The sequence below is a fragment of the Leptospira harrisiae genome (genome assembly GCF_002811945.1).
In the GTDB taxonomy this organism is placed as follows: domain Bacteria; phylum Spirochaetota; class Leptospiria; order Leptospirales; family Leptospiraceae; genus Leptospira_A; species Leptospira_A harrisiae.
Map to the genome: position 1 here is coordinate 57,672 of NZ_NPDX01000006.1, position 57,671 is coordinate 115,342.

Here is a 57,671-nt window from a genome sequence, read left to right on the forward strand (position 1 = left end):
GAAATGCAGGGAAAACATGGAACAGAAATTGCGAAATCACTTTCAGGAAAACCCCATCGACCAATACTCTTTGCATGCACAGGCCTTTGTATGCCGGAAGAGAAAAACCTAATTTTGGCATCAGGATTTGATTACTTTATGCCCAAACCCTATCTCAAAGAAGAACTATATGCCCATCTAACGGAAATCGCACAAAAAAGCCGATAAACCTGGCCTTGGAGGTTCAGGTATTTTTACCTTTCTTTTTTAGGCCGTTTTTTTATTGTATCCTATTTCCATGACTAAGAATGACACCGAAGTTGGAAATGACTTCCAATCCTTCGGATTACGTCCTGAAATACTACAAGGAATCACTGATGCAGGCTTCGAATCACCAAGCCCTATCCAAAAACAAGCGATTCCGCTCGTATTGGAAGGAAAAGATTTAATCGCACAAGCGCAGACCGGAACCGGAAAAACTGCAGCTTACGGACTCCCCTGTTTGAACCGAATTAGTGTGAACGATGGCATGCAAGTGCTTGTCCTCACTCCAACTCGTGAACTTGCCCTGCAAGTATCTGATGAACTGTTTAAATTGGGAAAACATTTAGGAATCAAAACCACCACAATCTATGGTGGAAGTTCCTATTCTAAACAAATCACACAAGTGGCCAAAGGTGCCCAAGTTGCCGTTGCAACTCCAGGAAGACTTCTCGACCTATTGAAAGGTAAGGAACTTAAAAACTTCAAACCTTCAATGGTGATATTGGATGAAGCAGATGAAATGCTCGATATGGGCTTTATGGATGATATTGAATCCATCTTTAATCTACTGCCAACCAAACGACAAACTTTACTTTTCTCCGCAACAATGCCGGAGCCGATTAAGAAGTTGGCAAGTAAATACCAAACGCACCCTGCTCATGTAAAAATTGCAGCAACAGAAAAATCTTCTAAAAACATCGAACAAGTGTACTACGTGATTGATGAAGCAGAACGTGAAATTTCTGTAGTTCGAATTTTGGATTATGAAAATCCATTTAAGGCAATCATCTTCACAAAAACGAAGAAAGAAGCTGATGATTTAAAATCAACTCTCAGTTTTAAAGGATACCCTGTGGAAGCACTTCACGGAGATCTAAACCAAAAACAAAGAGAACAAGTTTTAAAAAGTCTTCATGATGGCCGAGTGAAGATCCTTGTTGCAACTGACGTTGCCGCTCGTGGACTTGATGTAAAAGATTTGTCACTTGTGATCAACTACCACCTACCTTTTGATAGCGAAAGTTATACTCATAGAATTGGTCGTACAGGTCGTGCCGGAAAATCAGGAAAAGCTGTGACTCTTGTGACAACCAGAGAATCTCGTGCTCTCATCCGACTCAAAGGAACTTCTGGAACCAATTTGACTATTGCAGCTCTTCCAACCAAAAAGGAAGTACTCGCAAGAAGAGAAGAAGACTTTTTAAACAAAGTTGTGGAAACAGAAATCCATGCAGACGCAGAAGAAGTTTTAGAAAAACTTTTGAAGTTAGACGACAAACGTTCGTTAGCTTTAAAACTCCTTTCGACTATGCTTGATAAAACCAAAATCAGTGGACCGGAAAAAATCGGAAAAACACCTGCAGAATGGAGCGAAATGCCTCCTGGTGGTGGATCTGGTGGAAGACGGCGTCGTGATGAAGGTGGATCTGGTGGCGGCGGTCGCGGTGGTTACCGTGGTGGAAGATCCAACAGTGACAGAGGGGAAAGGAGCGAACGCGGAGAACGCAGTGAGCGAGGTGGGGATTCCCGCCGTAGCAGCTCACCCTCTTCTAAAAAAGAAGGTGGCGTTTACGTAAAGGCTGCCGGGAAAAAAACTCAGCGTTTTCGAAACAAGTAGTGGCTCACAAACCACTCTTCACCGTTTCGGTAACCCCATAACTCAGCACAGGCGAGAAAGAAAACTTTCCAATAAACAAACCATTTGGTTTTTTCTTTTTCGCCGTAAGTACTGGCAAGGATAGGCAAAAGTTTATCCTTGTTTTGGGTCATATTATCATACCAAGCTTCACTTGTTCTCGCATAATGAGTTCCATTCACAACCCAATGGTTTTCGATAAGGAAATCTTTTTGGAAGTATAAAAATAGATCATCCGAAGGCATCTGCCCACCAGTAAAAAAATACTTCGCCATCCAATCCGTTTCATCAATGACTTCAAATGGATAAGCAAATTCTCTATGAGTGAAGATATGTACAAAAAACTTTCCATCCGCCACAAGAAACTTAGATAGTTTTTCAAAGAGTTTTTCGTAGTTTTTCATATGTTCTAACATTTCTACAGAAACAATCCGATCAAACTTGTCCTTGGTAGTAAAATCGTTCATATCTTTAGTGATGATGGTTAGATTTTTTAATCCACGTTCTTTGGCTCGTTTGTCTATGAACTCTTTTTGTGTACGCGAGTTGGATACACCTGTAACTTTTGATTTCGGAAATTTTTCTGCGATATAGAGAGATATACTCCCCCAACCACATCCTAAATCCAAAACTTTCATTCCATTCTGAATCTCTGCACGTTCTACCGTGATTCGTAACATCTCTTCTTCGGATTCAGCAAAACTTGTATCGAGAGTGGGCCAATACCCAGAAGAATACTTCATCCTAGGTCCCATTACATACGTAAAAAAATCGCTGGGGACTTCGTAATGTTGTTCGTTTGCCGCATCCGTATGTACGGCAATCGGAGATTTTTTTAACTCGTTCACATAATTCATTTTATGTTGGAGCCCAGCCGTAACATTCTCTTTTCTTTCTTGTTTGATTCGCAAATTCAAAAGTTGACGGATGCGAAATCGAATGAGCCAATCAGGAAAGATATCCTTTTCTAGCAGTGCGTTGATACTAAAAGAAGAACCTTCTTCTTTTTTGGAAGAATCCGTAAAATTCATGTTTTATCCTTTATTATTTTTGTTTTGGGAACCAGGGGAAAAATGCATTTGTGGTGCGCATATATTCGCGAAAACCATCTCCTTTGGAAAGAAGGGAATATTTTTCTGCAAAAGGAACACCGGAAACAAATCGTAACAATACAAACATAAAGACTGGTGTAAATAGGGAAAGGGCTGCCCAAGGTGCAGAAAGAATCGGAATGATCCCAATTCCAAGCCAGATCACCCATTCAAAAAAATAATTGGGATGTCTTGTGTACTTCCAAAGTCCTAGATCACAAACTTTCCCTTTGTTTTTTGGATCTGATACAAATTTGTGAAGGTCCCTATCAGCGATTCCTTCCCCGATGACTCCCACTACAAAAAAAATCCAACCAAGAACTACCATTAAATACCCGTTAGGTCCCATCATCCCGGAGTTGGGAAATAAGTTCCACTGCGCGGCAAAGTAAAAAGGAAAAGAAAGAAAAAGTGCGAGAAACCCTTGTAATAGAAACACATTGGTAAACATCTTCTGATGGACTTTGTCGCCGTAGTCCTTTCGAAATCCAGCGTACCTTTTGTCTTCAGGATGGTTTGTACGGATGCGTGTCCAATATAGAAACCCAGACAAACGAAGGGCCCAAATCCAAACAGGAATGAGCACTGCCCATTTCGCAAAAACAGTCCCAGTGCCAAAAAAAACGAGAACACTCGCAATTCCAGCGATGACAAGCCCCCAACCCACATCGATGACGGCATAGTTATCTCTGGATTTTCCCCAAAACCACATGAGAGTCATCAATAGAAATGTGAATATAACAGCAGTTAAATACGAAAAAAATAAATTTTCCAAAGGTTAGACAATCTCCCTATACCTTGGTTTAGACAGGATTCAGTGTGATTTGAAGTCCTCATAAAGTTTTTTATATAGAATTTTTTCTAAAAACTTAGGAGAGAAAAATCGCATCCATTCCAAAAATTTTCCTGACAAGTTGAATGTGACAAGCCTTGCTTCTTTGTCTTTAGCAACAGACATTAAAACATGAGCTACTTCTTTTGCACTCTTTCGTTTTCCTTTTGCGGGTGCCTCCGATAAAGTCCCACCGGATGCGTCAAGGCCAGATGTTCTAAGCGCCGTGTCCGTATAGGGAACACATACAAGGGAAACACCAAGTCCCGATTCTAAGTTTTCGATCCGAAGAGATTCGAGTGCCGCATGTAAGGCAGACTTAGATGCGGAGTATGCCGCACGCCCAGGCACTCCATAGAGAGCAGAGACTGTGGATGTGGTGACAATATTTCCTTTGGCAGTAAGAAGAAGAGGTAAAAGCCCACGGATGAATTGGATGGGGCCAAAAAAATTCGTAGCAAAGGTTTTGCGATACACATCCATCGAAAGGGAATCAAAACGACCATGTGCAGTGATTCCTGCGTTATTAAACAAAACATCAATTTTAGAAACTTCCTTTCCAATCCATTCGGTGGCATCTAATACAGAAGTAGGATCCGCAAGATCACAAGCAACTCGGTGAATGATAACACCGTCGTGTTTGTTTTTGGGTTCGGAAATTTCTGCAGCCCTTCTTGCTACAAGGACAAGTTCACAGGGAAAGGTAGCCAATTCTTCATACAATGCCTTGCCGATCCCACTTGTTGCTCCAGTGATCACTACCACCCTATCGTTCCAAAAATCTTTATTCATAAGGCCCCTTTCTTCTGATTCCCACTCGACAAAGGATAAGGACACAGGAGGATCTGACGAGTGAATTTTGATTCTAAATCGCACGAGGGAATATGTTAAACAAAGTATGGGAAATCCAAGGATCATTCGGATTAGAAAACCTAAAACAAACTACAAGGGATCTTTCTGAATCACTGACTCCTAAAGAAGTTCTCGTTCGCCTAACAGCCACTTCACTAAACTATCGTGATTATTTAATGGTGATTGGAACTTATAACCCAAGGCAAAAACTTCCCCTCATCCCTTGTTCTGATGGAGCCGGTGTGGTGGAAGCTGTTGGATCTGAGGTCACTCTTTGGAAAAAAGGAGACCGGGTGCTTCCGATTTTTGCCCAGAAGTGGATGGATGGGGCACCAAATATGGACAACCTCCGTTCCACTCTCGGTGGTCCACATGACGGCTGTTTAGCGAATTTTGGTAAATTCCAAGAAGAAGGCCTTGTCGCCACACCAAACCACTTAAACGATAAAGAAGCAGCCACATTGGGATGCGCTGGGCTCACTGCCTACAATGCCGTTGTGAATTTTGGAGGGATTGAACCTGGATCCGATGTACTTTGTTTAGGAACTGGGGGTGTTTCTCTATTTGCCTTACAATTTGCAAAAATGATGGGATCTCGGGTCATCATCACATCATCCAGTGATGAAAAACTAGAACGTGCCAAAACCCTCGGTGCGGACGTTACCATCAACTATGCAACCAAAACCAACTGGGAACGAGATGTCCGTAAACATACCAAGATGGCAGGTGCCGATCTCATCATCGAAGTGGGTGGTGCTGGCACGATGCAAAAATCAATGATGAGTGTCAAACCATACGGTATCATTGCTCTCATCGGAGTCCTTGCTGGTGGAGAATCAAGCCTTTCTCTTTACCCGATTCTTATGCAAGGAGTCAAAGTCCAAGGTGTGATCGTCGGAAGCCGCGCCGATTTTGAAAAAATGAACCGAGCCATCGAACAAAATAAAATGAAACCCGTTGTGGACAAAGTGTTCGGTTGGGATGAAGTCCCAGAGGCCTTACAGTATTTGCAAACCGGGAAACATTTTGGGAAAGTGGTGGTGAGTTGGGAATAGAGAATTAAAGATACAATACCAATAGTAATAGCAGAACCAAGAATCAAAAAAGATTCGTAATTTTCGCGTATCGAAGTTAGTTATTTTTGGTTTGCGATTCTATCTAATAATTCTTTTAGGAGAGTGCGCTCTCCCTCCGAAAGTGAGGAGGCACTCGGCAGTAACGCTTGCAAAGTAATTGCAGCCGACCCGATGTCGGAGCTAGAGGATTTTTGGGATGGTTTTTTATTTGTAATCGCCGAAACAAGCACCTCGCGTGCATCATAAGAAAGGTTGACATCGCGTATTTCTTCTGGCATCGCAAGTAGGCTGAGTACGATTCCAGAACTAAAGGAATAAATCAATTCGGCCGCACGTTTTTCAGTCACCTGCAGCTGACCCGCAACTGCTATGCGGTGGACTAGTTCACTAAGAAGTTCTTTTGATTTTTCGATGATGGGTAAGTTTAATTCCGGCCTTGGTTCACCAAACATCAACACATAAAGGACTGGGTTTTCAAGTCCAAAGGTAATATGAGAATCCCATGCCCTTCGGAGATCTTCTACAGGATCAGGACTTGGTTTTTGTTCTTTCTTCTTGTTAAAGGCTGCGACAAATCCAGATTCAGCTACGGCATCAAGTAGGCCTCGCATATCACCAAACAAACGATAAAGAGTCGGAGCTTGCACCTTCGCTGCAGCAGAGACACTCCTCGTCGTTAAGGCCTCTCGACCGCCTTTCTTTAATACACTTAGAGCCGCTTTGAGAATCCTCTCACGAATATCATTTCGGGATGCACTCATTTCAGGAGTTGGGCCTGCAGACTTTTTTTGAGACACGATTCGATGCTACTTTTGGTTCAAATTCTTTGGACTCAAATAACTTAGAAAAGAATGTAATCTTTGTCGATGATTAAAAATTTCGATCCAACATCAAACCAATAAACTTGAATTGCCCCCTACTATTTTTCGTTGGAGAAGGGGAAAAATTTGATTGCAAACAAATGTTATCAATGATACTCATATTCTGTTATCAATGATAACAGAATGATTTGGGATAAAATGGATCCCAGACGAATAAAAAGGTGGCAATATGTCTAACAAAATCTGGCTCATTACAGGAAGTTCTCGCGGTTTCGGTCGAATATGGACGGAGGCTGCCCTCCAACGCGGAGACAAAGTGGCGGCCACCGCACGTTCAATTGCAAACTTGGCAGAACTGAAGGAAAAATACGGTGATCAAGTTCTAACATTAGAACTCGACGTCACAAAACCCGAAGAGGTCAAACGTGTGGTGGAAGAAGCCCATGCGCACTTTGGCAGACTAGATATAATCTTGAACAACGCTGGATATTCGCTTGTGGGTACCATTGAAGAAGCAAGTGGAGAGGAAGTCAGGGCTCTTTATGAAACTAATATTTTTGGTCCACTCTCTGTGATCCAAGCGGCATTACCGTTATTACGCAAACAGGGTGGAGGTCATATCATTGGTGTTTCCAGCACGATGGGCCTTGTATCGGCGCCATTGATTGGATATTACTGTTCTTCCAAATGGGCCTTCGAAGCGATTCATGAAAGTCTGGCGAGCGAAGTGAAACCTTTCGGTATCAAAGTAACTATTGTAGAACCTGGTGCCTATGCCACCGAGTTTGGAAGCCCCACTTCATTGAAGTTTGCAGCAGGACTTGGTATCTACACAGATCTTAAAAACCAGGTCCAAGAGGGATTAAAAAACCAACATAGAGGGAATCCAAATGCAACACCTGAGGCTTTGTTCAAAATGATCGATGCAGAAAACCCTCCCCTTCGATTGTTTCTTGGCAGTCAGAATTTACCTTTGGTGCGAAGAACCTATGCAGATCGTTTTGCCACTTGGGAAGCTTGGGAGGAAGTTTCAAACTCAGCACAGGGATCATTGTAAATGAAATTCATCCCGGAATTCTGATTTCCGAAAAATTCTGGATGAATTTCTAAAAAAAATAAGTTGGTATATTTCGAGTTATACCAGCTTATTTGAGTTAGCTGATCAAAAAAGCGTAGAATCGATAACCACTTTGTATACATACAAAAAGTAGAGGGGAGAGAATCGCTGCTCACACCCTATACATATTTTTATAAATACAGACAAAATACCTATTTTGTAAACTAGTTATCTTTAAAGAAAGAATCTCGCCACATTTCTCGGTTCCACTAAAAGATACAATTTGTCTAATATTTTAGATATTTATATAATTTTTACTACTTTCGATTCAAAGTGTACGCTTCTTGCATTTTGGCCTCGCATAGGAGAAGACCAAAAATTTGATCTTTTAGAAAATGCAGAAGCAAAGATTATCCATCACCATACTCTCTTTTTATCTTTTCATTCATTACGGGATCTTTGGGCAAACTACTGCACAATCCACAACACAGGAAACTCCCAACATAACACCAAACTCTAGTTCCATGACGACTCAAACAGAAGAAACAAAACCAATACCGCCTCCTTCTTGGGCAGATGGATTTTCAGTTGGTGCTTTAGTTCGTGTCGGTCCAGAAATGAAGTATAACTTTGATTTCAATCGTAATACAAATGACAATGTAGATTTTACTGGACAGAAAATCCAATTTTGGATCCAAAAAGAATTCAGCAAAGATGTAATTGCAAAAATCACATTCCAAGATTCTAGACTATGGGGTGCCGAAAAGGGTTCCCTTACTGGTATTTCCACTGCTAACGATGGGACGAGACAAAGCACTGACGTTCGCGAAGCTTATATTGAAGTTAAAAACAATTTAGGTCTCCCTCTGCATATCCAAGCGGGTCGTCAACTTCTCCGATACGGAGACGAACGTTTGGTAGGTTCACTCGATTGGACAAACGTAGGTAGAAGTTTTGATGGACTCAAGACTCAAATGGGAACAGAAGTATTTATCTTCTCATGTATTTGTCACTTCGGTGAGTGAACGTCACTCCGATATAGCAGGTAACTCAACATCCTTTGGCATCAAAAACCAATACAACACTTATATGGTGGATTGCCCTTACAATGGCACAAAACCTTGTACTGCTAAACTTGATGGACAAAGACAAGAGTTAGGTGATTCATACTTTACAGGTTTTTACAATACATTACAACCTTCTAAATATTTTCATATTGATTTGTATTATTTAGGGTTACAAAAAGAATATTTGCGCACGAACCATTCCCTGATTCTCACCACTGGAGAAACGGGAACACCAGAATCCAGAGCTGGTAGATGGGATATTTTACATACCTATGGAATGAGAATTACCAACAAAACACAGTCAGGCAAAAAGTCTCTCCAGTCTTTTGATTATTCGTTTGAATATGTTGTACAAATAGGAACGACGGGTAAATCCATTAGACCCAAATGGGATGACCACCGAACTGAAGTTACTTTATTTGACCCACTAACCAACACAAATTATAAACATAGTATTTAATTTATTCCGAAAGAGAAAGATACAAAACCTATGCTTTTGGTGCCGACATAGGTTATACAATCAATAAACTGAGAGTTGGTTTTGCTTACGATGTGGGGAGTGGAGATCCAAACAGAAATGACTGATCGATCGCAAGTTTTCAAAACTTATTCCACACCAATCACTTTTTTTATGGAATGGCAGACCAAGTCAGTTGGGTGAATATGAAATCAAAATCAGTAAACCTAACCTATAACTTAGGAACTTATGGATCATTTCGTTTTGATTATTTTGCGATTGAAAAACACAAACTCCAAGACAGTTGGTATGACATTGTCGGCGTTGCCAAATTAGGTGCGAGTACCGAATCCATTTCAAACAATCAGTATGATACAAGCCAAGTCCTAACGGAAAATGGAACAGGAAACAATCGACCCGTTTCCATGCTTGGGAAAAGTTTATTTCGTGAACTCGATTTTAAATACAACGTCCCATACCAAAATTTTATTTTAGAATGTGGGTATAGTGTTATTTATGCGGGAGATGCCATTCAAAATAAGGTGAATGACCGCAGCATCAATTCCCAAGTTTATACGAATCAATTTGCTAAAACAGCACAGTTTGCTTATCTTATGGTAACGGCACAGTTTTAAAAATTGGGATCAAACATAAAGATTAAACATCTTTTAATTTTAATAAATTCGTCATCGCACTTAATTCCAAATCGGCCGTCCGATTGAGAAGATTTTTAATTTCACCTAACAGTCGATCGTCTCCTTTTTTACCTAAGGAATCAAACAAAGAGGCTATTTTTGTCCAATGATTTGAGATCTCTTGAAATTGGAGGTGGGTATTTTTAAAGATAGGATCTTTTGTTAACTCATAAGATTCAAAAAGGAAATCTCGATATAAATTACGAAAAATGGCACCACCTGTCCCAGCCTTTTCCATCAGCATAGCTGTGGTTCCAAAATCTCTTTGAATGTCTTTTGAAGAGTGAAACCACTTCTCTAAATTGGATGCTAGTTTCCGAATTCCTTTATAGGATACATTGGTAATTGGAGGATTTAAATATTCACGTGCATTGTTTTTTGCAGCAAGTGCAACTACCTTTCCCAAGTTTATTTGTTTTTTCCCAGGCTCGATTGTATAAAAAAGATTTTTAGATGCCATAGCGCCCTTTTCGCTTCTTGCAAGCTCCAAACTTTTTATAGAAGTTCGAACTTTTGTTCCCTGTTGTTTGGTATCAATCAAATATGCATTTGTTTTGTCGTATCCGTAAAGAGCCGCATAATGACCTGCAAAATGGAATGGCTTTGAAAAATATTCCAAATGAAAACAATCCAACTTCAATCCGACGGGTGTTCCCGAATCTATCAGATCGCAAACCGAGGACCAAGCCTTAGATTTAGAAGCCGTTTCTTGGATTTTCAGCTTTAAATTTAGGTTTTTAGAAATATTTTCCGTGAGCCCGTCCGGTTTGACACGCCCACCAATAAAGGGAAAATCCATAGATTTCATATTCCAAAAAATAAAACTAAGACCTTCTCCTATACCAAATAACATGGGTTCTGAAAGTTTGATCCCAATGTGTTTTAAAAGAGTACCCGTCGTTGTTGTTTCACAGTGAACTCCTACAAAGGGAGAAAAATTATTTAAAATCATAGTTTGAGTAAATTCCAAAATAGCAAATTTAAAAGTGGTAAATAAACCTTCCCGTTTTGCCAGTCTATAAAGATCATACGAATTGAATTCAAATTAAAGTTTAACCAAGGCCTACATCTAAAGCCATCATAAGAACAAATCCAAACATAGCACCAAGAGTGGACATCTCCGTTTCTTTTCCAGTATGAGATTCTGGAATGAGTTCCTCTACCACTACAAAAATCATCGCCCCCGCTGCAAAAGATAAAGCAAAAGGCAAAATACTTTCTACATAAAAAACAAGGGCTGCACCGAGAAGACCCCCAATCGGTTCTACAAAACCGGAAAGTTGCCCATACCAAAAACTTTTCCGTGCCGAGAACCCTTCTCGTAACAAGGGAATGGAAACCGCAGCACCTTCTGGAATATTTTGAATTCCGATCCCAAAGGCAACTACGACGGCAGCCATGAGTGCTTCATATGTAAATCCATCACCAAGCGCACCGAAGGCGACTCCAACAGCTAAACCTTCAGGAATATTATGAAGTGTGATTGCCAAAATCAGAAGCAGACTTCTTTGAAAAGAGGACTTCCCTCCTTCTAAACGATTTTCTTCTAAACCTACATGAAGATGAGGAAGGAGTTTATGTAATAGGTATAAAGACAAACCACCGGATAAAAAACCAAGACTTACATGGAACCAAGCAAGATTTCCGGCACGTTCTGAAAGTTCGATTGATGGCAATAGAAGAGACCAAAAACTCGCCGCAATCATAATGCCTGAAGCAAAGCCGAGCATTGCATTAAAAACAGGTCTTGGTACTGTTCGAAAGAAAAAAACAAAACCTGCACCGAAAGCAGTACAAAACCAAGTAAATCCAGTGGCAAATAGCGCCAAAACTACTGGGTGAAATGACAATAGAGAATCTAACATCTACTTGGCTAACTGCCTTCCTAATTCTTGGTTTTTACCGTAAAGTGAAATTGCAAGGAGAGATACGAAACTGGATGTTTTTTTCATAATCTCTAAATATAGGGAATTTTCCGATATTAATCAATTTTTTTTCAGCAGGCTTTTCAAAAAATAAGACGCAATACAAACACCAATAAATACCCGTTAGCAGATTAAAAACCAACAAATTATTAAATGGAAAATACGAAATTTAAAATCATTCCAATCATGGGAGTCAACATTAACTCTAAGTAAAACATTCAATTGTGGAACAGAAAAAAAGAGGATAAATATACACTCTCCGATATCTCTTCAGATTGCATTACCACAGGTGTCCAACTATAAAAATTAGTTAAAAAAAAACTTTACGAAAGCCTTTTGTTAAAGGAAGGTTTTCGTATGAAAAAAATTTCCCTTTTTTTACTAATACTTGCACCTCTTCTCATCACCGCACAGACATTAAAAGATGCGAAAGAATTCCAAGCACTCTCCAAAAAAATGTGTGCAAAAACTTCTGAGTGTATGAAAGAAAAGTTAAAAGATCTTCCTGCCGACCAAAGAAAAATGGTCGAATCTCAATTTGTGAATGGGAACGTCTGCGAATCTAGATACAAAAATTACGTGGTAGAAGGCCAAAAACCGGCAAACAACCAACCCACAAAAAAACTCTCCAAACAAGATTTGGAAGACATGAAAAAATGTGCCAAAGAGATGGCAGCATTTTCTTGTGCAGATTTAGAAGATGGAAAAGTTCCAGAAGCTTGCGAAAAATTCCAAGAAGAAGACTAAACTAAATACTTATACTTCCATCCAATACGGGCTAATTTCACTTAGTCCGTGTTTTCCAGATAATTTCAAAAGTAGCCGATCCATTCCAATAGAAATCCCAGCACAATCGGGAAATCCATTTTCTAAGGACTTAAGAAAACTCTCATCCATAGGAAACACTTCTTTTCCTAATTTTCCACGTAACTCTTGTTCTTCGCTAAATCTTTTCCTTTGTTCTTTTTCATCACTCAGTTCATAAAAAGCATTTGCAAGTTCTAACCCGTCCCAATAAATCTCAAATCGTTTGGCAACTCCATCTACAATTTTTGCGAGTGCAGCACATTCAGGAGGATAGTCGTATAAAAATACAATGCCTTCACCTAAATTTGGTTCTACTAGGTTTAGAAAAACTAAAAAGAAAAGATCTTCATAGGGCCAGTTTGTTAGTTCTGAAACAGGCGAAGATGATAACTTTTTGATTTCTATCGTTTCAATCAAATCTTCTTTGGAAAACCCATGTCCTACATTTTGTATAAATGTTTCTTTGACAGATTGATGGCGAATCCAATCTGGACTAGATGTTTTTTTTTGGTCTTCCTCTTTTCCAAAGAAATGAATCAATTCTCTTATAAACGTCTCGATATACTGGCGTAAAGAAGCATCATCCATTCCTTTTGCGTAAAGTTCTAACATCACAAACTCTTTGGAATGGAATTCACTGCCCATTTCCCCTGACCTGTATGTATGAGCTAGTTCAAAGATTCTAGTCATACCTTTGGCCATCATTTGTTTCAAACAGTACTCGGGAGAAGTGATGAGATATCCTTTTTCCGCTCCACTGGGAGAACGCACTTCAAAGGGATCAAGATAAGGTTCCATCCCCACAACAGGTTTTAAGGTAGGTGTATCCACTTCCAAAAAACCATCTCTCCATAAAATCTCACGGACCTTTCGGAATACTTTGGAACGAAAAATGAGTGTATCTTTTGAGAGTGAATCCATACCATTACCTCCAATGGCAAAAAAAACAAAATACCTCACCGTACGTGAAGTTCAGAATGCCTATGAAATTGTCATTTTATCTAAGAATGTCCATCCAGAATTAGAGGAAGAAATGGATTCTGTGATGCATATGTTGTTCTTTCAAACAAGATCTCATATTCAAATGGATCTCTCTAATCTACCTTACCTTCCCCTAACACTCCTTACTAAACTTTTAAATATCGCCCGGGACCTTCGTTTGAAAAAACGTGTCCTTGTTCTTCTGGGACTTCCCCTTTCTGGTTATATGTATTTAAAACGATTTGGCCTGATCCGACTCGTTTTCCCGAGTGAAGCCATACTTAGGGAGTCACATCGAGTTCCCAGGGGATAATTTCTAAATTCACACCCATTTCACCTAACAAAAGCATAGTCCTTTTGTCGAGAACCACACCTTTTGTGAACTCGGAGGCAAACTCTACAGAAACATAAATGGTAGATTCGTAACTTTCAGTGAATTCTTTTAGATCTTTTCGAACTGGTGCTAAGGTTTTAAGCAAATCCCAAATATGGTCAAGCACAGGAAACTCAGGTCCTAACTTAGAATTCAGCTGCCAATGACTCGGAATTGTCATATTTTCTATGTCTTTTGCATCAGCACCGTGGTAATAGTCCGGTTGGATGCCCAGTTTCTCTGTGACTTCCAATGGCCTTAGTTTGGGCCCATTGATGGCGAACATCGCCCACGATTTTGCTTCCCTTTGTGTTCCTGATTCCATTTTTTACTTTTTTTTTCTACTACAAGAAACAAATTGAGAAAGAACTCAAGGGAAAAACATGAAAAATATTTTGGTAATTGAGGACGATCCGGACATCGGGAACCTAATCCGGAAATCTCTCGATTCTGCTCACTACACAACCTCCGTTTTTGAAAATGGCGAAGACGGTTTGAAATTTTACAAATCCAATCATCCTGATTTAGTGATTCTGGACCTTTCTCTACCGGACATTGATGGTATGGAAATTTGCCGTAGCATCCGAAAATCCGATGAAAGTACGCCAATTTTTATTCTTTCCGCAAGGACAGAGGAAATTGATCGCATCATGGGACTTGAGTTAGGTGCTGATGATTACATCACAAAACCATTTTCGGTTCGCGAACTCAAAACTCGAGTGGATGTATTCTTTCGTAGATGGGACAAAAAAATTGGTATCAAACCCAATGTGGGACAAGCCGGAGAAATCATTCGTGGTGCTCTTAAAATTGATTCCATTCGTCGCCGTGTCACTCTAAACGAAAATATCATCAACATTTCTAGAAAAGAATTCGACATCTTACAACTATTAGCTGGTTCACCCGGAAAAGTTTTTTCTCGCGAAATGATTTTAGAATCAGTTTGGGGCGTAGAATGGGATGGATTTGAAAGGATGATCGACAGCCATATCAAACGCATCCGTTCTAAACTAGAAAAAAACTCCGCTCAACCAGAATGGATCGAAACCATTTGGGGAATCGGATATCGTTTCACTGACAACTTTGAAAACATAGTTGTTCCAGAATAAAAATTATTATGGAAGAAGTGAAAAAAGATAAATCCCTCATCGACGAAATTAAGTTGTATGAGAAAAAAGCCAAAGAAATTGAACAAAGAGCCAAGGAGAAGTATATGGAACAAGTAAGTGACATCAAACAAAAGTTAGGTAAGGCAAGTGAAGAGGCTTCTATCAAAGCAAAAGAAGTCATTGACAATGTTGGGTCTTACGTAAAAGAACACCCACAAAAAGCAGCTGTCATCGGCTTTGGTGTTGGCCTTGGCCTTGGAATTGCACTTGGTTTAATCTTTAAGAAGAAATAATTGGACGAGAAACAAACAAAACATCGTAAAAAAGGCGGAATCAAATCCGCCTTTGAAGATTTAGTCGCTAAACTTGTAGCCTACGGCGAAGTTATGGCAATTTACATTCAAAAGAATCTCCAAATTTATATTAGAAATTTGGTTTTGTCTTCTGTTTGGGTTTTCACTTCTATTTTTCTTATTTTTTTGGGACTCTCGTACGTTTCGTACGGTATCTTTTTAAGCATCCAAAAGTTTTTTGCAAGCGGCGATCCAATCCTTGCTAGTTTTGGAACAGGATTTGGATTTTTGATTTTTGCCATTTTGTTTTTGTCACTGGTTCTAAAGAAAAGATAATTCCATGAGATTCAATCCTCTAACAGACCACGAACGGTATTTAGACAAAGATCCAAAAGACATGTCACTCTCCGAACTTAGGATGTTACTCAAAATCAAACGGATGGATTTACAACTTGGTTGGAATGAATTTGAAGGCAAAATCAAATTCTGGCAACGAGTGATTCGGTCTGTACGTGAGTCAGGAATGGTAGACCAAATGAAAGAAGGGTTCCAATCCTACTTACAAAATAAATCACCAAAAGAATAAGGGTTTCACCTCTCGAAGCCGATCTTTGTAAAAACAAAGAAGGACTTCCCATGGCTTCAGAAGAAATTTTAGTATTTACCACAATTGGCGACCGTGATATGGCCGAAGAACAAATCTCCGAAATGTTAGAACAAGGAATCATCGTATCAGGAACCATTTTCCCTGAAGTAGAACTTGTTTATCTGTGGGAAGGAAAAATCACTGTCGATACCGAAAACAAAATCCTTCTCAAAGCAAAAACTGACAAGTACAATGCGATCGAAGAATACATTATGAAACACCACCCTTACATTGCCCCAGAAATCATTCGTATGGACGTAAGTTTTGGTAGCCCCGCCTACAAAGCGTTTGTTGCCGATAAAATCAAAAAGAATAGCTAAAACCAACTTCATCCACAATAGCTCTTTTTTGTTTTTTCCTCCTGGCGAAAGTGCAATCGGCGTGATAGAGAAACTCTGATACAAATTCCATTCATGGGCGCCTCGAATCTTTTTCTGAAATCCGACTTCGTAAAGTAAAAACGACCGGGCGTACTCCGGGGTGCGCCTTCGGCTCCCGTCGTTGGAGGCATTCGCCTCCTCCGACCAAGCCCTTCGTATGCCCTGGCGGTGGGATTGTGTTGTGAATAGAACTTTTAGATAAATTTTTAAACTTATAAAAAAGTGTTGCCAAATGACTACATATTATTGATTAGTCAAATGGCTACACAATGGATTTACGAAGAGATGTTTTTCAGGCAATTGCAGATCCCACAAGGCGGGCCATCCTCCTCCTTGTGGCCACCCAGTCCATGACGGCGGGTGCCATTGCCTCCCAGTTTGATACTAAACGACCAACAGTTTCCAAACATTTACAAATTTTAACAGAATGTGAATTATTAAAAAAAGAACCTAACGGTCGTGAGATGTATTACCATTTAAACCCAAACAAAATGAAAGAAATAGCAAACTTCATTGCACCTTTCCAAAAACTTTGGGACGACCGATTTAACAAATTGGAATCGGTAATGAAAAACTATAAAGCGAAAGGATAAGAATATGGAACTCAAAACAAAAGTTTATGCAGAAGACGGCAAACAAGAGTTAAGAATCGAACGTGAGTTTGATTTACCAACTTCTTTGGTTTTTAAAGCTCATACAGTACCAGAACTCATCGAACAGTGGATGGGAAACAAAGTCCTCCAGTTCGAAGCAAAAAATCATGGAAGTTGGATTTTTGAAACCAAAAATCCGGACGGGATCGTTTTGTTTCGAGCCAACGGAGTATTACTCAATATAAAAGAAAATGAAAGTTTTGTTCGTACCTTTGAAATGGAAAATACTGGTTTTCCTGTTCAACTTGAGTTTTTTACCTTCCAAAAAATTTCAGAAACCAAATGCAAACTAATCATGCATATCATTTATAAGTCCGTCGAACATAGAGACCAAATTTTAAAGATGCCATTTGCACAGGGAATCAATATGGCCCACAACCATTTGGAAAAAGTTCTTGGTGAGAAAGTTTAATTCAAAACTTTTATGAAATAGATAAAAAGGAAATTGGAGCCAATTGAAATGAAACAGACAAATTCCAAAATGAATCAAGTCGATTTATATTTCCAAAAAATCAAAAACTGGAAACTGGAATTTCAAATCTTAAGATCAATTGTATTAGAAATTGAATTACAAGAAGAAATCAAATGGGGACAACCTTGTTACACTTGGAATGGAAAAAACATATTCCTAATCCATGGATTCAAAGATTACTTTGCTATTTTATTTTTTAAAGGTGCCTTACTCAAAGACCCGAAAAAAATACTCATCCAACAAACTAAAAATGTACAATCCGCAAGACAAATCCGATTCCAAAATGCTTCTGAAATCATAAAACTAAAAACAGTTATCAAATCTTATATCAAAGAAGCCATTCAACTGGAACAATCTGGGAAAAACGTGGTTATGAAAAAAACTTCGGAGTTTGAGTTTCCAGAAGAGTTTTTAAAACAATTAGAAGAAGATCCAAAGTTACAAACTGCTTTTGAATCTTTAACGCCCGGCAGGCAAAGAGCCTACCTACTCCATTTTTCAGGCGCAAAAAAATCTGAAACCAGAAAAGAAAGAATCGAAAAACAAATTCCAAATATTTTAAAAGGCAAAGGTTTAAACGACTAAAGTTAAACTTATATTGCAAAAAACTTTTTCCTTACCACATGACTTACAAAGGAAAACAGGCAAACAAGGATTATATATTAATTTAGGAGAAATCAAATGTCAGAAAAAACAAAAAAAATAGCTTATTGGTTCTTTACTCTTTGGTTGTCACTCGGGATGGTATCCACAGCGATTGTACAACTAATCAAACTTCCCGAAGAAGTAGAAAAAATCAACCAATTGGGTTACCCTACTTATTTTCTTACGCTTCTTGGAGTTTGGAAATTGCTAGGTGTTGTGGCAGTCTTATCACCAAAATTTGTTTTGCTAAAAGAATGGGCTTATGCGGGTTTTTTCTTTGCCATGTCTGGAGCTGCCATTTCCCATATTGTCTGTGGCCATCCATTTGGAGAAATTTTTCCTTCTTTACTACTTCTATCACTCACAGTGATTTCTTGGTATTTACGACCTGAAGGTAGAAAAATCAAAAGTTAATCTTTGATCCAAACCATTTCCAAAAAAAGATTTTGGATCAACTCTCAGTTTAACGAGGTTGGTCCAATCAAACGAATCCCTTTCGTTTTTTGTCCTTCGATCCAGACATCATTCCATGGAATGACGATTTAGTTTATATTCCTGATACCAATGATAACATCCATAAAATGCAATGAGTAAAAAAACAATGTATTCCAAAGTTACAAAGGGAATTTCCTTTAAGAAATAAATGGCGATACAAACTACATCGACAAACACCCATAAAAACCAGGATTCCAACTTTCTCTGAGCAAGCAAAAAATTGGCAATGATACTTCCCACAGTTGTAAATGCATCCCAATATAAAAACTCAGGTGGTTTTACAAAAATACTGGGTAACCATAATGGCAGCCGGCTTGTGATTTGCCCCAAAAAATAAATCCCAAAAATCATCACAAATAAAAGGATAATGTTTTTTGTTTTGCCTAAAGATTGGATTTTTACATAAATACCGGTTTTTTTTCTCCATACCAACCAACCATAAACACTCGATCCAAAAAAATAGATTTGTAACAACATATCTGAATAAAGTTGGATTTGGAAAAATAAAAAGAAAAAACAAATAGAAGTTAAAATCCCAAAAGGCCAAGTAAGGATATGATTTTTCGATGCTAAGTAAACACAAAGAAGACCAGTAGTTGTGCCAAGGAGTTCGATCAGACTCATCGTGTTACCGAATACAGAAAAAATCTGAAGTTCTTTTGAAAAGAATAAGGACAAATCCAACATATTAAGACACTAAAAGAAGGTTTGTAATCTTGAATTCCACAAATTCCGATTGATAAACAAAATGTATCCTCATTTGGAACCTTCCCTTAACCAAAACCAGACCATTCATACAAAAACAAATTTCAATAAACTAAACTTGTTTTTTCTAAATCCTAAAAAAATCTTCCTTAAATCCCTTCTCACCTAACCATTTACTTTGCAAAAGGTTATAACCTACAATTTCAAAATCACGAGAAATCCATTTCCTGTATTTTTTTTTCGATCGAGAAAAAGCATATGGATCAGTAAAATTCATTTCTTCTTTCATTACCGAATAGTCTTCGTTAGTTGGAACTGTAAAATATAGGTAATTACAATACTTTGCCATCTTTTCCAGAACCCCTGGAATCATTGAATCGGGGAGATATTGGATCACAGAATTACAAATTCCAAGTTCCACCGGTTCCTTTTCTAATTTGGGGAGTTTGAGTGTTTCTAAGGATTCATGAAAAATATGAAATTTGTCTGAACGTTTGACCCAGTCTTTTTTCTTTAGGTCTTCGTAAGCTTCCTTGGATGCATCCACAGCAAATACTTTAACAGGTGAAAATGATTTTACCATTTCTCGGAGTAAAATTGCTTTTCCAAATCCGAAGTCAGCAATTTTGTAAACCGGAATCTCCATTAATTGAAAGAGTGCTTTTAAGTATTCGGCATGTTGCTTGGCGTTGTAAGATCCATCTACGTCCAACCCATTCCCGTAAATATCAGACCAATAGGTACCATCAAACTCTTTCCCATTTTTCCCAAAGCCGAAGTTTTGTTTTTTCAGAAAACCTTTCATTAAAACTGAACTCCTAAACTTTGGAGCTCTCGGATCATTTCTTTGATGTATTTTGGTTCCCTTGTGAGTTGGTCCACTTCCTTTTCGAAAGCCTTAGTTACCATAATGTTATCTTTTTTCACTCTGTTTAAATAAACCTCAAGAGTTTCTTTTGTGATTTTTTTCTCGGGGAAATCTGCCATGAGAGGATGAGAAAAAAATCTTTGTCTGATGGAATCTTCTAATTCTCGAATTTTGGATTTGATGATTCCAACAAATCGTTTGATGGAAGTATCGTGGAAAGAAACATCCGTTTGTTGGTTTGGCAATAGTTCATCAACTTGTAATTTGATTTCTAAAATTTCTGCTATATTCATATTGTCTCTCGCACCTGAAAGTTTAGTCATCAACTTGGATTTACGTTCACGTAAAATAGGATCTTGTTCTTTATCAGGGTGGATGAGTTTTGCTAAATTTTTAAATAGAGTATTGATATCAGTGCTAAGCAAACGTTCCGATTCCAAAATTTTTTTTTCTTTTTCAGTTTGTGCTTTTGATTTTTTGCGTTCCCCTGCATGCGAACGAGACCCTCTAAAGTATTCAGCGCGATACTCTTCATATTTTTCACGAAATTCTTTATACTTTTCTTCATGAGATTCTCTTTCTTCTTCCGAATCAAATTGTGTACGATTCAAATCATCTAAATCAATATTGAATCCAAACTTTTGTTTGATTTTTGATTCCATTTGATTTTTATATCGAAGTCTTTCCGTTCGTTCAAACTTCGTTTCTAATTGATCACGATATTTCCCATAAAAATCAGGAGCTTCTAAAATGGAATCGGTACAAATATCTAAAAGGTAACGCCGCAGAAACTCTCTTTGCATTTTGCCAAAAGAAAGTTTTTCTTCGAGTAAAATTTCGCACATAAGGGCAAAACGTTCTCTTTCTAGTTTTTTTTGTTTTTCCAATTGAGGTAAAACATCTTGCAGATATGTTTCGTTGACTAGTTGAAACAAAGGTTCAATTTCTTTGGACCGTTCCAATGTTTCCTTATGTTTACGTAGAGCATCATTGAACTCTTTTTGTGCTTTGGTTTGGTTAGAAGAAGAGCCCGTCCATATCAACGTTTCTTCTGGATTGACTGCAGTGGATTTAGACTTTTGTTTTGGCATTCCAAGGTGGGAAATCGCCAGATGAGACTCATCTGGCGACCGTTCGAGAGTTTCTAATTACGCTTTCATCAAATTCAAAGCAGCACCTGCTTTGAACCATTCGATCTGTTGCGCATTGTAAGTATGGTTTACAGAAATTTCATCCTTTTTCCCATCCTTATGGTTGAGAACAAGAGTGAGTGATTTACCTTCTGCAAAACTTGTGAGTCCTACAATATCAATCACATCATCTTCTTGGATCTTATCGTAATCGTCTTTGTTTGCGAAGGTAAGTGCCAACATCCCTTGTTTTTTCAAGTTGGTTTCGTGAATCCGCGCAAAGGATTTTACAAGAACGGCTCTCACACCTAAGTGTCTTGGTTCCATTGCTGCATGTTCCCTAGAAGACCCTTCTCCATAGTTTTCATCCCCAACCACAATGGATCCAATTCCTTGTGCTTTGTAAGCTCTTTGGGTTTGTGGAACTGGTTCATAGTTTCCGGTGAGTTGGTTTTTTACTTCATTGGTTTTGCTATTAAAGATGTTCGTAGCCCCAATGAGTAAGTTATTGGAAATATTATCCAAGTGACCACGAAACTTAAGCCAAGGACCGGCCATCGAAATATGGTCAGTTGTACATTTTCCTTTGGCTTTGATGAGTAGTTTTAGACCTTTGAGGTCTGTGCCTTCCCATGCTTTGAATGGAGCAAGAAGTTGTAATCTTGTGGATGTTGGATCCACAATGACTTGGACTCCTGAACCATCTGTCGCCGGAGCCACAAAACCTGCATCCTCTACCGCAAAACCTTTGTTAGGAAGTTCTTCCCCGGTAGGTGGGTCCAGTTTTACTTGCTCGCCTTTTTCGTTAGTTAAAGTGTCAGTGAGTGGATTGAACCCTAAGTCCCCAGCAATGGCAAGTGCCGTAGTGATTTCTGGAGAAGCTACAAAAGCATAAGTGTTTGGGTTTCCGTCTTGACGTGCTTGGAAGTTACGATTGAAGGAGTGAACAATCGTGTTCTTTTCCTTTTTCTCTGCTCCCACTCGTGACCACATTCCAATACAAGGACCACAAGCATTTGAAAAAACTTTGGCTCCAATTTTGTGGAAGGAATCAATAAAACCATCTCTTTGGATGGTGTATCGAACTAGTTCCGATCCAGGAGTGATTGTAAATTCTGCTTTGGTTTTTAAACCTTTGGCAGCCACTTGTTTGGCAAGGGATGCGGCTCTTGAGATATCTTCGTAAGAAGAGTTAGTGCAAGATCCGATCAGACCTACTTCCACTTTGAGTGGCCAACCATTTTTTGCTGCCTCTTCTTTCATTTTAGAAATAGGAGTCGCAAGGTCTGGAGTAAATGGGCCATTCACATAAGGCTCTAAAGTGTTGAGATCAATTTCGATCACTTGGTCAAAGTATTTGGATGGATCTGCATACACTTCTGGGTCAGCTGTTAAATGTGCCTTATATTTGTTAGCAAGATCAGCCACATCACTTCTGTTAGTGGATCTTAAGTAACGTTCCATTGATTCATCATAACCGAAAGTAGAAGTTGTAGCCCCAATTTCTGCTCCCATGTTACAGATTGTACCTTTTCCAGTACAAGAGAGAGCTTCAGCACCTGGACCAAAGTATTCCACAATCGCGCCAGTTCCGCCTTTTACAGTGAGGATCCCGGCAACTTTTAAGATTACGTCTTTGGCAGATGTCCAACCATCTAACTTCCCAGTGAGTTTGACACCGATGGCTTTTGGCCATTTAAGTTCCCAAGCAAGACCTGCCATCACATCACAAGCGTCAGCTCCACCAACACCGATGGCCACCATTCCGAGTCCTCCAGCATTCACTGTGTGGGAATCGGTTCCGATCATCATTCCGCCTGGGAATGCATAGTTCTCTAAAACTACTTGGTGGATGATACCAGCACCTGGTTTCCAAAAACCAATTCCATATTTATTTGAAACGGAGGATAAAAAATCATATACTTCTTTGTTTTCTTTGACAGCTATTCCGAGATCCACACCTGATTCGTCTTTTGCCGTGATTAAGTGGTCACAGTGAACGGTGGAAGGAACCGCTACTTTTTTACGACCAGCTTGCATAAATTGGAGAAGCGCCATTTGCGCTGTTGCATCTTGCATCGCCACACGGTCTGGTGCAAAGTCAACATAGTCGACACCGCGACCAAAACTCTTTGTTGGATTTCCATCCCAAAGGTGGTTGTATAAAATCTTTTCTGTAAGTGTGAGGGGTCGACCCACTACCTTCCTGGCTTGTGTGATGGCCGCTTCCATTTTGGAATAACGTGCCGCTATCATTTCTATATCAAATGCCATCTGAACCTCTTATACCTATCAGACTGCAGGAAAAAAGGGAATCAATCGAAAATTGAACTACAAGAAGTAAAATCAGTAAATTTGGCTCTTAAGTGAGAACCAGTATCTTTTTTACCCGTCGATACGGACATAAACTTCATCGGCTTTGAGGATGAGCCCGGATTTAATTTCGATGAGCCTTGTATTGACAAAAACACCGTCTTGGTATGGTGTCACAATTCCCGTAATGATAACGTCCAATTTCAAAACATCGCCTATTTTCCGCAAGGTGGCAGTGTCAGTTGGTGCATCCAAACCAAGCCCTGCTTCTTTTAAAACCTTTTCGTTGGCCAGGCGGTCTAAAATTTGAAACCTATCCCTTTTTACTAGTTCTGTGGTTAATTTTTCTGCAAGGATGTCACCGTAAGGGCTTTTTTTACCCTCGTGGTCTAAAAAAGTCAGAACGACCAATCGCTGTGGTTGGAAATAAAATCCTTTTTCTGAGAGGGAAACAGCCAATTGTTCCAGAGGGGGTACGGTTGCCTTTTTGGGTTTGGATTCTCTCTCTTCTCCCAAATAACAAGCGCTAATGCTAAATAAAATCAATGCCAAAAAGAATCTTTTAAAATGCAAGTTCCATCCCAAGTGAGGTAACATATTCATAAAACGATTTTCCATTAAACCCATTCCCGTACATAAAACCACCGGGAACCCCAATCAGCATACCGTCTTTATAAAATTGGTTCTGGAAATTCAAAAAAAAAGTGGTTTTTAGTTTTCCGGGATGTTTCCCACGAAAACTTGCAGCAAAAGTTTCAGGAGAACGACCATTTTGATCTTTTACCTGCAATAACGGATCGTTAAAAACATTAAATATTTGGTTTCCCACATAGAGAGAGTAATTTTTGGAAGAACCAAGAAAAAAAATAAATCCTAGGGAAGCGATGTCTTGTGCAGGCATAAAACCCATTTGCCCATTGCCATAGGAACCAGGTTTTGCATTTACGTAATTGTATTTTACATTGAGTTGGATTTTATCACTGCCAAAAAAAAAAGAAAACTTACCACCTTCCGCACCGTAGGCACTGACAGGATTTTCTGTTTTTAGATTGTATACTGATGTTTGCACTTTGAAAAATTTTGCCGGCGAAAAACTACCTTGGTATTCGTACAATTGTTTAGGATCTACCAACAATCGCTTATTTGCGTCCATCTGACGAAAGATCATAGTTGCCGATGGATGAATCGGTGTTATTTGAATTGTCTGTGATAAAGAAGGTTCTCCGCTGTTTTTTGCATCCAAAACATTCATGGATTGAGGTGTAAAATCAAAATCCAAAAGATTTCCATCCAGCGATTTGTTCCCATTATTTTTGGATCCCACCAGAAACCCCAAAGACAATGATTTTAGATGATTTGAATATTCTAAATTACCTGAAGACTTTTTTTTTGAATTTGTTTTGATCGGATTTGTACGTAGATACTCATCGTCTAACTCGAGTGAGTCACGAGGTTCTAATTCTCTGACAGTAGACTCTTTGATTGGAGTGATATAAACAACACCAAGAAGACCTATACCAGAGAAGAGGGAAACATATACCGAAGATTTCGGGGAGTACATAAGGAAACTGTAGAAACATATTTCCTAATTTAAAAAGAATGTAAATCTATTTTTAAAATAGGAACATTGAATCTCCATACGAATAAAAACGAAACCCGTTCTTCAATGCATATTGATAAGAATCCAACACAAGTTGAGTCGTAGCAAAGGCACTGACAAGTAGCAGCAGGCTTGACTTAGGTAAGTGAAAGTTAGTAATCAATCCTTGTACGGATTGAATTCTGTCCCCTGGCGACAAAAAGATGTCAGTTTGACTTGATCCTACCTTATATTTCTGTAGTTGAGAATCAAATACAGTTTCTAAAACCCGAAGCGTCGTGGTTCCCACCGCAATGATGCGCCTACCTTCCTTTCTTGCATCGTTTAACTTTGTGGCGGTGGATTCAGAAACTAAGTATTTCTCCCTGTGCAATGTTTTGGTCTGCCATTGTTCAGCAGTTAGAGGACGAAATGTCCCATAACCAATTTGTAACTCTACTGGCAAAAACTCTGCCCCAAGTTTTTTTAAATTATCTTTTAACTCTTCTGTAAAATGAAGTCCGGCGGTCGGAGCGGCCACCGATCCAGAACGATTGGCAAAAATTGTTTGGTATCTAACTTTGTCCTCCTCGGTTACATTTCTTTTGAGATAAGGAGGGATTGGAATGTTTCCAAAAATTTCAAAATCGGAATCAGAAATAGGTAAATTTGAATTGAGAAACGAAAGTTCTTCCTTGGGGCCTTGGTAAATAAATTGATAATTGGGAAACCCAACAGGCGACAAACTTTCACCTAATCGAAGTTTTGCCCTATTTTTTAAAATACATAACCATCTTTGGTTTTCATCATCGTCGGGTTCTAAAAAAATAGATTCGTGGATTCGGCCCGATTCCACCTGTAAAAACACACGTCGATACGACACTTTTGTCTCATTGTAAACAAAAACATCTCCGGCTTGTATGAGGGGGGTGATGTCACGAAACAAAGGTGCTTCCCAAAATTTTGATTGGGTTCGATCCACTACAAGAAGCCTAGATTCATCCCTATTTTCTAAGGGAAATTTAGCAATCCGCTCCTCGGGAAGGTGAAAATCGTATTCATTCAAAAAATCCATCTTTAGATAGCCTTGGGAAAACCTTGTCAATTAACCAGAAATATTGGGAATGGTAGGAGAACTATGTGGAAATTTTTCGAAACCGTAGAGAAACGCGGAAAGTGGATTCTAGGCATACTGCTTATGATTCTCCTAGTCCTTTCCGTATCTAGATCCAAACAAAAGTCGGATTTTTTAGATTATTACCATGCTGCCGAACGATGGGGAACAGGTGACAATCTCTACAGGTTTGATGTAGCATTTGAACTCCAAACCAAAATCAAAACGATGGAAGATCTATTTCGTCCGGAAAATCTCCATTTGCTTTCGGCCCTCCAAAATGAAACCGCCACTTATATTTACCCTCCTTTGTTTTCTTTTCTACTGATTCCATTTACCCATCTGAGTGAAACTGGCGCTGCGCTTCTTTTTGAGATCCTAAGTTGGTTTTCTTTATTAGGAATTCTGTACTTACTATTTCAAAACAAAGAACTAAACCTAAAAGAATCAAAGTATCCTTTTATCATTCTCCTGGCGACTCTCCTCTTTAATTTTCGATTTTTAGAAAGTCATATCCAAAACAACCAAGTAGGACTTCTACTCATCTTACTTATATTTTTTTCCCTTACTGTGCGTTCACATTGGTTAAGTGGTTTTCTATTAGCCCTTGCAGTAAGCATTAAAATCACTCCACTTGTTTTTTTATTTGTATTTGTTTATGAAAAACATTATAGACGTATCCTTTGGTTTTTGGTTGGCATTTTGATTTGGAATGCTCTGCCCCTCCTGTATCAATGGGATTACACAGTTCAAATGACTAATGAATGGCTCCGAGAGATTTTAGGGAATGCATTTAGTAATCCTCTTCTTCGGTCTTGGAAAAACAACCAGTCCTTAAGTTCTACATTGGCAAAGTATTTTGTGTCCGGTGCCGATTTGATCAACCAACCAACTTACGGGATGCCATTTATCAACCTTTCCTTATCTACTTTAAAAATCATCCAACTTGTTTTTATGATAATCTTTGGAGTTCCATTGTTATTACTCTGGAGAAAGCAAAATAAAAAATGGGAAATTGTTTCTCTTTTGTTTTTAGTTTCTGCTCTCTTTAGCGGAATCAGCTGGGTTCATAGTTTTGTAATTTGTTTGATTCCTATTTATTTTATTTTGAATCAAATAACCAATATAATGAATCAGAAGAAGGAATTATATATTCTACTAATTATTTTAAGTTTACCGATAGTAGTCCATCGAACCTTTATCGGCGCTAAACTAGAAGCTACATTGTCGATGTTTTCTATTTTATTTTATACAACTAGTTTTTTATACTTCTACATAGTAAGGTTTGCATTCCATGAAACAAAAAATCGGCATTGATGCTAGGCCTCTTGCTTATGGAATGACGGGGAATTCAAGATACTTGGCAGAAGTATTAAAAATCATTCTCCCAAAACATAAATCAAAAGAATTCTTTTTGTATACGAACAAACCCATTCACCCGGTTTTTAGAGATTTATTAGGTCCCAATGCAAAAGAGATCCTAGAACCAAAAAACATTCCAGGGCCATTTTATCTGAATTTTATTTTACCTAGACTTTTAAAACAAGATGGAATCGATGTTTTTTGGGGCACCATACAGATGTTACCGTTCCGCAAATTACCGATCCCAACTTATGTAAACTACCATGATCTTAATTTTGTTTCTGCACCAGAAACAATGGCAAAATGGAATTATCTACAACATAAATTTTTGTCTCCAACTACTATGAAAAATGCGGACAAAATCTTTTGTTTGTCAAAAAATACAAAAAATGAAATTACCGCATTCCATCCTGGTTATGAAAAAAAATGTTTAGTCGTATATCCTGGTGTGTCCAAACAAAAAACGGGAAAAATCAAAACCAATTTTCCAAAAGATTTTTTTCTAACCGTTGGAACTTTGGAACCAAGAAAGAATATCAACCGATTGGTAGATGCTTTTTTAGAGTTCAAAAAGAAATATCCTAAAGATAAAAATTCCCTGCTCATTCTTGGCAGAAGAGGATGGGGAGAAGAAGGCGAGTTTTTATATCAAAAACTAAATGATCCAAAAATTCAAAAACAAGGCATTCAGTTTTTAGAAAAACCAGATGATGCCACTTTGGCAGAAGCATTTAAACAATGTAAGGCGTTTTTCTTCCCTTCCTTACATGAAGGATTCGGTTTACCTCTTTTGGAAGCTATGTTAGAAGACAAACGTTGTGTTGCTTCAAACATCCCCGTATTTAAAGAAATTTTATCTGAAAAATGCGATCTTTTTGTTCCGGCAAAAGAAACTGAAGCATGGACAAAATCCTTTGAAATTATGTCAGGACCTAAAAAAGTTAGGTCACCCAAATTCCCCGCCAAACAATGGACATGGGAAGAAACAGCGAAAAAAATAGAAGAGGTACTTTTTCAATGAAATTTATAAATAAATGGATATCTAAATGGAAAGAAAACCAAAGTAAAAAAGAAGCAGCATACTTTGGAACATCGCTATATGATGAATTAACGATAAATCCCATCCCTTCTCTTTTGTTAATTTTTACAGCCACATTGTTTTTTGTTTATGGCCTACCCTATGCATTTTATTTGGGGAAATTCTTTTTCTGGTTCGTTGGTATATTAGAAATCACGAAAGTATTAAAAATACCTTTTTTGGATGAATTAAGATATTATCATTATTTATCCGTATTTGTTTATTTTTACATAGCCGTATCCCTATTAATTGACGTTAGCCGACTTTTAAACAAATGGAATAAAAGAACTGTTTTTGTAAAAAACGAAATCTGGCAAATCCAAAGATTTGGTTTTGGAAAAAAACTTATCAAAATCAATTTAGATGCAAATGAAATTCAACTAGGATACGAACATGGCGGCCTGAGTGACTATCTAGGTTTCAACCGAATGGTTTGGGCTAAAGATGGAAAAAACCTACTAACTTCTCCATATTTTTTCCCTTACAAAAAAAATAAGACAATTGTGAACCGACTTCTAAATCGTTAACCTGGAATTTGATTCTTGAAAAAGTTACTCATTCTTCTTTTATTACTCCTTCTTTTTTTATTTCATCTGAGATATCTATCCCGGGCCTTTGATTGGGATTCTTGTGTTTATGCACTCAATATTCAAAAAGATAGAGTGGAGTCTGCATTTTTTAACCCACACCACCTAGGATTTGAATCATCTGGTTTACTCTACTGGAAAATGATCCGTTCTTTCTACCCAACAACGGACATTATGTTTTTTTTACGTCTGCGTATTCTAAGTTTTTCCTTATTCTTTTTGGGACTTTTTATTTGGGTTTATTACAACTTATACAAAGATCTGTTACTTGGAATTATCCTTGCTCTTGTGATCCAAGTCAGCCAAGCCTTTTGGTTCTATAGTTTACATAATGATACACCGCTCATTCATTCCTGTTTGATGGCACTTCTATTTTTGTATACAATCTACTTTTTAAGAGAAGGTTTACAAACGAAACATCTAACCATCCTTTGGTTGGTACAACTATTTAGTATCTACTTCCATCAATCGAATGTCATTCATTTTGGACTAGTTCCTATGGCAGTATTTCTATCACCAAATCGGAGTTTTGGTAGAAAGCTTAGAATCATTTTTTTGTATTTAACATGCCTGGGAATCGCAACAATCCTCTCTTATTTGTTTGTTGGGTTTATTATTTTAAAACGTGGGCTCGGACCCATTGATGAAAAACATTTTTCATTTTGGATGTTTCTCTATGCTGCTATCAATCGATGGGGAACAAGCCTTGGGGAAGAAAAGAACTATGTATTGTATTTCTATCGAGGAATAGGAGACGCCTTTCTAGTATTCCAGAACGTCATTCCGAAATTCCGAGTGAACCTATTCGACTTTCAAAACCCCAAACACCTACCCTACAATTTAAATCTTTTATTCTGGATTTTTAGTTTGTGTCTGGGAATTTTGAATTTCCGTACTATGTGGGCACGATACAAACAAGAACTATTGGTAATGTTGTTTTGGATCATTCCATCTATCGGATTTTATACTTGGTGGGAAGGATATTTTTTTGAATTTTGGGTAGGAACAACCATTGCGCTCTGGATACTAAACTCCTACACGTTACAATCCCTATCCATTCCTTTGTTACCAAAATTTTCTAAGGCCGTCATCCATAGCATTTATCTCGCATTATTTCTATTTTACTTCAGTACAAATTTTACCTTTTCCACCCTTCCTAGATCCATTGGTCCAAAATTTGGATATACCGAAGGAATTCAGGGACCAGTAGAGAAGTTAGCAGAAGAATCAATTTACCGTTAGGAACCAAACAAATGTTATTTAACTCTTTTGAATTTTTAGTTTTCTTTTTTGTAACGATCATCGTAGGAAACATTTTAAAGAACCGATGGCAAAAACTCTTTTTTTTACTCACCAGTTATTACTTCTATATGGCTTGGCAACCATCCTCTATTTCCTGTACAGGAATGGCAACGGAAGGATTTAAATTTTATACCGATAGACTCTATTGTGATTTTAAAATTAATCCTTATGTATTTATCTTAATTTTTTCAACCATCATAGACTACTTTGCAGCACGATTGATTGAGGAAAAACAGGACGGTGACAGTGCAAGAGGCTGGTTACTTGTATTATCACTTGTTGTAAACCTTGGAACACTTGGATTTTTTAAATACACGGATTTTCTACTCGGCGTTATCAATGACATCCACCTTTTGGGTGCTTATCAATTTCCAAAACAAAACATTATCCTTCCTGTAGGAATTTCATTTTATACATTCCAATCAATGAGTTATACCATTGACGTATACAATCGCAAAATAGAGGCACGGAAATCATTTCTCGACTTTGCGTTATATGTTGCTTTTTTTCCACAACTAGTAGCAGGACCTATTGTTCGAGCAGAGACTTTTTTCCGAGACTTAGACTTTCGTCTTGGAGTATATAAAGAAAATATTGATACTGCATTCGCTTTAATATTGATCGGATTCACAAGAAAGATCGTGTTCGCAGACAATCTCGCACGTGTGGTAGATTCTACATTTGCAAATTATCAAAATTTAAACTCTATTGAAATTTGGACGGGTGCATTGGCATTTGGATGGCAAATCTATTTCGACTTTGCTGGTTATACAGACATTGCAATTGGTGTCGCAAGATTGTTTGGGTTCCAATTCAATCCAAATTTTAACTTTCCAATGTCTTGCCGAAACATTGCTGACCATTGGTCAAGGTGGCATATTTCTTTTTCCACTTGGATTAGAGATTACATCTATATTCCATTAGGAGGCTCGAGAGTAAGTATAATCATGTATATACGTAATATTATGATCACATGGTTGTTCGCTGGCTTATGGCATGGTGCAGCTTACCATTATTTAGGTTGGGGAATTTGGCAAGGAACGATGTTGCTTTCCCATAAATTTTATGGGGATACTAAGGTAGCAAAATTTTTAAACGGCAAAGGTGGAAGAGTTTATGATCTTTTTGCTCGTGTTTTTACAATGTTTTGTTTGGCATTTGGTTTTATAATGTTTCGTGCAGAAACTATGGAAAAAGCTATTCCAATGATGAAGGCGCTTGTTTTTTTGAATGATTCTGTTGCCCCACTTACTCGTTGGACAAATTATCGGTTTGGAATTTTGTTGGTGATTTGTTTTACTGCAAGTTATGTTTTTTCGAAACGACAAATCCCAACACTACTCACTGGAAGTTGGCTAAAGTATACAACCTTCGTAATTGTTAATGTCTTACTATTATTACTTTTTGGAGTCACTGAAAGTCAGAACTTTCTCTACTTTCAATTTTAATTATGAACTTACTAAAAGAAACTATCTCTTTCTTTACTGATAAAAAAATTCTTTTATCCATATTTATTTTATTCGTATTGGAATGTATTCTTCAGGTTGGCTTTTATAAGCCATTTTTAAAGAAAAATTCCTATGCTTCTAATATCAATCGTGTGACAGAACATGTTGTTTCCAAACGTGATGTGTTGGACCCGGATATACTCATTGTGGGAACCTCTGTTGCTTTCGAAGGAATCAGCATTCGGATATTAAATGAAGAACTTCAAAAAGCCGGATGGAAAACTCAATCCATAGCAGTTCGAGGGTCGGAGTTGGTTGTCCAACACCGAATTCTGGAAGAATACTTAGATAAATTTCCCAACGTGAAAATCATCCTTCACGTAATGGAACCAGGAATGCCTTGGGTTGACAGAAAATACATTGTAGATCCCACAATGACAATGTTATCCGAACTCGGAAATTTTAAAGCTATCCCGACGGTCCTCAATTTTGAATACGACCTAACCTTTTCGAATTATTTGTTTCTTATTTTTAAATCTGTGGCCTATCGCAAAGATCTATCAGATTTGGTGATTAACTTCAATGAAAGATTAAAGGCAATAGCAAGAAGAAATAAGAACCCAAACCTAAATGCCTGGGATTATGAAAACGACCATCCTGAATCCATCGACGAATACCAATTAAAAAGTGTGGATGATTGTTTGAATCGACTAGCTCTCCACCTACCTCTTGAAATTCCCAAAGCATCAAACCCTGACCATAGGCGTATGTTGTTTGAAACTTGTGGTATTGCCAGTGTGGTTCCGCAAGACTCAAATGAAACGGAAGATACAAAACGATACTTTAGAAGATTGAAAAAAATGTATGACTATATTGCTGATCGTAACATTCATATCATCAATGTTTTTGCTCCATATTCTGATGTAATTAGAAAAGTAAACAATGAAGGTAGGATGAAAGTTTGGCAAGATGGCCTGTCTGAAGCATTGGCGCCTCACCAATCATTAGATGAAATGGACCTACAGGATTCTCTTGGCGAAAAAAATGGAAAGTATTGTTTTGATTTGATTCACTTAAATGAAGCCGGCATGAAAGAGTTCACAAGAATTCTAGCTAAAGAATTGGAGAAAAAAATTGGAAAACGATGAAGTTACCTTAAATCAATTACAATCGGAAGTAAACGATTGGATTCAGACAATTGGAGTAAGATACTTTTCAGAACTAACCAATTTAGCAATTCTTGTGGAGGAAGTGGGAGAACTTTCAAGACTTATGGCAAGAAAGTATGGAGACCAATCTTTTAAATTCGGCGAATCTGCAGAGAATATTCCAAACGAAATTGGTGATATCCTATTTGTCCTCACTTGTTTAGCAAACCAAATGGGAATTTCTCTTCAGGATGCCATCCAAACAACAATTCAAAAAAATACAAAACGCGATTTGAATCGTCATAAAAACAATCCAAAACTCTAACCATTCGATTCAACTAAAATTCCTGCCTCTCTCCGAATGGCATTCCAATAAGCTGCTAAATGTGCAGGGTGTGAATTCATATCGGAAATACAATAATCAAATTTTGTTCGAAAAGTTGAATTTGTTTCTAGAACTGATTCGTATTCTGAATACTCAGAATACATTTTTCGAAAGAATTGTTTTTGGCCCTCAAAATCATAATCTTCTCGAAAAAACATAAAAGCATGCGCAAGATCATGTAACAAATGTTCAAATGCATCTCTTTTCCCTTCCACCAAAGTGCCGTTTAGTGCATCTTCCCAACTAATCGTTGAATAACGGTATCCCTGACTTTGGGATTCCAACATTTCTAATGAACTTGGATTATAATCGATCAAACGAATGTCCCATTCGCCTATATGCCACTTCCAGAGTGCAAATCGTACGGTGTCAGGCATTCCATAAAATCGCACAATTTCCAAAAATTCTCTGGATTCATTTCGGTTTGGCAATGGTTTGCCCATCCTTAAAAATGGATGTCGTTTGACTCTTCTTTCCAAATACAACAAAACCAGTTGAAAGCTGAGTAAACTATCGGAGATACGACCAGATTCCCAATCTGCTTTTAGAGAAAATAAATTTGGGCCAATCAACTCCGCTTCTTTTTTTAACTCAAGTTCAGAAATACAAATTTTTTTAAAGGAGCCATAGATGCGGCCGTTTTCATGTGGCATAAAGAATTTAATTTGAAAGACCGTAATAATCCGTTCCTAAATTAGCGACTCCTCCCGTTTCGCCTCCGAGAAACAATAAAGTTCCGTCAGAGAATTTGATACCACTATGTTTTGATACACTATATCTAGCCATTCCCATATCGAAAAAATTATTACTCTTTGCATAATCAAGTTTTTCTATAACTCGACTTGGTTCACTTGTGGTATATCGATAGGCACCACCATAAAACAGAATCCCACCATCCGGCAATTCTGATGCGACACTCCATTCTCTGCGAAATTTGGAATTTGCTATTGTAAAAATTTGGTTTCGTGAATAATCGTATAACATAGTGGAGTTGTTTAAATTTGATAACTGTGCTCCATAAATCAGGACATTCCCATCTGCTAATTTCATACACTTCAGAGCGCCCACAGGAACTGGCAAAGTTGGTCCCCAAGAGAAGGTTTGTGTATTTGGATCAAAAAATTCCGTTGTGTCCTTAGGTGCAAAAATTCCATCAGTACCACCAATTATAAAAACCCTTCCATCATCCAGAAGGACAGAACAAGAAAAGGATCTGGAAGTCATCATTCGATTGGAAACTTCCGTAAAAGTCCCTGTAGTAGGATCATATACCTCTGCTGTATTCAAAGAAGTATAATAAGTGGGTGTGACCGGCGCAAAGTCTCTAATCCCGCCCAAAATGAGTATTTTTCCATCCTGAAGTTTAACGATATTGTGTAAATGTCTAGGTCCATTCATATTTCCAGTAGGAGTGAAAGTTGCTGTATCCGTATCAAATAGATAACTGGAAGTAAGGGCGTAAGCATTTGCTGATTGAATTCCTCCAGTAATAAGAAGATTTTTTCCATCTAACATCACTCCACGTTCGCCACGTGCAATTGGTGGCAAATTTGGATTTGTTAGTATAAAATCAGAAGCACCTTTCCGAAGAATCTCAGCTGTCGAAGATGATCCGTAGATGGCGATCACATCGCCATTTGTATTTTGAAATGCCTCAAATTCAATCCTGCTAAAATGTAAATTAGGGCCCGGAACAAGTCCAATAAACTGAATCGTTAAACTATTAGATACTATATTGGATGCATTATCCTTTGAATTTAAAAACTGAAATGTAAGTGAACCTGGGTTATTCGAAGAAAAATTAGTTTCAAAATACACTCTGTAGGTAGTTTCATTGACTTTTTGAACGGATCTAAGGACAACCGAAGATGCAAGTGGGCCGCTTAATATTGGAGGACCAAAATTTTCTAGTGGTTCCGAACTCACAAAGTCCCAATATCTAGGCGAAAAAAAAGTATAATCGGTGATAGGAATATAACCAACAAGAGAGACAGTAGGAATTTTAGTATCAATGATAATAGAAAGTTTATCATTCTCCAAAGTTTCACCAGAGTTGGAAACAACTCCTGAAAGTTTCAAGTCATACTGACCGTCATCAGTCAGTGGATCAAACTTCACAAAAAGACGATCCCTATCAAGTTTAGTAAAACTTATATTTGAAAAAACACTTTGGTTCGCTTCTGCAAGATAGCTTGTATCTAAATTAGCAAGTTCTCGATTGCATTGTAAGATAACCTGATCAACACTTCCTAGAGCTTTGGTATTGGTATTATCGGAACAACTAAAAGGTGTTGTATATAAAAAGGCACCTAGAAGTAAACTTCCCGTAGATTTCGGATCAAAAATATTCCTATACTCTGCCGGAAACATACAACCAACAGAAAAAAGAAACGAAAGATAAACTAATTTATTCAAAACTGTATTCCTCCGTATTTCCAAGAATATCACCAATCCGACCACCAAGAATCATTCCACCACCAGCTGATGAATAACGAATCTCACAACCTTCCCAACGAGCATTCAAAGAACGACTAGTCATATAAAATCGATTAATCGATTCAGACCAAGACTCCGTATCATGAATAGAATCGAATGTAGAACCATTTACTGTACGGTATTCCAAACCACCTGCAATGATGAGTTGGTCTTTTCCATATGGAAAAACAAACGAGGATCCCCACTCCCTTCCAAACAAAAGATTTTTATGATCTCGAATTGTATCCGTAAATGGGTTATAAATTTGAGCACGGAGGACTGGTTGGCTTGTATCAAATCTTGAATTGATTCCACCAAGAACCAATATCTCTCCATTTGTTAATCCATGCGCAAAATGATTAAAACGTTTGTATAATTTTACAGATGAGTTTGTTAAAGTTTTCGAATTGATGTCGTATAAAGCGATGGAATCCAATGCATACGCATTAAAATCATTTGGCATTGGCCCAGTCACATCGGAACGTTCACCACCAAAAATCACTACCTTACCAGAAGCATGTGACAAAACTTGGGCTTGTTTACCACGAGAATCTGATAAGTTACCTATAGCCTCAACAGTCATTGTGGCTGGATTGTTCGTGATGTGAACCAATTCCACCATTGCAACAGATTGGAATGGTTTAAACGGACTAAGCCCTCCTACAACCAAAACATCTCCATTGGGAAGGACCGTCATTTTATGTAACTGGCGAGGAGTTGTTAACGACGGGCCTTCTATCCAAACATTGGAGATAGGATCATAAATTTCTGTTGAAGATAAACTTCCGTTGGATGGATCTCCTACTTTTCCACCAAACCCACCTGATACGAACAACCTACCATCTTGTAATTTTACAATATCGAATTCCTGCCTACGGTATACCATATCAGGGGCCGGTACAAATTGTTTAGCGACAGAATTATAAAATTCAGCGTGACTGAGTGTACCATTACCATTGATCAAAACATCCTTTTTTGCTCTTCCACCCAAAACAAGTCGTCGTCCATCATCTAACTCAATTCCGACACATGACCTTCTAGCCACATTGAGATTGGGGCCACTTTTAAAAGCAAAGACATTGATAGGTACCATCACTGTCCCTTGAGAGTTGGCGGCCTTATCATTCACTCCAATAAATGAAATGGTGAGTAAACCTCCATTAGAATTTGGATCCCCCGCAAACAACAAACGAATGTTACGTTCAGACACAATAACATCGGATACAACAAGGGTATTTTTTGCAGTCCCAGATAATGAAACTTGTGATAATTTTCCTTCCCATACTATCTCTTCATTCGATACGATATCCAAAAATCCTGATTGTAATTCAGATATATCGATTCCGTTTCCCGTCCGAAGTTCAAGAACCGGCGGCTGGGAATCAATTTCAAATTCGAAGTTTGCTGGATTCACGATAAGTGATTCATTCAAATAATAATCTTTTAAGTTAACACTAAACTTACCAGTAGTTATAGCTGGTTTCATTCGAACTTCATATAAATACCTACTACGAGGGATCACCTGGGAAATTGGGTTCACACCTACTCCGGAAATTGGTAATCGTAATCCATCTGCCTTCGCAGTAAAATCATGATTCGTAGAAATATAAATGGTTCCACCGGGTTGTACACGATTGGTTGAAAATTCCATATTAACCACAGGTTCTCCACCGAGTAAAAACAAACTCAAGTTTGCCGGTGAATTTGGATCAAATGCATTTTGGCCAGAAGTAAGTTGGCAAGAGATTAAAAATGAAAAAAAGAAAATAAACTTAATCTTTTCCATACAACTCAACCCTTGTATCTGCCAAAGAAGAATCTCCAAAAATAACGATTCCTCTGTTTGTTTGCACTGCTGTATGTTCCGAACGCGCATTCATCATTGTATCAACTACAAAGTTCTTCTTTTCCACATGATCATACAGTTCCAAAATCGCTGATTTATAATAAGTATCCACACCACCTGTATACAGAATTTGAGAATTCGAAAACAGGGTGATTGACCCTCCATTTTTCATTCTGCTAGTAAATCCATTGGTTAAGCTAGTTGAACTAGTTTCGTTCCAAGACTCAATACTCCGAGAACCAACTCCACCACCCATTACACCGCCCAAAACCAATCGATCATTCCCTGGCACATTAATACTTGTTATATTGGATCTTGCCGTAGATAAAACTACTGGCAACGTGCTAAGAACTAAAGTCTTTAAATCTAAACTCCAAATTGAATTAGAGTACACTGCAAATGGGTCGACCCGATCTTTACCGCCTGAAAACAAAATCCTCTCTTGATTCGAATCATATTCAGCAAACTGAAATATTGTATTCATTGGAAGGTTAGCTGAAGTATTCAATATGGTTGTATTTCCACTTTGTATGGATACATATTCATGATCGTTAGCAATTGCTGTTTGGTCTGTACCAACTTGGAACTGACCACCGGAAACTAATAAATCACCATGATTTAAACATACCATGGAATGACCAAATCGCCGCTTCTGCATAGTAAACGGAAGTTCTTCAACTGTTTGGTTTGTGCTGTTGATTTTATAAATTTTGTTACTTAATTGCGTATTGGCAGTAGCAGGCCCAACAATGGTCTTCCCACCAGAAACATACACTGTCCCGTTTGGATCCATACAAATGGCCATTCCCATTAAACTTTGATTTAATGAAGGAAGGATCGTGGTTGTTCCCGATTCTGGATTCAAAATTTCAACAGTTGCAACCGTAGTCCCGGAAATAGAAACTCCACCAACTAATAAAATTCTACCGTCAAACAAAGTTTGAGTGGCGATCTGGCCTTTTGCTTCTGAAATATTTCCAATATAACGTGGATATGGGAATTTGAATTCTAATGTTTTCCCATTAAATACATACTCTGTCAGTGATTCTGGTCTTCGGATGGAAATGGTGATTGGATCTCTCCACTCAGAGCGAGAAGAAACAGAAAACAATACACGTACTTTCGATTCGGATAAAGGAAAAACATCCCTTAAAACTAAATCGTCTTTATAATTTTCAGAAACAAAAAAATGTTTTTTATTAAAATGAGATGAGACTGGTTTATTTAGATCTAAATCTAAAATCTCTGTTTTCACAAAAGATGGATAATCATTTGTTTGGTATCTAGTTGTGATTTGAATTCCATCTTGAAATGCCAGAGTAGATAAAACTGCGACAGACCCGCCTGAAAGTGTGGTCGGGTCAAATAGATTTTGGGATTTGTTTTCTATCTTACATTGAAACAGTAATATGATGAAGATTATATTAAAAATGCATCGCATATCCTAACTTCCCAATCCTATCAATTCCCATATAACCTTGGTTTTCCCAATTGAAATCAAGCCATACACCTGACTTTTCCTTAGGATTGGGCCCTAAGAGATAAAAATCAAACACATTTGCCGACCAGATGAAGAGAAGTACCGTAAGTGCCTGCGATAAATTGGCCCTTGAAGTTTCCATCTTTTGTCTATGAGGTTCAATCAGATAATAATTGAGGGCAACTGTTTCAGCAATGCGTGAATTTGGAGGGACTCCCACAGCTGATTCATAAGATGCTTTGTCATGTCTATAGGTATTGTACTGATATCCTGCGTAAAGGATTCCTAAGGTAAAAATGGACATATAAATTTTTCCCTTCTCTTCCTGTCCTCGCACATATTGTCCCCAACCGGGGTATAAAAAAGATCGGAATGCATATGTAGGATTGTAAGGATTGAATAAAGGCGCATCAGTCAGTGAGGTCTCTGGATTGACAGCATATGTTAAAATGGTATCTTCTGATTTTTCAGCGTATTCTTTTGTATATGGTTTTTGTATTTTCTGGTTGGTTTTTGACCATTCTCTTAAGGAAGAAATTACATAATTAGACAATTCGGAATAAGAAACTTCTCCGTTATAGTTGGAATCAGCTCTTCCTTCCAATCCGTAGATGAGATACTTCGTAAAAATTCCATACCCTGATTTTGGATCTTCGAAACTAGAATAACCTACCTTAGTGGAATAAAAAACTGAAACAATTTCTGAATCTCGAAATGTCACTCCCTCTAAATATTTTTTACCCTCTTCTCCTTTTCCATCTTCTGGGTTACGACAAGCATCAATAAAAAATACTACCCTTTTTAATTTATACTTTCGAGTCATTTCTAAAAGTTGTTCAACGGCAATCCCAGATTCAAAAGGATTTGTCGGATTGGCATCTTCAGGGAGTAAATATACTTTGTCGTTGTAGTCGACAACCCCATGCCCTGAAAAATAAAATACAAACAAATCATCAGGGTTTGTTTCTCCTAATAATGTTTCTAAGTTTGTTAGAATATTGTATTTAGTTGGGGTAGAATTGATGGAACCTTCCTGCACCAAGGTTTGAATGCGATTGTATGACCCATAACTGAATAAAATTTTAGTCATCCCCAAAGCATCGCTTTTTGCTGTTTTTAGATCGCCTAAAGACAAATTCCTATATTCACTCACCCCCACCACAAACCCAAAGCGTTTGGATGAGACCTGCGCTGGCAAAACTACTGGAGTAGTCAAAAATAAGAATATTAGAATTTTTGATTTCATCAATATTACGATTCTGCAGCTAGATCTGCGGCTTGTTTTTCCAAACTTAGTGTGTTCTCGCCAACCTTTCTAGCATTTATCACAACTTCTCTATTGATTTCTTCCATTTTTTGAACTACTGCAATCATCTGATCTTTATCTCGATTTAACACTTTTGATTCTAAATCCAAATCTCTCGAAATCGATTCAATTAAGTCCAATGATTCCAATACTTCATTGTTGATGTTCTTTTGAGAATTAATTTTGTTGGTTGCAGTTCGAATCACACCACTTAAAAGCTCATATTTGGATTGTAATGTTTCCGTTTGTTTGAGTGACACTGAAGCAAGTTCAGTCCCTTCCTGAATGAACCGATTGGAATTGGTAATGATCTTTTTGATTTTAGTCGCATTTTCATTTGAGTTTTCGGCCAATTTTGCGACTTCTTGTGCTACGACGGCAAACCCTCTTCCATGTTCGCCAGCTCTTGCTGCTTCAATTGATGCATTTAATGCAAGTAAGTTTGTTCGGTCAGCAATCTCTGCCATAATATCGTTCACTTCACTGACTTCTTTTTGGGATTCATTCACCGATCGGAGTCTTTCTTCCAAATTTTGAACGGTTTGTGAAAGTACATTGCTCCTATCTTGAAAATCACTCATATTAGAGTTCAACTCTTCAACAACTGTTCCAATTTCGGAAATACTAAGTTTTAATGTATCGGATTTATGATTTAACAAAGTGATTTGGTTGTGTTGTTTTCCAATATTGTCTACAGAAGATTGGATACTTTCTGAAAAAGAAGAAACAAATTCCGTCAATTCGTTAATAGATTTGTCTTGCGATTCAATTTGAAAATTAAAATCGGTTGTGATTTCACGAATCGATTTTAAGGTTTTAAAAAGATCCGAACCAACTTGTATCAAATTACGATTTAAATTATCAGCCGTTGTCCTTTCTGATTCCGCAATTTTTTGTCTTTCTTCTGATTCATTTTTGATTTCGTTTAACAAATTCAATACTGCAGAAGTTAAATATCCAAAACAAATCAAAAATAATATCTTAAATACTTCATTCGAGATACCAACTGTACTCTTTTGGCTTTGAAAACCCTCCACTTCTTTAAATTCAACTCCTTGCCCATAACCAATGAAGGAAATCATTAATAGACAAAAAGCAGAGTAATATGTGCTCATAAGGAGTGTTCGTTTTGAAAATAAAAACGCTGAATACACTACATAAAAATAATACAATACATAGAGTGTAGGTGATTTAATTAAATCTGCCGCAACCCCACTTCCCCCCATAAGGCCGGAAGCTGTGACGGCAAAAAGAACCGTGATATCCATAAGAATGAGAACCTTTGGGAAAAATGTGCCTAACTTTTCCTTTTTGAATAAATAAGCTTGGATTCCCCCGTATATAAACATACAGGTAATCCCCACTAAATAACTAGTTGTTTGTAATGTAGTGGAGGTTTTGTACGAACCAAGAGTTGCTATGATATAGAATCCAGCCAAAAGAAATCTGACTCGATTCACATACACAGGACCTAATTCCACCCAGTTCTTTTTTGTTTTTATAGATTCTAAACTAGTTCTCGACATAGGATGATGATCGGGAAACGAAAGTGAATGGAAAGTGATTTTCTTTTTTTACTCACTGAAAGCAGAAAGTCTGTTGACAAATTATAGTTTAATATTAAACTATTCAATATGGAAACAATAAAACCCAACAACAACTCCGTAGAAAAAAAAATACATCCCGCTGAAGAACGTGGGCATGTCAATTTCGGATGGTTGGACAGCCATCACTCCTTTAGTTTTGGCCATTGGTACAATCCCGAAAAAACAAACTTTGGCGCACTCCGTGTACTCAATGATGACATCGTAGAACCAAGTATGGGGTTTGGTACGCACCCACACCAAAATATGGAAATCGTTTCTATCCCTCTCTTTGGTGAGTTGGCTCATAAAGATAGCACTGGAACCAATGGTATCATTCGTACGGGAGATGTACAAATTATGTCCGCAGGTTCAGGAATCCAACATTCGGAATTCAATCATAGCGCAGAGAAGAAAGTTAATTTTTTACAAATCTGGATCCTTCCTAAGGTGGCCGGAATCGAACCAAGGTATGCGCAAAAAACTTTTTCGGAAGCGGGTCGGTTGAATCGGTTTCAAACTGTAGTTTCTCCTATCGATGAAGAAGCTGTTTGGATCAACCAAGATGCTTATTTTTCTTTGGCAACACTTGAACCAGGAAAGGAGCTTTCGTATTCAGTCCATGCACCGGGGCAAGGAATCTTTACTTTTCTCATCAACGGCAAACTGAAAGTGGAAGACACTCAACTGGAACGTCGGGATGCCGTAGGGTATTGGGGAAAAAATGAATACCAATTTCATGCCGAAGTGAAATCGGAATTACTCGTCATCGAAGTTCCGATGAAGTAAAACAATTAGAGAGGGGTCAATCTCAGTTGGCTCCTCTTTTCATCCCATTCAGATTCTCCTAAGATCTATTTCTTTTTTTGTCACATTTTTCCCATTTATGCGAATTTTTTTTCGTGAATATATCTTCATATTGGTCTAAACAGGCAATAGGAGAATTATAAATGAAAAGTTACCAATGGATTTTGAGTTTTCTTCTTTTTGCACTTACTTGCAATGTTTTCGCAGAAAGTAACACCGGCATTTCGCCACAAGAAGCCTTACAAAAATTAATAGAAGGAAACATTCGATTCACTAAAGGAAAATCCAAACGACCCAATCAGTCTTTAGAAAGAATTCGAGAAGTCTCAAAAAAACAATCACCGTTTGCTACGATTGTCGGATGTTCTGATTCACGTGTCCCTAACGAAATCATTTTCGACCAAGGATTAGGTGACTTGTTTATCCTAAGAACAGCAGGCCAAGTTTCCACTTATGCATCTTGGGGCTCCATTGAATTTTCTGTAGCTGTGCTCGGTGTAAACTTAGTTGTAGTTTTAGGACATTCAAACTGCGGGGCCGTGAGTGCAGCCTGTAAAGCAAATGATGTGCCTGGACATATTATTACACTCACAAATGCAATCAAACCAGCAGCAGAGAAAACCAAACACCTCGAAGGTGATTGGTTAGAACACGCAGTGAAAGCAAACGTTGCCTTACAAGTTTCCTCTCTTAGAAAACTAGATCCTATACTTTCCAAACGATACAACAACGGAGAAATCCAAATTCTCGGTGCAATTTATGATCTGGAAACAGGAAAGGTTAGTTTTCTCGATGAAGAATATATAACTTCAATTTCGAAATAGGTAATCATATGGACATACTAAACTCTCTTCTAGCAAATCTCCAAACACCAATGTTTCTTGCCTTTTTACTTGGGATTTTTGCCACTTTAGTTAAAAGTGATTTAAAATTTCCAGATGGAATGTATACAGGGCTTACAATTTATTTACTCTTTGCAATTGGTTTAAAAGGGGGAGTAAAATTAAACAACACAACAATCCAGGAATTTTACAAACCTGCGATTGTGGCACTGGCCCTTTGTATTGCAATTCCAATCATAGCATATTTTATACTAACAAAGTTAGGAAAATATAGTAAAGAAAATGCTGCTGCTTTGGCTGCTCATTACGGATCAGTATCTGCTGTAACCTTTAGTGAAGCACTTGCATTTTTGGAATCTTTACATATTCCTTACGAAGGTTATATGCCAAGTATGTTGGCCATAATGGAAATTCCAGCAATTATCATTGCTCTTTTCCTACTCAAAGTGAACTCCACTCAAGAGAAAGAAAACTTATCCTGGCAAAAAGTAACGCATGAACTATTTACTGGAAAAGGGACATTACTCTTGATAGGTGGCCTATTGATTGGGATCCTATCTGGGAAAAAAGGGCACGAACAATTTGCACCTTTGTTCGAAGTACCTTTTCGAGGAATGCTAATTCTGTTCTTACTGGAGGTTGGGATTGTCACTGGACGTCGTCTGGCTGACTTAAAACAGGCAGGAGTTTTTTTAATCGGTTTTGGAATCCTCTTTCCTATTTTTAATGCGATGTTAGGATTGATTCTTGGTAAATATATAGGATTGTCCATGGGTGGTGCCACCATCCTTGCTACCTTAAGTGCAAGTGCATCTTATATTGCCGCACCAGCTGCCATTCGCATTGCAATTCCAGAAGCAAGCCCAGCATTGTATCTAACATCTTCCCTTGCAATTACCTTTCCATTTAATCTTTCCATAGGGTTACCACTTTATCTTTCCGTTTCTCAATATCTGTATGGAGTATAAAATGAAATTAGAAAAAGCAAAATTAATAACCATTATTGCGGATGAAGCCATTCAAGATAGGTTGGTTCAAGAACTAAAATCGGTCGCTGTTAAAGGTTATACGATTAGCGATGCAATTGGCGAAGGCATCAATCAAAAACATCTCACTTCTTGGGAAGGAAAAAACATACGATTAGAATCTTTGGTTTCAGAAGCAAAGGCTAATAAAATCTTTGAAATCATTGCAGAAAAATACATAGATAAATACCCTATGGTGATCTTTATGAGTGATGTCGAAGTGATCCGTAAAGATAGGTTTAGCTAAATTCTATGAATCTCACCTAGAATGTATGACCAATATCTAAATAAAGTAATTGGTCTTCTCTAGAATAAGCATAGTCAAATAGGATTACGGTTGCTTGGTCCCAAATCAGCCGTAATCCCAATCCACGCGCATGTTTATAGCCTAACGTGTTCACATCACGTAGTTTGTCCCAAACCCTACCAACATCATAAAACGGAACGATACTCAATTGAAAAAAATGATCCCATAATGAAAAACTTCCCACTCGGTATCTAAGCTCTAGGTTATAAAAACCAATCACAGGCCCAAAAAAACGTTCTTGCCTATAACCTCGTAGGGTGTTTTGTCCACCAAGTGCACCAAACGGACCATCGATGGAATAAAGATAGCGGTATTCAAAGAAAGGAACTTCCCCTTCAATTTTTGTGAGTGCCACACGTTGTGCAATGACAAACTCTTCAAATAGTTTTGGGAAAGGTTGGTAAAAGTTCTTTGCTTGTGCAAAATGCCGAATATAATTAAAATCCGATCCAATGGTTTTTTCGGCTTTATTGATATTGTATTCAATGAGCCAACCTCGATCAGGGTCTGGCTCGTAATCTCTTGTATCATAAGCAATCCCAGCACGAACGTAATTTAAATTTCCACCATGTAGGCCAATAATTTTTCCAGCACTTGCATCCTCCGTTAATTTAGAACTATCTTCAATCGCAGGCACTCGCAAATTGGTGAGAGGTTCTCGTCCTTCGGTTGTAGTTCCATCATACCGCCTAACAGTATTTTTCGAAAACTCCACTCCTCCCCAAACTCGGAAAACTTGGAAAATTGTTTTGTCTGCTGCAAACTGTCCATATGTAGTATCAAATTGGTAATCGTGGTAGTGTTGGTTGGAAGTGAACTCTTTTCCAGGACCACGATTACGAGTGTATGAGTTTGCATTTTCAAAATCGGAATAAGTGGCATTTCGAGTGATACGGCTTCCATCAACATTTCTATCTTTAAAATAAAGTGGTTCTAAACTTTCAGTTCCAACACCAAAGTACTGGTTATAGAAACTAGCATCATGCCCTACGTATGCTCGCAAACGATAAGCAGTATCAGCAAAGTATGGGGCATCCCAAGCTAAGTAATTATTTTGTGTTCCACGATTGGTTCGGTAAATTCCTACATTGAACATATGTTCATAAGGAGTGTATTTGAAAGAAGAGTCTGACTTGGTTCCGTTATAAAAAATATTGGCAAGTACACCAAGACCAGATCCATTGACCGCATCATTTCCGAAAAGTGGTAGCCCTGTCGCATACCAACCTTCTCTTTTTTTAGAAAGTTCGTTCTCGTCTAATTTTTTAAACTCACCAATCCATTCTGGTACATCAGAATTTCTCTCTTCTGCATACAGCGGAATGAATACCCATGTTGATATCACTACCAACACAGAAATCAGATTCCGAAAAACCATTTAGGTTATTTAACTTCGCGGACTTGGATGGTTTCGACTCGTTCTTCACCTGCAATAATATCAGAAAGAATTACCACTTTTTCTCCCATTTGGAGGTAACCATTATTCACAAGAGTTTGAATGGCCAGTTTGATTGTTTTTTCAGGATCAGAGGAAAAATCCACACGATAAGGAATCACACCTCTTGTCAGCCAAAGCTTGCGTCTAACAGATGTCATATTTGTAAAAGCATGAACAATAGGATATTTTGGATGAAAGGATGCCAAATTATTGGCAGTGATTCCCCGACGAGTGATTGCAATGATCGCATGGGCTTGCATGGAATCAGCTAAATTTGCTGCAGAACGAGCCATCTCTTCTTTTTGGTCTTTCGGCTTTCTTTGGGCGGCTAGTCCAAGGTTAATCGACATCTCCATTCGACGTGCAATTTTATCCAACATCTCTACACATCTGACAGGAAACTTACCCATCGCAGTTTCACCAGATAACATAATGGCGTCAGCTTCTTCATAAACAGCATTAGCAACATCCGTCACTTCGGCTCTTGTTGGAGATGGGTTTTGAATCATCGATTCTAATAAGTGAGTGGCAACAATCACACGTTTCCCTTCTTCTTGGCAACGTTTGATGATTCTCCTTTGAACAATGGGGAGTTCTTCAATTTCGATTTCTACACCCAAATCCCCACGCGCCACCATAATCCCATCAGATTCGCGGATGATTGCATCTAGATTTTTTAATCCTTCTTGGTCTTCGATTTTTGCAATGATTTGTGCATGGTGGTTTTTTTCATCAATGATCCCTCGAAGTTGTATGACATCTTCTTGTGACCGAACAAAAGACAGAGCAACAAAATCAATATCTTCTTCTAAACCAAAAATAATATCCTTTAGGTCTTTTGGAGTAATGGAAGGTAAATTAACTCGGATTCCAGGTAAATTGATATGTTTTCTTGACCCAAGCTTCCCTCCATCTAACACTGTACAAACGAGTTCATTCTCACGAATCTCTTGCACTGCTAGGTTGATAAGTCCGTTGTCGACAGTAACTTTATCTCCAACTTTCAAATCTTTTACTATATCACGATAATTAACAAAAACACTTTGTGCTTCTGCTTCCATTCCTGGAATGATATGGAATGTAAAGGTTTCCCCAACTTTTAAGTGGAGGTCATTTTGAACATCCCCAGTTCGAATTTCTGGCCCTTGAGTATCAAGAAGGATAGAAATTGGATGTTTGTGTAATTCATCTTTATTTAAAGATTTAATAATACGAATGATCTTTCTATGAAACTCGTGATCTCCATGACTCATGTTGATTCGTGCGATGTTCATTCCAGCCAAAGCTAAACTTCGGATCATTTCTTTAGAAGCAGTCGCAGGTCCAATGGTACATACGATTTTTGTTTTTCGAGCTCTTAGTTGTTCAATAGCAGGCATAATTTTAAGGTTTCAACCGAGGTAAGATTCTATTCAGAAAGTCTAATTGCGATTCCGCAATGTCAAATTTCTCTTGGTTTGGAAATTTTTCACTTCGTTGGCGGTCACTTTCCGCAGTTACTTTATCCAAAAGTTTTTTGCCATGTCGTTTCAGATACCCTGTAGAAACAAGGATCGGCCATGGAAATTTTTCTCTTTGGTTCCGGATTGGAAAACTATAGATTTCTTTTCCGCCAAATTTCTTTAAGAAAAAAATCAAATTCTCTTCTGTAAACTTTCCATTTAATTTAGAAAGTACATACTCTCTGTCTGGATACACTCCAAACTCCCAAGCTTCGTCCAAAATCCGAATGACCGATTCAATGGATTCTTTCCATTTTTTTTCTTCTTCAGGACTTCCTTGTTTGACCGGCTCAGCAATGTCTTCTTCACCACCGTTAAAACCAGATGTAGAAGCAGCAGATTGTTGTGACTGTTTGGATTTTTTTTCTGCATCCTTTTCAGCTTCTTCTCTGTCCTTCAAACGTGCTTTCACAAGACGATCTCTTTCTTGAGATATTTTTTTGGCTTTTTGGCTCGCCAAATCCTTGTTTAGTTGTTGTTGCAAACGAGCTTTGATCGGAGGAATTTCAAATTTATGAACGGTCATACTACCCATGATCATTCTCCAAATTCTTGTAAAAAATGGTAGAAACTGAAAAAGGCTCTGCGCTTCGATCTCTTCCAACAACCGTTTGGGGCTTTCGTCATTTAAATGTAGAGTTACGTTCATCTGATTAAGAACACGAATTTCTAAATCCGAATGTTTGATTTGAAATGTTCTTTTTGCCGATTCAATTGCCTGAGGAATACAAGATTTATGAAGTATAAATTCATTATAAACTTTGTTATCAGCATACTCCGTATATAGAAGTTCTGGTTGTGATAATAGCGAAGCACGAAACTCATCAGTCAAAGGTTCCCCACTCACACGAAGTAAGTTTACCTCAACAATCCGACCTGCTTCCGCAAGGAAAGCCATGAGATCGTCAATTTGTTGTTTACGTTTTTGTTTTTCTTCTCTTTCTTTATCTTTTTCAATTATCTCATTTAACACCAAACACTCTTCGATCAGAGTTTTTTGGTCTCCATAAGAATCATTCATATATCCCTTAATTTCGGTTAAAAGATTCCGAGGAGAGTTCCAAGAATCTTCGGTGACCTCTCCCATAACTCCCAAATTTTTTAAGGCAGGGTAAATCGTATTTTTTGTATAATCAATATACCCATCATAACGGTCCGCAATCTCAGAAGGTCTGTTGTATAAAAAAACACTTTTATTTGCAGGTCTTGATGCTGAATCATTCCGGAAGAAAAACAAAATTTTATCATCCACCAATTGTTTCAAAATTGGTTTCAAATGGATGATGATCGTAGCATCCTTTTGTACTTTTGTTTTGTCATAAGGGCATTGGAACAAGTTTCCAATTTCTGTCGATGCATAGGTATCAAACAACCTGTTGGAATCAACTGCGGCTTTGATGACCTTACGCATTTTTTCTTTCCCAACGTACTTTCTTTTTTCATTGAACCACCCTTTAATTGCGGCGGTTGAAAGTTCATTGAGTCCGAGTGCATAACGGAAGGCAGTTCCCCCATCGGCAGTTGTGGGCCTTGCAAAAACAGTATTGTGTTTGATAAAGGTTTTTGGATTTTCCGGATCCCCTGGTTCGTTCGGGTGAAACTCCAATACATTCATTTTTCTAATGATCGCAGGATTTTGTTTATAACTGAGATCGATCACATAGTTTTCGGTTCGATCACGATCAATAGAGCTATCACGTTCAATTTGTTCTACGTTCGGCAAAACTTTGTTTTGCAAAAACTTATCTGTCCACTCGAAGATCACCAGTAAAACTTTGTAGATACCTTTATAGGAAAAGTCCCCCCGTGAATCCATAGCCTGCACCTTTTGGAGGCAGGCAGTGTAATCCATTACTTTTAATTCCGGGAGGTTGGGATCTAACATTTACCTAAAAATTTCCTTAGTTAAAAAATCCTTTTTTATAAAGCAACTCAGCATTCAAAATTGCAGCACCTGCTGCACCTCGAATCGTGTTATGCGAAAGCACTACCCATTTCCAATCCAAAATTGGATCTTCTCTTAGTCTTCCGACAACGGTTGTCATTCCTCTTCCGGTCTCTAAATCTAGACGTGGTTGAGGTCTATCATTTTCTTCGCGATAGAGAATAGCCGGGTTTGGTGCAAACGGCAATCCCAATTTCTGTGGTTCCCCTTGAAAATCGGCCCAAACTTTCAGAATCTCTTCTTTTTTTGGTTTTTTATCAAAAGAAACAGAAACACAAACGGTATGGCCGTCAAAAACCGGAACACGATTGCAATGTGCCGAAATTTTAAAATCTGCGGATTTGATCACTCCGTCTTTCACGGTTCCCAAACATTTTTGTGGTTCGATTTCTGCTTTGTCTTCTTCGCCACCAATATAAGGTACCACATTTCCCAGAATATCCATCGTTGGAACCCCAGGGTATCCTGCGCCCGAAATGGCCTGCATAGAAAATAACATAACAGACTTTAAACCGAAGGCATCCATTAAAGGTTTTAAGGATATCGTAACACCCATAATCGTACAATTAGAATTGGTAATGATTTTTCCTTTGGTCTTTTGGAATTGTAAAACATCCAAATGGTGTGCGTTCACTTCTGCCGAAAGAATGGGAACATTGAGATCCATTCTATGGTTTTTCGAATTGGAAAGAACCATCACTCCTGCTTCTGCATAAGCAGTTTCTACTTCGCCAGCAATCGATGCATCAAGACCACTGAACACGAGTTGCACGCCCTTCGTCACTTCAGGATTTGGTAATGTAATGATAATGTCTTTTGCGTATGTTGGGATATCAGATGAAATCTTCCAACGAGATTTCATCACCTCACCATAAGTTTGACCGGCACTTTTTTCTGAAGCTGCCAAATGGGTCACCGTAAAATAAGGGTGATTCTCCAAAAGTTGAATGAATCTTTGACCGACGGAACCTGTTGCTCCCAGGACTCCAACTTTGATTTTTTCCATAAAATTCCTTAACTAATGTAAGGATTGAAAAACATCCTATTTCGGAAAGAGATTTCCAATTCTTTTGGCATAAATCGGATTCATTTGTTCCATTCCTAAATATGTAAAGTGGTGGAAGTCAGAAAAACCTTGCATGGGCAATCTTCGGTGAATGTCCCAATAATAGACGGACCCACCTTCCAAAGATTGTAAGTAACGGAGATGATCCCTGTACCAATTCGAATCTTCGTACCACTCTAGCGAAATAGGATTTTCAGGATTGTTAATGAGTAAAAATGGAACATTTCGCTCTCGGAAATGGTCTGCAATTTTTTTGAGATACCGAAAGTGGAAATACGGCCGGAAGGTTTCCTTGCGAATCCTTTCTTTTGCCAATTTTAAGGCAACGAGGTATCCAATCCCTGGTCTTTTTTCCAAACCCTCAAGCAACCGGTAATAAAAATACTTTCGGTATTCTTCGTCTTTCATACCTAAATAACGAAAATCTTCCGTTCTTGGTTCCCTTTCATACTGGATCCCAGACTTTGCTTCTTCGAGCCCAAATGTCTGTTCTAGACGAACTCCCATAGGATCAAAATGGTAATCTAAATAGGCGCCGGTTGCCTCGTTCGCAAACCACACCCGCTCTAATTTGACAGTGACTAACTTTTTTTCCTGAAAGAATTTTGAATCCAATCGAAGACGAACCCAACCTTCCCGATCCAGAATCATTTCCTGCCGACTGGTTCCATTCGTAATTTCCATCCGGCAAGGTTTTCCAGCCAAAAGAAACTGAGTGACTTCCACCCAAAACCCCTTGTTTTTGATTTTTTCTGTCGGAAAAAAACTAAATTTTTGCCCAGTCCAACCAAGCCCGTTGATTCCTTCAGGTATGGAGGCTCCTACATATGCATGGTAACTGGTATTCCGTCCAAAACGGTGTTGGATTAAATTCTGTATATTCTGCAGATATATATCTTTATAACGATAAAACGAAAATCCTGAAGAGATTACGTAACGTGACCAAGTATCCCAATCCATCGATGAGCCAACTTCTTTCAAAGTCTCCCAAGGGAATACCCACAAAGACTGAGGGGCTTCACCAAAGGTGAGGGCATCTCTTACAACCACCGATTCATCAACGGAATCGTTTCTTCCCTCAGGGAAGATAACGTAAGTTCGGTGGAGTCTATAATCAATGAAATTGACAGGATACACAACTAGGTCAGGTTCCAAAGGATCAAGCCAATTGAGTAATAAAAACACATAGAGTGGGCTATTACCGGCATAAGCTAAGTAAAAAACATCCACATCTAAATCATAATCAAGAAGGAGTGATTCTTTGAGTTTACGTGAATCTATCGAATAATAGGCAACGGAACTACCAACGATGATGACCCTTTTTTTTATTTTTGGTATTTTCCGGATTCTCTCATACTCATATAAAAAATTGAAAAAATGGTTCGTATTCCAAGGAGACTCATTGGGCAATAAAAACTGTAATTTTTTAAAAAACAAAAAATCAAGACCAAACAAGGAAACCAAAAAGAAACATATTACCAAAATCCTCTGTTTCATTTTCCTACCTAAAAAACAAAATACACAAAAGGTTTACTTTCGGCCGATAACAATACAATCAAAACGAGTGAAACAGAAGCCAAAACTCCAAAAAAGGCCGTTTTTCCTAATGAATTCTCCCATTTTCTCAATCCATCTAACAACTGCTTATTGTCCTTAAAATAAAAACTCCCCCAAATATGGCCGATCAAAATGATAAATAAACAGTATAAAAAGTTCATTTCAAATGTATAAGGAAGCGAAAAACCCTCTTTTTTTGAAAAAAGGCCCTGTAGGTAGCACAGAGCCGTGCTAAAATCAGCACTTCGAAAGAATACCCAAAGCAAACTGACTAAAATAAAAGTTCCCAAGATTTGTATTGGTCGGATCCATAAGGTGGATTCACTAGAGAAGTGGTGAGATACCCATCTTTCAATAATGAGTAAAATTCCATGACAGCACCCCCAAACCACGAAATTCCAAGAGGCCCCATGCCAAAGCCCTCCAATGGCCATCACTAAAAAAAGATTCCTATAAGTAAATAGTGGCCCGATCCGATTTCCACCTAACGAAAAGTAAATGTATTTTTTGAGCCACTGTGAAAGAGAAATATGCCACCGAGTCCAAAATTCAGAAAAGCCAGAGGCAAGGTATGGCATCCTAAAATTTTCAGGCAATCGGAAACCAAAAAGAAGTGCCGTGCCCTGGGCAATATCAGTATATCCAGAAAAATCACAATAGATCTGCATCGAATAACTGAACATTCCCATCCATAACGTCTTGGTAGAGACATCCCCAGGTTTCGAAAAAGCTAAATCTGAAATCTCTCCTAAATGGTCTGCCAATACCATCTTTTTGAATAATCCTAACAAAATCAGAAAAAAGGCAAAAAGGACAGGAATCCGAATAAAGGGGAGAGGCCTACGGATTTGAGGCAAAAAAGACTTTGCGGTCACAATCGGTCCCGCCACTAACTGAGGGAAAAAAGATAAAAAGAGCAAATACGAAAGGAAATTTCTTTCTGAATTCAATTCTCGTCTGTAAACGTCGACTACATAAGAAACAGATTGAAACGTATAAAAGGAAATTCCTACAGGTAGGAGCCATTGGTCCCAAAACTTTGCAGGGTCGAGGGGCAGGCCAACAATAATTGCCCAATTTTCAGCAATAAAATGCCCATACTTAAAGAAAAATAGAATACCAAGGCTATTGGATAAAGACAGAAGAAGTAAAGCTAAGCGAATTCGTCTTCCGCTCAGTAAATCCAAGGCCCGTGAGACCGAAAAATCCACACAAGCAACCCAAACCAGAAGCAGAAAATAAATAGGAGTCCAATAACAATAAAATAAAGCACTGATAACAAGCAAGTAAACGATTAATGATAAGCTATTTTCTGCCCTTCCGAAAACGTTTTTCTGCCAAAAATTGACACTTAACCAACGCAAACAAATCCAAAAGGATAGCGAGGTCGCCAAAAAAAACCCAAATACTGCCGAATTAAAAAGCATAAATATGCCTATATTTAATCAATTATACATTGTACTTGCATTTCACTCCGCAGTTAGGGCAGGTGCAGGTCACCTCTGCCTTCACTCGCCGCCCTTGGGCTCCTTCTACCTTGCCTACTGCAACAAAATCAAACACGATTCCCTCGGGAACAAAGTGCCCGGAACCATATTTCGCCGTCCCTTCAATCAAATTGGAACAAGCATGACATTTCACTCTCAATCGAATCGTTTCCGCCATATAAAAGAGAACGGTGGAAGCGGAAGCACGGAGTGGCAACCACTATTCAGGGACCTGACAATATTACATACAGATGTGATTTCGCTACACATGACAATATGTCAGCGAAATCACCCGAATAGGCTATTATTTGCTCCCCCGAAAATTCAATGCGCCGGTTGCCTTAAAACCCGCCACCGTAGGCACATTGAAGCTTTTACGATGCTAATTGCCGAGAAATGGGCGAATATTTTTCCTGCTTACTGTGAAATCATGCTAAATTGCGGATAGAAGCACCCGAAAGTCTCTTAGGGACCTCCTGTGATTCCCACAGGGGGATATTGGCAAAAACCTCTATTTTTTGGTGAAGATGCGAATAGAACAATATTTCAGATCTGACCATCGCTGGTCAGCTAAGGTTGTCCGGATTTCTACCCCTTCTTTTTCTATTTTTCGCTCCTTAAGTTCATGCCTTTCTGGAAGTAAGTATAAACCGGCCAGTATTCATGTCCAAATGAGGGCAGCAGAGAACCGCCCATCCCTTGCCTGCCGCAAAAGGAACATGCCGAAAATTGGGTGCCCTAGGCAGAACAGTAGATGCCCAAACTCAGACTTATCGAATGAACAAAACAACCGTAAGGTGGTCAATTCTAGGCAATTAAGTTTTTTTAACCCATGTCCAGTAAATGCCTAATTTTGGACGATTTCTACAAATCTTGGAAAAAGGGGATGCCCGGGGATGAGCACATATGGTATTTTTTTGAAAAGTGATTAAAAATGGTCAATTTCTGAGGAATTCTCAGCCGTTCTCTCAAAATGGAATTTTTGCAAATCTCCCCTGTGCGCAGCACAGGGCGATCCTCTTACTTGAGAATTTAAAATGAATTAAGACTTTTTGGAAGTAGATTTAGGGGAAGTCTTCCCCTTTTTTAAAGGAATTGTGGGTTTAGCTGTGGATCGTTTGGATTTAGAACTGCCTGCAATTGATGACTTTTTAGATGACTTTGAGCCAGAGCGATCGACAGACCTTTCCTCTTCTCCTGACAAAAGATCGCTTGGGACCCTGCCATTGCGTTTGACCATATAGATGAAATGTCGGACATACTGAGTGTATGGCTCAGGGATGGTCTTTGGATCGAAGTTTTTTGCGTCTTGGAGGAGCTGGTTGACATGTGCCAAAGGGAGGTCGTCTTTACTGGTTGCCATAAGAATTTCCAATCGTTTGCAAATCTCCGAGTCATTGACTTCGGTTGAAAGTTTTCGCATGGCGTTGAGAAATTTTTGGAAGGCAACTCGCTTCGGCTGAGACATATCCCCAGAAAACCAAAAAGTCCTGGGCTGGCAATCGATTTTACAGAGAAATGCTCTGGTCCATTGTCAAAAACCAAAACGCCAAAAGTGAAATTTGATTTTTTCAGTTGGGAAATGTTCAGCACTCCCGCTGCAAATTCCACTCCTCCAGATGAGAACGGAAATTCAATTTGCGAATCCGAATTTATAAAGAGGGAAGAAGTAGAAAAAACGACTGGTGCATTTTCCAAGTGCAATGACTCTGATGTTGCCATTTCTGTTTTTGCTTCAACGACAACTTGGTAAACCAATCCATCCCTAAGTTCAATCGGAGTTAGGAGTTCGTCGCTTGGAATGATGACTGGAAGGTCTGCCACATCTGCAAATAGACCTGATACAGGAAAAACAAAAAAGACAACGAGCAACGCCAAGGAGGCTCTGCTTTGCAACTTTTGTGCCATTTTTTTTGTTTTTTCCAAGAAAACCATAGTGTTCTCCTCAGTTTTCACTGAAAACTAAGAAAAATAAAGCATTTTTTAGTGATTTTGGCTATTTTTTAATGATTTGAGACCGAACGCAGAGCTTCCATTCCCAGAGTACAATTTCATGTTCGAGGTCTTGTGCAGTCTCTTGTTCCTTTGCAAGCAGGGCGTAAATCATATGTGAGATCTCTTTAGAAAACCCCGCGTCCAATTCTTTTTCAAAATCGACGACACGAAATTCTAAAATCAGGACTGCCAATCGAAAAGCTTCATTCATGGCGATGAGCTGTGGCTTTACCACGTCGAGTTCTGGTTTTTTTAATTCGTTTTTGATCATTACATCTAAAAAAGTTCGGATGAACATGACATCGTCTGAAGATAAATGAAAGTCCAAGAGGAGTTGTTTTACTTTGTCCAATTCCATAGCCCGGAGGTGGATCCTTGCCAAAAATACTGGGTTCTCGCTATAGGTATTTAGATTTTGATTTTTGGCAACATCGGTGGCTCGTACCTTGTCGTAATCAACCACACCCTTGTCTTTGGATTCGTCTTTTTTGGGCGACTGTGATTCTGCCGAAGTGTTGATCCTTTTTTTGATCACAAGAATGTTCATACTAGGATAACGAATTTTGAAAGATACCATATCGGAACGAGGGATCTCTTCGTCGACAACGAGGAATTGTGCCTGCTCTCCCCGCTCCCAAGCCGCCATCAAATCTTCTTTATTTTTATAATGATAAATGACAACAGGCAGAACATCGCTCAGGCTTCCTGTCCCCAGATAGATGGTTTTGATTTCGTTGGAAAATCCGTGTTGGTAAGGGATGACCAATTTCCCTGCCTTAACATTGACAAAAGAAAGTTCACCTAAATGGAAGTGGGAAACATCAAAATCATCCCCAAAAAAACCAACCCTAGGGACGTTGACGACAATGGAATTATTCCTTGCACCCTTTGGAACTTCCGGTCCTGAATCGGTAAAAACGACGTAGGTCAGCTTGGAAAGGCGTACTTTGACGAGAAAACCAGCAGGGGTTTTTCGTTCTTCGTAAACAGTATCATCCATCTTTAAATTAACCCAAGCTGTTTCATTTTATACTGAAGGGAACCTCTCGAAATACCCAAGGCCTTTGCCATCCGGATTTGGTTGCCCGAAAAGATCCGCATCGCCAGAAGAATCTTCTGCCTTTCTAAGGCCTCTGTCCCGCGCCGCAAGTCTAAATCTTCGGCATCAGGAATCTCTAAATCCATCTTAAATCTTCCAGGTTCCAAATCAGAAAGTTCCACTTGGTTTGACCTACAGGTCAAAATTCCTGTTAAAATAGCATTCCTTAAATCGGTAAAATTTTCAGAATAAGACCTAGAAACCAATTCTTGCAAACTCGATTCCCCTAACTGCAAACCCGATCGGTTCTGCGAACTACACAGTTCTTCAAATATGGCCCGAACCA

57 protein-coding genes and 1 pseudogene (2 of these 58 cut by a window edge) are annotated in these 57,671 nt (G+C 38.4%); 27 read left to right on the plus strand and 31 right to left on the minus strand.

Annotated features, from left to right (window positions below):
- Positions 1-207, plus strand: the 3' portion of a protein-coding gene (locus CH364_RS16430) for an ATP-binding response regulator (protein WP_100744937.1). 1,455 nt of this gene lie to the left of the window's left edge; only the last 207 of its 1,662 coding nucleotides appear in the window; the start codon falls outside the window, past its left edge; its stop codon occupies positions 205-207.
- 70 nt (positions 208-277) lie between these two features.
- Entirely contained in the window at positions 278-1,861 is a 1,584-nt protein-coding gene (locus tag CH364_RS16435) for a DEAD/DEAH box helicase (protein ID WP_100745058.1), read from the plus strand.
- On the opposite strand, the gene CH364_RS16440 is transcribed toward CH364_RS16435, so the two are convergent.
- Genes CH364_RS16440 through CH364_RS16450 form a run of 3 tightly spaced genes read right to left on the minus strand, consistent with a single transcriptional unit; the run spans position 1,840 to position 4,594 of the window.
- Positions 1,840-2,910 carry an SAM-dependent methyltransferase gene (locus CH364_RS16440; RefSeq protein WP_100744936.1) on the minus strand — a complete coding sequence of 357 codons (1,071 nt, stop codon included), beginning with the start codon at positions 2,908-2,910 and terminating at the stop codon, positions 1,840-1,842. The genes CH364_RS16435 and CH364_RS16440 overlap by 22 nt on opposite strands.
- Before the next feature lie 13 nt (positions 2,911-2,923).
- The gene (locus tag CH364_RS16445; RefSeq protein WP_100744935.1) at positions 2,924-3,745 is read right to left on the minus strand and encodes a DUF1295 domain-containing protein; all 822 of its coding nucleotides are present in this window, start codon (positions 3,743-3,745) and stop codon (positions 2,924-2,926) included.
- A gap of 39 nt (positions 3,746-3,784) precedes the next feature.
- A complete protein-coding gene (locus CH364_RS16450) occupies positions 3,785-4,594 on the minus strand; it encodes an SDR family NAD(P)-dependent oxidoreductase (RefSeq protein WP_100745057.1) in 810 nt (269 codons plus the stop codon).
- A gap of 92 nt (positions 4,595-4,686) precedes the next feature.
- Here CH364_RS16450 and CH364_RS16455 point away from each other — a divergent pair, with 92 nt between their 5' ends.
- Positions 4,687-5,709, plus strand: a complete 1,023-nt coding sequence (locus CH364_RS16455; RefSeq protein WP_100744934.1) for a zinc-dependent alcohol dehydrogenase family protein — start codon at positions 4,687-4,689, stop codon at positions 5,707-5,709.
- Positions 5,710-5,789: 80 nt separating this feature from the next.
- On the opposite strand, the gene CH364_RS16460 is transcribed toward CH364_RS16455, so the two are convergent.
- Positions 5,790-6,527, minus strand: coding sequence for a TetR/AcrR family transcriptional regulator (locus CH364_RS16460; protein ID WP_207762305.1), 738 nt, complete (start codon positions 6,525-6,527; stop codon positions 5,790-5,792).
- A gap of 253 nt (positions 6,528-6,780) precedes the next feature.
- Here CH364_RS16460 and CH364_RS16465 point away from each other — a divergent pair, with 253 nt between their 5' ends.
- A complete protein-coding gene (locus CH364_RS16465) occupies positions 6,781-7,608 on the plus strand; it encodes an SDR family NAD(P)-dependent oxidoreductase (protein ID WP_100744933.1) in 828 nt (275 codons plus the stop codon).
- Between the two features lie 395 nt (positions 7,609-8,003).
- A pseudogene (locus CH364_RS18950) lies at positions 8,004-9,767 on the plus strand (alginate export family protein).
- 22 nt (positions 9,768-9,789) lie between these two features.
- On the opposite strand, the gene CH364_RS16475 reads toward CH364_RS18950, so the two are convergent.
- Positions 9,790-10,779 (minus strand): BtrH N-terminal domain-containing protein, encoded by a 990-nt coding sequence (locus CH364_RS16475; RefSeq protein ID WP_100744932.1) that lies wholly within the window; start codon positions 10,777-10,779, stop codon positions 9,790-9,792.
- Between the two features lie 100 nt (positions 10,780-10,879).
- Positions 10,880-11,692 (minus strand): ZIP family metal transporter, encoded by an 813-nt coding sequence (locus tag CH364_RS16480; protein ID WP_100744931.1) that lies wholly within the window; start codon positions 11,690-11,692, stop codon positions 10,880-10,882.
- Positions 11,693-12,109: 417 nt separating this feature from the next.
- Between CH364_RS16480 and CH364_RS16485 the strand changes: the two genes are divergently transcribed.
- Positions 12,110-12,499, plus strand: a complete 390-nt coding sequence (locus CH364_RS16485) for an LA_2478/LA_2722/LA_4182 family protein (protein WP_100744930.1) — start codon at positions 12,110-12,112, stop codon at positions 12,497-12,499.
- A 9-nt stretch (positions 12,500-12,508) separates the two neighbouring features.
- On the opposite strand, the gene CH364_RS16490 is transcribed toward CH364_RS16485, so the two are convergent.
- Positions 12,509-13,480, minus strand: a complete 972-nt coding sequence (locus CH364_RS16490) for an amino acid--tRNA ligase-related protein (protein WP_100745055.1) — start codon at positions 13,478-13,480, stop codon at positions 12,509-12,511.
- Positions 13,481-13,493: 13 nt separating this feature from the next.
- Here CH364_RS16490 and CH364_RS16495 point away from each other — a divergent pair, with 13 nt between their 5' ends.
- Positions 13,494-13,853, plus strand: coding sequence for a hypothetical protein (locus tag CH364_RS16495; RefSeq protein WP_100744929.1), 360 nt, complete (start codon positions 13,494-13,496; stop codon positions 13,851-13,853).
- On the opposite strand, the gene CH364_RS16500 is transcribed toward CH364_RS16495, so the two are convergent.
- Positions 13,822-14,238 (minus strand): DUF4279 domain-containing protein, encoded by a 417-nt coding sequence (locus CH364_RS16500; protein WP_100744928.1) that lies wholly within the window; start codon positions 14,236-14,238, stop codon positions 13,822-13,824. The genes CH364_RS16495 and CH364_RS16500 overlap by 32 nt on opposite strands.
- Positions 14,239-14,296: 58 nt before the next feature.
- Here CH364_RS16500 and CH364_RS16505 point away from each other — a divergent pair, with 58 nt between their 5' ends.
- From CH364_RS16505 to CH364_RS16545, 9 genes are all read left to right on the plus strand, one after another.
- Positions 14,297-15,022 carry a response regulator transcription factor gene (locus tag CH364_RS16505; RefSeq protein WP_004788085.1) on the plus strand — a complete coding sequence of 242 codons (726 nt, stop codon included), beginning with the start codon at positions 14,297-14,299 and terminating at the stop codon, positions 15,020-15,022.
- Positions 15,023-15,030: 8 nt separating this feature from the next.
- A complete protein-coding gene (locus CH364_RS16510) occupies positions 15,031-15,315 on the plus strand; it encodes a DUF883 family protein (RefSeq protein ID WP_100744927.1) in 285 nt (94 codons plus the stop codon).
- Positions 15,316-15,651: an LBF_4227 family protein gene (locus tag CH364_RS16515; RefSeq protein ID WP_100744926.1), complete on the plus strand. Its 336-nt coding sequence runs from the start codon at positions 15,316-15,318 to the stop codon at positions 15,649-15,651.
- A 4-nt stretch (positions 15,652-15,655) separates the two neighbouring features.
- Positions 15,656-15,901, plus strand: a complete 246-nt coding sequence (locus tag CH364_RS16520; protein ID WP_100744925.1) for a hypothetical protein — start codon at positions 15,656-15,658, stop codon at positions 15,899-15,901.
- A 50-nt stretch (positions 15,902-15,951) separates the two neighbouring features.
- On the plus strand, positions 15,952-16,281 hold the full coding sequence (cutA, locus tag CH364_RS16525; protein WP_100744924.1) for a divalent-cation tolerance protein CutA: 330 nt from the start codon (positions 15,952-15,954) through the stop codon (positions 16,279-16,281).
- 329 nt (positions 16,282-16,610) lie between these two features.
- Positions 16,611-16,934: an ArsR/SmtB family transcription factor gene (locus tag CH364_RS16530; RefSeq protein ID WP_100744923.1), complete on the plus strand. Its 324-nt coding sequence runs from the start codon at positions 16,611-16,613 to the stop codon at positions 16,932-16,934.
- Between the two features lie 4 nt (positions 16,935-16,938).
- Positions 16,939-17,406, plus strand: coding sequence for an SRPBCC family protein (locus CH364_RS16535; RefSeq protein WP_100744922.1), 468 nt, complete (start codon positions 16,939-16,941; stop codon positions 17,404-17,406).
- 48 nt (positions 17,407-17,454) lie between these two features.
- Positions 17,455-18,051, plus strand: a complete 597-nt coding sequence (locus tag CH364_RS16540; protein ID WP_100744921.1) for a YdeI/OmpD-associated family protein — start codon at positions 17,455-17,457, stop codon at positions 18,049-18,051.
- 96 nt (positions 18,052-18,147) lie between these two features.
- A complete protein-coding gene (locus tag CH364_RS16545) occupies positions 18,148-18,525 on the plus strand; it encodes a DoxX family protein (RefSeq protein WP_100744920.1) in 378 nt (125 codons plus the stop codon).
- 108 nt (positions 18,526-18,633) lie between these two features.
- Here the strand turns inward: CH364_RS16545 and pnuC are convergent, their stop codons facing one another.
- The 7 genes from pnuC to queA form a co-directional block, all read right to left on the minus strand.
- Complete coding sequence (gene pnuC / locus CH364_RS16550) at positions 18,634-19,293, minus strand: nicotinamide riboside transporter PnuC (RefSeq protein WP_100744919.1); 660 nt, start codon at positions 19,291-19,293, stop codon at positions 18,634-18,636.
- 145 nt (positions 19,294-19,438) lie between these two features.
- A complete protein-coding gene (locus CH364_RS16555) occupies positions 19,439-20,116 on the minus strand; it encodes a methyltransferase domain-containing protein (RefSeq protein WP_100744918.1) in 678 nt (225 codons plus the stop codon).
- The gene (locus CH364_RS16560) at positions 20,116-21,270 is read right to left on the minus strand and encodes a hypothetical protein (RefSeq protein ID WP_100744917.1); all 1,155 of its coding nucleotides are present in this window, start codon (positions 21,268-21,270) and stop codon (positions 20,116-20,118) included. The genes CH364_RS16555 and CH364_RS16560 overlap by 1 nt, the downstream gene beginning before the upstream one ends.
- Positions 21,271-21,327: 57 nt before the next feature.
- Positions 21,328-23,583: an aconitate hydratase gene (locus tag CH364_RS16565; protein ID WP_100744916.1), complete on the minus strand. Its 2,256-nt coding sequence runs from the start codon at positions 23,581-23,583 to the stop codon at positions 21,328-21,330.
- Positions 23,584-23,694: 111 nt separating this feature from the next.
- Positions 23,695-24,225 (minus strand): FlgO family outer membrane protein, encoded by a 531-nt coding sequence (locus CH364_RS16570; RefSeq protein WP_100744915.1) that lies wholly within the window; start codon positions 24,223-24,225, stop codon positions 23,695-23,697.
- Positions 24,185-25,183: a hypothetical protein gene (locus CH364_RS16575; RefSeq protein WP_100744914.1), complete on the minus strand. Its 999-nt coding sequence runs from the start codon at positions 25,181-25,183 to the stop codon at positions 24,185-24,187. Before CH364_RS16575 ends, CH364_RS16570 begins: the two co-directional genes overlap by 41 nt.
- Before the next feature lie 52 nt (positions 25,184-25,235).
- Positions 25,236-26,276 carry a tRNA preQ1(34) S-adenosylmethionine ribosyltransferase-isomerase QueA gene (queA, locus tag CH364_RS16580; RefSeq protein WP_100744913.1) on the minus strand — a complete coding sequence of 347 codons (1,041 nt, stop codon included), beginning with the start codon at positions 26,274-26,276 and terminating at the stop codon, positions 25,236-25,238.
- A 63-nt stretch (positions 26,277-26,339) separates the two neighbouring features.
- On the opposite strand from queA, the gene CH364_RS16585 reads away from it, so the two are divergent.
- The 7 genes from CH364_RS16585 to CH364_RS16615 are packed head-to-tail and all read left to right on the plus strand — an operon-like array spanning position 26,340 to position 33,565.
- Positions 26,340-27,632: a glycosyltransferase family 87 protein gene (locus CH364_RS16585; protein ID WP_100744912.1), complete on the plus strand. Its 1,293-nt coding sequence runs from the start codon at positions 26,340-26,342 to the stop codon at positions 27,630-27,632.
- Positions 27,633-27,654: 22 nt separating this feature from the next.
- Positions 27,655-28,698, plus strand: a complete 1,044-nt coding sequence (locus CH364_RS16590; protein WP_100745054.1) for a glycosyltransferase family 4 protein — start codon at positions 27,655-27,657, stop codon at positions 28,696-28,698.
- Positions 28,695-29,282 (plus strand): LIMLP_18675 family protein, encoded by a 588-nt coding sequence (locus CH364_RS16595; RefSeq protein ID WP_100744911.1) that lies wholly within the window; start codon positions 28,695-28,697, stop codon positions 29,280-29,282. The genes CH364_RS16590 and CH364_RS16595 overlap by 4 nt, the downstream gene beginning before the upstream one ends.
- A 15-nt stretch (positions 29,283-29,297) precedes the next feature.
- Positions 29,298-30,584 carry a hypothetical protein gene (locus tag CH364_RS16600; protein WP_100744910.1) on the plus strand — a complete coding sequence of 429 codons (1,287 nt, stop codon included), beginning with the start codon at positions 29,298-29,300 and terminating at the stop codon, positions 30,582-30,584.
- Positions 30,585-30,595: 11 nt separating this feature from the next.
- Positions 30,596-32,092: an MBOAT family O-acyltransferase gene (locus CH364_RS16605; RefSeq protein ID WP_100744909.1), complete on the plus strand. Its 1,497-nt coding sequence runs from the start codon at positions 30,596-30,598 to the stop codon at positions 32,090-32,092.
- Between the two features lie 2 nt (positions 32,093-32,094).
- Positions 32,095-33,240, plus strand: coding sequence for a hypothetical protein (locus CH364_RS16610; RefSeq protein WP_100744908.1), 1,146 nt, complete (start codon positions 32,095-32,097; stop codon positions 33,238-33,240).
- Complete coding sequence (locus CH364_RS16615; protein WP_100744907.1) at positions 33,227-33,565, plus strand: nucleotide pyrophosphohydrolase; 339 nt, start codon at positions 33,227-33,229, stop codon at positions 33,563-33,565. The genes CH364_RS16610 and CH364_RS16615 overlap by 14 nt, the downstream gene beginning before the upstream one ends.
- Here CH364_RS16615 and CH364_RS16620 read toward each other — a convergent pair.
- The 6 genes from CH364_RS16620 to CH364_RS16645 are packed head-to-tail and all read right to left on the minus strand — an operon-like array spanning position 33,562 to position 42,258.
- Entirely contained in the window at positions 33,562-34,278 is a 717-nt protein-coding gene (locus CH364_RS16620) for a hypothetical protein (RefSeq protein WP_100744906.1), read from the minus strand. The two genes, CH364_RS16615 and CH364_RS16620, sit on opposite strands and share 4 nt — an antisense overlap.
- Positions 34,279-34,285: 7 nt before the next feature.
- Positions 34,286-36,040 carry a Kelch repeat-containing protein gene (locus CH364_RS16625; RefSeq protein WP_100744905.1) on the minus strand — a complete coding sequence of 585 codons (1,755 nt, stop codon included), beginning with the start codon at positions 36,038-36,040 and terminating at the stop codon, positions 34,286-34,288.
- Positions 36,033-37,886, minus strand: a complete 1,854-nt coding sequence (locus tag CH364_RS16630) for a Kelch repeat-containing protein (RefSeq protein ID WP_100744904.1) — start codon at positions 37,884-37,886, stop codon at positions 36,033-36,035. Before CH364_RS16630 ends, CH364_RS16625 begins: the two co-directional genes overlap by 8 nt.
- Entirely contained in the window at positions 37,873-39,387 is a 1,515-nt protein-coding gene (locus tag CH364_RS16635) for a Kelch repeat-containing protein (RefSeq protein ID WP_100744903.1), read from the minus strand. Before CH364_RS16635 ends, CH364_RS16630 begins: the two co-directional genes overlap by 14 nt.
- A complete protein-coding gene (locus tag CH364_RS16640) occupies positions 39,371-40,672 on the minus strand; it encodes a caspase family protein (RefSeq protein ID WP_100745053.1) in 1,302 nt (433 codons plus the stop codon). Before CH364_RS16640 ends, CH364_RS16635 begins: the two co-directional genes overlap by 17 nt.
- A gap of 5 nt (positions 40,673-40,677) precedes the next feature.
- Positions 40,678-42,258: a methyl-accepting chemotaxis protein gene (locus CH364_RS16645; RefSeq protein ID WP_100744902.1), complete on the minus strand. Its 1,581-nt coding sequence runs from the start codon at positions 42,256-42,258 to the stop codon at positions 40,678-40,680.
- A 108-nt stretch (positions 42,259-42,366) separates the two neighbouring features.
- Here CH364_RS16645 and CH364_RS16650 point away from each other — a divergent pair, with 108 nt between their 5' ends.
- The 4 genes from CH364_RS16650 (at position 42,367) to CH364_RS16665 (ending at position 45,236) form a co-directional block, all read left to right on the plus strand.
- Positions 42,367-43,104, plus strand: a complete 738-nt coding sequence (locus CH364_RS16650; protein ID WP_100744901.1) for a pirin family protein — start codon at positions 42,367-42,369, stop codon at positions 43,102-43,104.
- A 161-nt stretch (positions 43,105-43,265) separates the two neighbouring features.
- Positions 43,266-43,946 carry a carbonic anhydrase gene (locus CH364_RS16655; RefSeq protein WP_100744900.1) on the plus strand — a complete coding sequence of 227 codons (681 nt, stop codon included), beginning with the start codon at positions 43,266-43,268 and terminating at the stop codon, positions 43,944-43,946.
- Positions 43,947-43,954: 8 nt separating this feature from the next.
- The gene (locus tag CH364_RS16660; RefSeq protein ID WP_100744899.1) at positions 43,955-44,932 is read left to right on the plus strand and encodes a sodium-dependent bicarbonate transport family permease; all 978 of its coding nucleotides are present in this window, start codon (positions 43,955-43,957) and stop codon (positions 44,930-44,932) included.
- A gap of 1 nt (position 44,933) precedes the next feature.
- Positions 44,934-45,236: a P-II family nitrogen regulator gene (locus CH364_RS16665; protein ID WP_100744898.1), complete on the plus strand. Its 303-nt coding sequence runs from the start codon at positions 44,934-44,936 to the stop codon at positions 45,234-45,236.
- 16 nt (positions 45,237-45,252) lie between these two features.
- On the opposite strand, the gene omp85 is transcribed toward CH364_RS16665, so the two are convergent.
- From omp85 to CH364_RS16720, 10 genes are all read right to left on the minus strand, one after another.
- Complete coding sequence (gene omp85 / locus CH364_RS16670; protein WP_243401434.1) at positions 45,253-46,650, minus strand: Omp85 family outer membrane protein; 1,398 nt, start codon at positions 46,648-46,650, stop codon at positions 45,253-45,255.
- Positions 46,651-46,679: 29 nt separating this feature from the next.
- Positions 46,680-48,113 (minus strand): pyruvate kinase, encoded by a 1,434-nt coding sequence (pyk, locus tag CH364_RS16675; RefSeq protein WP_100744896.1) that lies wholly within the window; start codon positions 48,111-48,113, stop codon positions 46,680-46,682.
- A gap of 4 nt (positions 48,114-48,117) precedes the next feature.
- Positions 48,118-50,121, minus strand: a complete 2,004-nt coding sequence (locus CH364_RS16680; protein WP_100744895.1) for a hypothetical protein — start codon at positions 50,119-50,121, stop codon at positions 48,118-48,120.
- 16 nt (positions 50,122-50,137) lie between these two features.
- Positions 50,138-51,187, minus strand: a complete 1,050-nt coding sequence (asd, locus tag CH364_RS16685; protein ID WP_100744894.1) for an aspartate-semialdehyde dehydrogenase — start codon at positions 51,185-51,187, stop codon at positions 50,138-50,140.
- Between the two features lie 36 nt (positions 51,188-51,223).
- Positions 51,224-52,744 (minus strand): hypothetical protein, encoded by a 1,521-nt coding sequence (locus CH364_RS16690; protein WP_100744893.1) that lies wholly within the window; start codon positions 52,742-52,744, stop codon positions 51,224-51,226.
- An 8-nt stretch (positions 52,745-52,752) separates the two neighbouring features.
- Positions 52,753-54,198 carry an MBOAT family O-acyltransferase gene (locus CH364_RS16695; protein WP_279627926.1) on the minus strand — a complete coding sequence of 482 codons (1,446 nt, stop codon included), beginning with the start codon at positions 54,196-54,198 and terminating at the stop codon, positions 52,753-52,755.
- Between the two features lie 55 nt (positions 54,199-54,253).
- On the minus strand, positions 54,254-54,469 hold the full coding sequence (locus CH364_RS16700) for a hypothetical protein (RefSeq protein ID WP_083901925.1): 216 nt from the start codon (positions 54,467-54,469) through the stop codon (positions 54,254-54,256).
- Between the two features lie 864 nt (positions 54,470-55,333).
- Positions 55,334-55,759: a phosphatidylinositol phospholipase gene (locus CH364_RS18870; protein WP_100744891.1), complete on the minus strand. Its 426-nt coding sequence runs from the start codon at positions 55,757-55,759 to the stop codon at positions 55,334-55,336.
- Positions 55,760-56,287: 528 nt separating this feature from the next.
- Entirely contained in the window at positions 56,288-57,286 is a 999-nt protein-coding gene (locus CH364_RS16715; RefSeq protein WP_100744889.1) for a hypothetical protein, read from the minus strand.
- Between the two features lie 2 nt (positions 57,287-57,288).
- Positions 57,289-57,671, minus strand: partial view of a helix-turn-helix domain-containing protein gene (locus CH364_RS16720; RefSeq protein WP_100744888.1) — the final stretch only. It continues 934 nt past the right edge of the window; 383 of the gene's 1,317 nt are visible here — the last part of the coding sequence; the start codon falls outside the window, past its right edge; its stop codon occupies positions 57,289-57,291.

Bases quoted from the DNA above. Each gene is read 5' to 3' on its own strand.
- CH364_RS16435 (WP_100745058.1), top strand. From the start codon at position 278: ATGACTAAGAATGACACCGAAGTTGGAAATGACTTCCAATCCTTCGGA.
- CH364_RS16440 (WP_100744936.1), bottom strand. From the start codon at position 2,910: ATGAATTTTACGGATTCTTCCAAAAAAGAAGAAGGTTCTTCTTTTAGT.
- CH364_RS16450 (WP_100745057.1), bottom strand. From the start codon at position 4,594: ATGAATAAAGATTTTTGGAACGATAGGGTGGTAGTGATCACTGGAGCA.
- CH364_RS16455 (WP_100744934.1), top strand. From the start codon at position 4,687: ATGTTAAACAAAGTATGGGAAATCCAAGGATCATTCGGATTAGAAAAC.
- CH364_RS16465 (WP_100744933.1), top strand. From the start codon at position 6,781: ATGTCTAACAAAATCTGGCTCATTACAGGAAGTTCTCGCGGTTTCGGT.
- CH364_RS16475 (WP_100744932.1), bottom strand. From the start codon at position 10,779: ATGATTTTAAATAATTTTTCTCCCTTTGTAGGAGTTCACTGTGAAACA.
- CH364_RS16480 (WP_100744931.1), bottom strand. From the start codon at position 11,692: ATGTTAGATTCTCTATTGTCATTTCACCCAGTAGTTTTGGCGCTATTT.
- CH364_RS16485 (WP_100744930.1), top strand. From the start codon at position 12,110: ATGAAAAAAATTTCCCTTTTTTTACTAATACTTGCACCTCTTCTCATC.
- CH364_RS16490 (WP_100745055.1), bottom strand. From the start codon at position 13,480: ATGGATTCACTCTCAAAAGATACACTCATTTTTCGTTCCAAAGTATTC.
- CH364_RS16495 (WP_100744929.1), top strand. From the start codon at position 13,494: ATGGCAAAAAAAACAAAATACCTCACCGTACGTGAAGTTCAGAATGCC.
- CH364_RS16500 (WP_100744928.1), bottom strand. From the start codon at position 14,238: ATGGAATCAGGAACACAAAGGGAAGCAAAATCGTGGGCGATGTTCGCC.
- CH364_RS16505 (WP_004788085.1), top strand. From the start codon at position 14,297: ATGAAAAATATTTTGGTAATTGAGGACGATCCGGACATCGGGAACCTA.
- CH364_RS16510 (WP_100744927.1), top strand. From the start codon at position 15,031: ATGGAAGAAGTGAAAAAAGATAAATCCCTCATCGACGAAATTAAGTTG.
- CH364_RS16520 (WP_100744925.1), top strand. From the start codon at position 15,656: ATGAGATTCAATCCTCTAACAGACCACGAACGGTATTTAGACAAAGAT.
- cutA (WP_100744924.1), top strand. From the start codon at position 15,952: ATGGCTTCAGAAGAAATTTTAGTATTTACCACAATTGGCGACCGTGAT.
- CH364_RS16530 (WP_100744923.1), top strand. From the start codon at position 16,611: ATGGATTTACGAAGAGATGTTTTTCAGGCAATTGCAGATCCCACAAGG.
- CH364_RS16535 (WP_100744922.1), top strand. From the start codon at position 16,939: ATGGAACTCAAAACAAAAGTTTATGCAGAAGACGGCAAACAAGAGTTA.
- CH364_RS16540 (WP_100744921.1), top strand. From the start codon at position 17,455: ATGAAACAGACAAATTCCAAAATGAATCAAGTCGATTTATATTTCCAA.
- CH364_RS16545 (WP_100744920.1), top strand. From the start codon at position 18,148: ATGTCAGAAAAAACAAAAAAAATAGCTTATTGGTTCTTTACTCTTTGG.
- pnuC (WP_100744919.1), bottom strand. From the start codon at position 19,293: ATGTTGGATTTGTCCTTATTCTTTTCAAAAGAACTTCAGATTTTTTCT.
- CH364_RS16555 (WP_100744918.1), bottom strand. From the start codon at position 20,116: ATGAAAGGTTTTCTGAAAAAACAAAACTTCGGCTTTGGGAAAAATGGG.
- CH364_RS16560 (WP_100744917.1), bottom strand. From the start codon at position 21,270: ATGCCAAAACAAAAGTCTAAATCCACTGCAGTCAATCCAGAAGAAACG.
- CH364_RS16565 (WP_100744916.1), bottom strand. From the start codon at position 23,583: ATGGCATTTGATATAGAAATGATAGCGGCACGTTATTCCAAAATGGAA.
- CH364_RS16570 (WP_100744915.1), bottom strand. From the start codon at position 24,225: ATGAATATGTTACCTCACTTGGGATGGAACTTGCATTTTAAAAGATTC.
- CH364_RS16575 (WP_100744914.1), bottom strand. From the start codon at position 25,183: ATGTACTCCCCGAAATCTTCGGTATATGTTTCCCTCTTCTCTGGTATA.
- queA (WP_100744913.1), bottom strand. From the start codon at position 26,276: ATGGATTTTTTGAATGAATACGATTTTCACCTTCCCGAGGAGCGGATT.
- CH364_RS16585 (WP_100744912.1), top strand. From the start codon at position 26,340: ATGTGGAAATTTTTCGAAACCGTAGAGAAACGCGGAAAGTGGATTCTA.
- CH364_RS16590 (WP_100745054.1), top strand. From the start codon at position 27,655: ATGACGGGGAATTCAAGATACTTGGCAGAAGTATTAAAAATCATTCTC.
- CH364_RS16595 (WP_100744911.1), top strand. From the start codon at position 28,695: ATGAAATTTATAAATAAATGGATATCTAAATGGAAAGAAAACCAAAGT.
- CH364_RS16605 (WP_100744909.1), top strand. From the start codon at position 30,596: ATGTTATTTAACTCTTTTGAATTTTTAGTTTTCTTTTTTGTAACGATC.
- CH364_RS16610 (WP_100744908.1), top strand. From the start codon at position 32,095: ATGAACTTACTAAAAGAAACTATCTCTTTCTTTACTGATAAAAAAATT.
- CH364_RS16620 (WP_100744906.1), bottom strand. From the start codon at position 34,278: ATGCCACATGAAAACGGCCGCATCTATGGCTCCTTTAAAAAAATTTGT.
- CH364_RS16630 (WP_100744904.1), bottom strand. From the start codon at position 37,886: ATGGAAAAGATTAAGTTTATTTTCTTTTTTTCATTTTTAATCTCTTGC.
- CH364_RS16635 (WP_100744903.1), bottom strand. From the start codon at position 39,387: ATGCGATGCATTTTTAATATAATCTTCATCATATTACTGTTTCAATGT.
- CH364_RS16640 (WP_100745053.1), bottom strand. From the start codon at position 40,672: ATGAAATCAAAAATTCTAATATTCTTATTTTTGACTACTCCAGTAGTT.
- CH364_RS16645 (WP_100744902.1), bottom strand. From the start codon at position 42,258: ATGTCGAGAACTAGTTTAGAATCTATAAAAACAAAAAAGAACTGGGTG.
- CH364_RS16650 (WP_100744901.1), top strand. From the start codon at position 42,367: ATGGAAACAATAAAACCCAACAACAACTCCGTAGAAAAAAAAATACAT.
- CH364_RS16655 (WP_100744900.1), top strand. From the start codon at position 43,266: ATGAAAAGTTACCAATGGATTTTGAGTTTTCTTCTTTTTGCACTTACT.
- CH364_RS16660 (WP_100744899.1), top strand. From the start codon at position 43,955: ATGGACATACTAAACTCTCTTCTAGCAAATCTCCAAACACCAATGTTT.
- CH364_RS16665 (WP_100744898.1), top strand. From the start codon at position 44,934: ATGAAATTAGAAAAAGCAAAATTAATAACCATTATTGCGGATGAAGCC.
- pyk (WP_100744896.1), bottom strand. From the start codon at position 48,113: ATGCCTGCTATTGAACAACTAAGAGCTCGAAAAACAAAAATCGTATGT.
- CH364_RS16680 (WP_100744895.1), bottom strand. From the start codon at position 50,121: ATGTTAGATCCCAACCTCCCGGAATTAAAAGTAATGGATTACACTGCC.
- asd (WP_100744894.1), bottom strand. From the start codon at position 51,187: ATGGAAAAAATCAAAGTTGGAGTCCTGGGAGCAACAGGTTCCGTCGGT.
- CH364_RS16690 (WP_100744893.1), bottom strand. From the start codon at position 52,744: ATGAAACAGAGGATTTTGGTAATATGTTTCTTTTTGGTTTCCTTGTTT.
- CH364_RS16700 (WP_083901925.1), bottom strand. From the start codon at position 54,469: ATGGCGGAAACGATTCGATTGAGAGTGAAATGTCATGCTTGTTCCAAT.
- CH364_RS18870 (WP_100744891.1), bottom strand. From the start codon at position 55,759: ATGTCTCAGCCGAAGCGAGTTGCCTTCCAAAAATTTCTCAACGCCATG.
- CH364_RS16715 (WP_100744889.1), bottom strand. From the start codon at position 57,286: ATGGATGATACTGTTTACGAAGAACGAAAAACCCCTGCTGGTTTTCTC.